A 57,671-nucleotide genomic window follows, 5' to 3' on the forward strand; every position below is an offset into this window, starting at 1 on the left:
TTCCCCACTATCACACATGTAGTTTTGATTTAAGTCTGCGCAGACCTTACTTTGTAAATCTATATTCTGTGCTGTCACTGTACCTGACACTGTATAGGTTGGTGCTGCTGATGCAGAGGTATCGGAACCGCCTGAACCACCGCAGCCAGCAAGAGCCAAAGAGATGGCCAAAATTGTCAATTGAGGTTTCATAGAGTTATCTTCTTGTTTTGTTTTTAAAGAGCCTTGCCATTGAAGACAAGTAACGTATAGAAAATGACCTGCTGAACGAGAGCAAGGACATGAATAGAATCAATATGGGTGAAGCTGAGCCACCAGAATCGCCACTAGCAACGACGGGCTCTTGCGGTGAAACCGTCGTTTCGCCACATTCGTATTTCGAAATAGCGCCGAGTCCCCAACGCTTTAGGTTCCCAGTTTCACCATTCACATAATCGGCGATCTCTAAACGCCAAGACCCGTTAATCGGCTCACCCGCAAACGAATCAAGAACCGAGTCATGCTTGAGTGTGAAGTAACCATCAAAACCAGAAAATCGCGTCGAATTATGGTTAAGCAAATCGACTCGTGTTCCCTTCGGTGAAATCAAAGTGACCACTAAATCGCTCAAACGAGGGTGCTCGATATCTAAATACAGTCCGAAATTCTCGTCTGCGATCTGACCCGTTCCATTTAGAATGAAATTGAATGTTTTAAAGCCAACGGTCGGCTGATTTGTCGAGCTAAATCGACTATCAGGAAGGTAGCTGTTTACTTCTTTGATATCGGATTCGAGTACAGGTAAGCCATAAACAAGTGACAAATCATGTTGCCAGTTTTGTGATTTCAGTGCGTCACTGTATCGATAGTCAACACTCGTATTCATGGTGACTGAAGAACCACACATCTCGCCTTTCGGAAGTGTCGCTTCAATCGTTAGTTGGTTAACCGGAGGGCTAACAAACGACTTCACCAATTCAGAAATATTGATCTGACCATCGAGCTGAGCATGCCTTAGCGCTGGATATATATCGATCGTCAACGCTTTATCTGGATCGACATAACGGCTAGCAACCTCTATCTTGAATGGTTCTATGATCAACCCATGCACATCAAATTTTTGCTTCAATATTTCGGCGTAATCTCTATTTGGATACAACTGCTTAGCCGCAAACAGTGTGCTCTCAGCTAGGTTATGCATTTTCAATCCACGACCGAGGCCGTACATAGACTCCAGCACGATTGAATCAAACTCCTTAAAAGCAACGTCTCCATACTGTTCGACCGATGCTTTCAGGGCTTGGAATAGTGGCGTTGACCAAAGTTCATCCCCTAACTCACCCGCAACACTTTCATGAGGACGATACTCCGCTTGTCTAAAGTAGCGTGCTCTTTGGTTCCACAAGCTACGAGTGGTCTTCCTTACACCAAAGTACCCATCCCAGTTAAAAACAGTATCTATCTCGAACTCTTGTCCTCGAGTCTGGGCATTTTCATACTGAGTACGAAAACTAAAACTCCCCGCCCAGTAGTCTCCAAACCCTTCACCGATGGCACCTGTATGCCCATATGCCCAATCTTTCACGATGTGATAGTGAATCCCATGGCCCAGCTCATGCAAAATCACATCACCGTCTAATGCGTCTGGAGATCCCCCGCCGATACCAAACAAGACGGCTTTAGGACCGTAATAATAGGTTGAGTTGTCTGCTGATAAGCCTCTGCCATCAAACTCAAGAGGTGAATCAAACACATCAAAACCTAAACTACTGATATAGCGTAAAGACTGGTCAAGATGAGCAAAAACCATTAATTGCGAGAATCGAGTATCTTGCCAATCTACATTGTGAAGCTCGTTCAGATCAGCAAACTTTGTGACACCTTCCGCGGCGAGAAAATTTGAGCTGTCACGGTCTGTTACCGAGCCAGAATCAGGATCAATAGAGAACAAAGCCGTGGCATCAACTTGGGATACGCGAGCATTAGTAAGGTAAATACCATCGCCATGACGCAATACCTCCACATCAGTTTGAACATAATGTGGAACATTCGGATACTGGCTCACATCCGTTAACAAACGTTCTGGTGGTGCCGCTCTGTCCATGGTTCTCAAATCAGGGCTGAACACATTCACGTGAGTCGACACAACTTGTCCACTGCTTAAACTTGGCGCGTGCTCTGCCTCCAATTGGCGGGGAGCTTCCAGTTCGGCGGCCGTTGTTGGCTTTCCATTCAGTAACACGGTATTTTCTAAACTTCTGAAAACTCGTGAGACCTGTTCATCTGTGTCAGTTGATAAAACAACGGACTTTTGCGGTTGATATTCACCTTCAATTAGCACATCAAAGTTATAGTGATGCCCTAATTTAGACAGGCTTTCATAGCGAAACCTAAAAGTACCCACCTCTGGGTAAGCTTGTTCTAAATAGGCTTTAGCTTCCTGTTGCGTTGTCACTACCGTATTGCCACTCGGGTAATCCCACTCAGCAGCAGAGCTGGTTACTGATGCTAATAATAGTGCTAAGTAAAGAGGACTCTTTTTCATATATCCTCCTTAAAATGCGTACTTGGCGTTGACGGTGAAGTAACGACCAGGTTCTGTGGAGTAGGTTTTATTGCTGTTCGCAATACCCGCAACGTCTTGGTAACGAATATATTCTTTGTCGAATAAGTTCATCACATTGGCACTGACATCCAAGCCAAAGTTCCAAGAGTAACTTACCCCCAGATCGACACTTGCCCAGCCAGAGGTGGTCGCACAATCAGTAACGATACCTAAATCATCTTCACATTGAGGTGCGTCATCCATCGCTTGTGCCCAATTAACTTGTGCATACGCTGATAATGCGTTGTCATCATAAGTAACGCTGGCATTGCCTTCCCAAGGCGTTAGTGTGCGAACTTTTTCGCCATCCTCATCTTCCCCATCAACATAACCGGCTTTGGTACCCACACTCCAAAACTCGCTTAAGCGGTGCGAGATAGAAGCCTCAATACCATATGTCTCGACTCCATTTACATTTTGGTATTGCTTGTAGTAGTTACCCGTATTTGAGTCAGGGACAAATGTAACCTGCTTCACGTCGATAAAATTATCGAACTTCTGATAAAAAACGGCGGCGTATAATTGCGTCTGTCCATTGTCAAACTTACTGCCTAATTCAAATGAATCACTGGTTTCGGCCTCTAAATCCATATTTGGCACAATGACAAATGGGGTAATTGGGACAAAATCATGATTCTGATAACCATAAATTTTGTCATAGCCTGGTGATCTAAACCCGTGATCGTACGAAAGGTAGGTATTTAATGATTCCGTTAGCTGATAGCCAACCGATAAGCTAGGAGAAAACTCACTCGAATTTTGCTCCTTCACTTCATAGCCATTAATCGAGTTCTGTGATTCAGGCTTCAACTGGTGTAAATCAAAACGGGCACCTGCTGTCACAGTCCAATCATCAATCTCAATCGCATCACGGATAAAAGCAGCAAAATTGTACGAACGAGCTGGAGCAAAAGGCACATCCGTGTTAAGTGACACTCCATTCCAGTCTAAAACAGAAGATTGGCTAGGGCGCTCATGAAGGTTCGACTCCATATTCAAACCATAAGACAGCGTATGACTCATGTCGTGATGTTGAAATGCGCTAATAAAATCAGCGTTTGCACCCAGAAGTTGATCCGTAAAACCACGAAAATCAATCGTTCTACGTAACTCAGAAACGTTGTTGTTGGTTCGAGACATCAAACGATTGGTGGTATCTTCATTAGTCATATCGCGCCAATAGATCTTGGCATCTAATTCCTCAAACCAAGTATTGGCAGGTAGGTACTCAAACCCCGCATACGCAGAAAACGTCTCGGTATAAGACTGTTGATCAAAATCTTCAGTGTCCCATTTTCCGTCTTTTTGGATCTTAGAGGATCCTTCTTTTCGACTTAGATTATCTTTGTAGTACTCAACATTGCCTTTGAACATCAAGGCATCACTTGACCAGTAATTCAGGGTGTAGCCACCACCGACGCCATCGATACTTCGGTTATATAGGTCTTCATCAAAATTACGGGTTTCTTCACCTTCCCAATAAGAAAGATTGACCAAGCTTTCGAATTTCCCCGAACGGAAGGCAAGGTTTGTCGCGCCTTTGTATTTATTACTGATACCGGTATAGGTTGCAGAGACGTCACTATAGAAATCTTTGTCGTCGAGGTATTCTCCCGGCTTTTTCGTCCTAACCACCACGACGCCACCGATAGCGCCTGAACCGTAGACGGATGAACTCGCCCCTTTTATAACCTCAATACTTTCCAAGTTAGACATATCAAACGAGTTACGCCCTATTTTGTCGTTGATGTCATTTGCCCCAAAGCCATCAGCAGACTTTATTCCGTCTTTCACAATCAAAATCCGGTTGCCTGTCATACCGCGAATCGTAATGTTTTGAGGTCGACCAGCTCCCCCAGAAACACTGACTCCAGGTTCATTCTTTATTGCATCATAAAGCTCTGTTGCGCCTTTTTTCTCTAGATCTTCACCCGTGATCACGGCTACTGAACCTGCGACTTCAGATAACGGTTGCTCTATTTTTTTCGCCGTTACGAGCACTTCTTCAAAGTGGTATACCTCAGATTCGGCGTGCACGACGTTGACAGCAAGTACGCTCAGTACTGCCGCTGATAGGGGGGAAAGCTTCATTTACTGCTCCGCTTTAATGTCTTTCAGGGTAAGTGATAAAAGGAATGCGTATTCAAACGCTTGTTGTACTAAGGAGCGTCTTCTGTCTGTCGAATGTCCTTGAGTAAAGTTTGTCGACAATAGATAAGGCCCGTTTCCAGTCGTTAGCTCGCTTAATTTTGCGTAATATTTAGCCCCTTCCCAATAGGGAACGCGGCGGTCGTTAAGACCAACTTGAATCAATATCGGTGGGTAATTTTGTTCACGAAGGTTTAAAAAAGGATCGTATTGCTGCATCACGTTCAATTCGTCAGTAATGTGTGGATTTCCCCACTCACCGTACTGCTGAGCAGTTAAAGGTAACGACGAGTCAGACATGCTATTCACAACATCAACAAATGGCACTTTCAGGACCGCACCATCAAACAAGTCAGAAGCCTCATTTAATGCTGCAGCAACCAGAGTGCCTCCAGCACTTCCCCCCATCGCGTAAATAGATCGCTGACCTTGGTGATACATTTTCAAATCTCGCGCAGTGGCAACGAAATCCGAAATGGCATTCTTTTTGTTTATTCCTTTCCCAGCTTGATACCAAGACTCATCATAAAATCCGCCTCCACGAACATGTGCAATCGCATAAATAACACCTTCATCAAGTAAGCTCGTAATTTGTGGCATGAAATAGGGCTTCATCGTCACGCCATAAGCCCCGTACCCGTACAAAAACACAGGCGTGGTATCGGTAAGTTTATCTTTACGATAAGCCAAAGTGACCGGGATCATTACCCCATCAGAGTCCACCATAATTTGCTCTGTGTGATATTTAGATTTTTGATATTCTGGGTAATGATCCTGAGAGAAGACTTCTCGTTTTAGAGTGCCAGTGTTCAACCGTTCCCACTTTGCTGGCTGAATCAACGACATACTACGAATGTGCAATTTATTACTTTGATAGTCACCCACTTGGCTTACCCAAGCAACTTGACCCGGCTTTGCTAGCAGCTGACTTGCTCGATGGCGGTTATCCGTATCGAAAAAGTGTAAAGACTGAATTGCTCCACTTTGACTAATAATCACGACACCAGACTCAAACAAGTAAAAGTTACTGATTCTAGCCCCGTCATTCGGTTCAAAGATAACTTGCCAATGATGAGTATTCGAAGCTAGGTTGAGCGGCACGGAGTAAAAAGCAAAACCATGGCGAACATGGTTGCTATTCGCGAACAAAGTAGAACCAACAACATCAACGTAGTACTCCACCCCAGTTTTACGTGACAAAAGCGGTTTGGAGAGCTCGCCTGTATCAAGGTTTAGTAGACGTTGCTCGCTGGAGTTTTCACTGTTTGCCTGAACCACAGCAAATTGCTTATCACTGGAAAGGTAATACGAAAGCAACCATGCGGAATTTGCCTCTTCAATTAGGCGAATTGGCTTTGACTTGTTTAAGGAATATTTCGTTAACGCAAAAGGTCTAGACGTTTGCTTATCAAGTTCAATCAAATACAGAAACTGACCGCCTTTCGACCACGCCAGTGAGCGGTCTACATTTTGAGCAATAGGTGTCACTTGATGAGTTTTAAGATCGACAACACTCACTCGGTACTGTTCTGCACCGCTTACATCCTCTGCTATTGCAAGCTTTGTTCTGGTTGGGTCTAATGCCCAAGCACCGAGCTGGTAATAGTCGAGATCAGCAGCTCGAGCGTCAATGTTAAGCAACTCGGTTGAATCTTCACTCCCAACTAATCGAGACAGTAAGGTTCTTTTACCATTCCGGTTTAGGATCGCATACTCATACCCACTGATTTCCTGCCATGGTTTATCGGCACGTACCGGACACTTGTCTTGCCAATCTTGTTGTAGAGATTCACTCAGAGATCGAATTTTTTTTTGATACAGATGAGTCCTATCATTTTGCTTATAGAGATAATCGAGGGCTTTGCTAGCGCTACGTGAATCATCCTTAAGCCAAGAGAACTCATCAGAAGCGCTAACCGTTCCCGAGAGTGCGAGAACAAAAACTAACAACACAAACGCTTTCATAAATACAACAAATCCACACGCTAATTTAATAAATTTCGCGTATACTGCACCCAAACGATAATGAGATCAATTATCATTTACATACTTATGTGACAGGGATCACGGGTAATGTGTCAATTAACGATCGGTTGGGCTTGCAATGAACTGAAATATTGGAGGGGTAATGAGTCTACGTGGTTGGGAGCTTACTCCTTTTATAATCAATTAATTAGCTAACATTTAGGAAAAATAGTGACTATTTGATTCTGGGAAAATGTTACTGGCTAAGCTCTGCTGCTCTGATTCTTTCAATCGCTTCTACTCTTCTAAACTCCTGTGGCAGAAAATGTGTATTCCTGAGTTGAGTAATCCTCTCTTGTTGTTCAAGTGCCGAGAGTACTGAATCATCCAAAATCTCATTTCGTTCTGTAAGATATATTTCTAGGGTTCCTTCAAAGTCCGCTCTTTGCTTATCAAGTGCTTCAAGCCGCAGAGCAGCCTTTTCACCCACGAGTTCATTTCTCAGCAAATATTTGTCCTGCTGATCCATGTCCTCGGAATTTGATAGCTGTTGCAGTAATCTCTGGTTTGTAAAACTCGACTGCACATAATCAGGCTGATCTAACATATATAACTCAAGCCGCTGCTGGTACTCCTCCCCTTGCAACCCCTCTTGTTTAAGTAACAACTTTTCAAGAGCGATCTCCCTCATTCGATTATCATGCGTAAACAGGATACTTATCTCGCCCTCATTAAAAAACTGAGCTTGAAGGTCGAGCAGCGCTTGATTAAGCAGACGTAAATCCTCAACGGAAATTGAGACAATGTTAACCCCCACATCCAGTGAAGCCAGTGCCGACTTATACGCTATATATTTTGAAAATAGTGCTTCATCAACAACTGCAACTTGTGATTGCGCGTAGTGTTTCTCGACGTTAGCCCGAATATCTTCAAGGGTTAACTGTGTATTACCTGATACGAAATATTCCATCATGTCTTTGGTTGAAGCTGTATCAATATCGGTATCTTGCTGCGAAGCTATTTTCAATGAAGAGCCCTCTTGTTCCCTATTATTGTTTGATTTCAAATCGTCTTTTTCTACATATAAAAAGACCGCCGCTATACTCATCAGGGCTATCGTAGTTATCGAAAAAATGGCGGTCTTTGTCATCATGGTTTCCTTGTTATCTTAATCAATGACACTGCGAACTACAGGCCACTTAACTTCAATCGATTAGCGTGTTGACGATATAAAGTCACCGGATCGGTTTCAAACAGGTGATGAATACCCAGCATTCCATTGATCTCATCGAGATGATTCATTTTGTAGTCATCCCCTATCACTTTGCCTAAATGCGCGCTGCAAGTGCCGACTAACCCATCATTAGGTTCATTGAACGCTAAACCAAGAATTGTCATAGCGCCATCGGTAGGATCAAGAAGGTTGGTAAAATTGGAAGATCCTGTCCACGAATAGTAATAAACGCCATTACTCGCCTGCCACTCACCATCACCACATTCAGAGGTAGGAACCCCCTCAGGGTAAAACTGATTAAACGCCAATGAGCCCTCTGTCGTCAGGGCTTCTAGGGAAGCAAGCCCGTCTTGGTCCAGGTCTGAACCACCAGACAACAAGTTAATAAGTGTCGTTAACCCACCAGCTAGCTTAACGGCAATATCTTCTGTTGGTGAGCCTTCTGCGACAGTTCCACGTACTAGGTCGGCCACTTTTGAGCCTTTATGGACACCACCGATACTCGTAACAGACGAGACGAGATCAGGGCGAACCGACGCGACATAACGGGCTGTCGGTCCTCCATGACTATGCCCTATCAAATTAACCTTACTCGCCCCCGTCGCTGCTATAAGCGTTTCAACTTGAGCAAGTAACTGCTCCCCTCGAACTTCAGAGCTGTTGGTCGCCGATACCTGAGCGACGTATACGCTCGCGCCATCTTTCGCTAGAGATTCTGGTATGCCATAAAAGTAATCAACACCAGCCAAGGTATCGAAACCAAATAACCCATGTACTAACACAATAGGATATTTCGTTTCAGTGTAACCGCTTGCTTCCAATGCCGAAGCACTCGAACCAGCATAGGCACTAAAGCAAAATAGGTAGGTAATTGCCCAAATGAATATCTTTTTCAATGTTCTTTCCTTGAACAGATTAGACCTCTGATGAGTAAAAGAACCGTAGGTTATAATTTTGTAAAATAAAAAATAAGGGATCGATATTTGTGATTTCTAACTTAAATTAAACAGCTGCAATTAACATCGATAATTGTTACTCGTAAGACAAAAGATAAATTAGCACATTCCGTCTCTTACCTTGGTGATTGCACAACTGAAAACTCGTTGAAAATTTGATGTTTATGCCAGTTATGAATCGAAACAAGCCCGAATGCATTGACGTAAGTTATTGATTTTAGGTATAGGTCGTACCAGTTACACAGATGTTCAATTATAAACAAGCAACAACGTCTTTGTTTGGCTTACCTAAATACAACAAGAGATCCAGTGATGAAAAATACCGCTTTAATACTCGCGTTAACTATACCTTTTGGTGCTTATGCAACTGAAGATTCGGTGCCAACACCGCAATCCATCACATCCGCGCAGGTTCTCAGCACACAGGGTTCAGAAACCTATTCGTATGTTCGATGTTGGTACCGAACCGATGCATCGCACGACTCTCCAGGTACAGATTGGCAATGGGCAAAAAAAGAAAATGGCGATGATTACACGATTAACGGATATTGGTGGTCTTCTGTTTCCTTCAAAAACATGTTCTACAGCGATGTACCTCAATCCGAAATCAAAGAGCGTTGTGAACAAACTCTCGACATCCAACATGACGTCGCAGATATCACCTACTTTGCGGCAGACAATCGCTTCTCTTACAACCACTCCATCTGGACCAACGATAACGCTGTCCAATCCAATACCATTAATCGCATTGTCACTTTTGGTGATAGCCTTTCAGATACAGGGAACCTATTTAATGGCTCTCAATGGATTTTCCCCAATGCTAACTCATGGTTTTTAGGCCATTTTTCAAACGGGCTCGTCTGGACTGAGTATTTAGCAAAAGCCAAAGATGTCCCGTTGTATAATTGGGCTGTCGGTGGAGCGGCCGGGACTAATCAATACGTTGCGCTGACTGGCGTTTATGACCAGGTAACGTCGTACTTAACCTATATGAAATTAGCTAAAAACTATCGTCCGGAGAATTCACTGTTTACTCTAGAATTTGGCCTCAATGATTTCATGAATTACAACCGAGAAGTCGCTGATGTCAAAGCCGATTTCAGCAGCGCTTTGATCCGCTTAACAGAGTCTGGTGCAAACAATATCTTGCTGTTCACATTGCCAGATGCCACAGAGGCTCCGCAATTCAAATACTCGACAGAGCAAGAAATTATCAAAGTTCGTGGCAAGATTTTGGAGTTCAATAAATTTATCAAAACCCAAGCCGAGTATTACCAAAGCATGGGAAAAAACGTGGTACTGTTTGACGCAAATGCACTCTTCGCAAGTATTACCGATAACCCAGAGCAGCATGGATTTCGAAATGCGAGTGACGCTTGCCTGGATATTAGCAGAAGCTCATCAACCGACTATTTGCAAAGCCATAACCTAACAAACGATTGTGCTACATATGGTTCTGACAGTTATGTATTTTGGGGAGTTACACACCCAACGACAGCAACGCACAAATACATCGCAGATCATATCTTGGCGTATTCATTCTCGACGTTCGATTTCTAATCATTGAAATGACCGTCAAACGTAAATGAAAGGTTCCCCTGTTTTAGTTCACTTTTTCAATTGGTGGCGCCTTCAATAGCAAAAGTCGATACAAATAAGCTTCAGATACAAAAAAACCGCCATTCTCGGCGGTTTTTATTTACGTCAGTTTATCTCACACTGATTGGTTACTCGTCGTCCACTTTTGGTGCGACTTTCTTCTTAGGGATAAAAACAGTATCGCCCACAGCCACGTTCTTGTGGAAGCTCTTATCGCGCTTAACCGGTTTCTTAGGTGTTTTCTTAGCTTGAGTGTTCGTTTTCTTCTTCGCTGGAGCACCTTTAGCAAAAGCAGGTTTACGTGGTTTAATGCCTTTGAATTTGCCTTTTAGACCTTCTAGTACAGAGAAAGTCAGGTCTTGTTGCAAATATAGTTCAACACGCTTAAAACTATCCCAGTCTTTTGGGCCAACCAAAGAAATCGCATCACCTTTATTGCCTGCACGGCCAGTACGACCAACACGGTGAACATACTCTTCCGTATGCTTAGGCATATCAAAGTTGATAACGTGGCTTACATTTGGAATATCAATACCACGTGAAGCAACGTCTGTTGTTACTAAGATCTTATAAACCGCACGCTCGAACTGGCTCATGATGGCATTTCGTTGCGTTTGGTTTAGATTGCCACTCAGGGCCACCGCTTTAAGCTTCTTCTCGTTCAATCTTTCTGTTAAACGATCAGTATCTGCACGAGTTGCTGTAAAGATCATCACCTGACGATATTCAGCTTCTTCAATCACACGATCCAAGATCGCTTCTTTATGATCTAGATGGTCACACAGGTAGAACTTCTGAGTGATATCAAGGTGCTGTTCGTTAGAAACACCGACAGAGATTCGCTTAGGTGCGTCTAGCATTTCATTCGCAATGCCATTTACTTCGGCGTGATCTAACGTTGCAGAGAACATTAGTGTCTGACGACGACGATGTTTAGCGGCATTGGCAATACGACGCAGCTCTGGTGCGAAGCCGAGATCAAGCATACGGTCGGCTTCATCAAGGATTAACGTTTCAACGCCATCGAGAAACAATGAACGATGTTCTAGGTGATCAGCAAGACGGCCTGGAGTCGCCACGATAAAGCGAGGGTATTTACGCAATGCTTTAACTTGGTCGTTAAAGTTCTCACCACCTAAGATCAGTGCCGCTTCATAAGATAGGCCACCAAGCATGCTGCGTAATTCGCCGTAGACTTGCTTCGCTAATTCACGAGTAGGAGCCAAAATTACACCACGAGGATCACGAGCAGAAAACGCTTTGGTTTTTAATGCTTTGTGTATCATTGGCAACACAAACGCCAATGTTTTACCTGATCCCGTTTTTGATGAAGCTAATAGATCCTTACCGGCAATAACAACAGGGATCGCTTTCGATTGGATCTCTGTCGCTTTCTTAAAGTCGTAATGTTTTAAGTTCTTCAGTAAGCGATTATCTAAGCCTAAATCTTTAAAGTGCAAAGGACTCTCCAGTCATGATGGTATTGAATAAAATTATTTTAACGTGACATGATACCGCGAAAGTGCTTTCTAAGGATAGAGATCACAGTAAATTTATCCCGTTATCTATGAGTTCACTGGTGCATTGTATGCATTGCTAACAAAGGGATAGCTCTACTAAATGAGACAAAAATCGATTCCAATATCGCCATCTCAAAAATGAAACAGACTGTGATAGCTAGCTAATTACCTCAAAAATTTAACAATTTCTTTAGTTATTGATTTTGCGCTTAAAAAATTAGTCGCTACAATCATTAATGAAGCGACTATATGATAAAAAATGTATAGCGCATCTTTTGATGATAAATAAGCAAGGAGTTCTTATGAATAAGACATTAATCGCAGCTGCAGCCTCAGTTTTCATTCTAGCTGGTTGTTCTTCTGAGCCAGAAGAAGCTGCAATGTCAGAAATGGATCTATTAACGAACCAAGTTGCTGAACTAAGCAACGAAGTTGAATCACTTAAAAACGACAAAGCTGCAGCCGAAATGAAAGCTCAACAAGCAGAAGCAGCCGCTATGGCAGCAAAAGAAGAAGCGGATCGTGCTAACGACCGTATCGACAACATTGCAGAGTCTTACACGAAGTAGTTGAGATACAAGCGCTATTGAGCTTTAAATCAAATAAGTCGTAGAAGTAAAAAGCAGTAATTAGATAGCACCACCTCTTAACGGAAGTGGTGCTTTTATTTGAAATAAAAAATGAAGATTAAGGAGAGAGGAACGCCGTATCGCTTTCCACAGGAGTCATCGAATTAAAACTCAATCACAGGTGGTGCTATCTCAACAGGCACACCATTTTGAGCAAAGATAACCGCTTTCGCTTTTGAGTTAGGCAGCTCTGCATCTTCAAGCCACCATTTCAATTCAACCGGAATTTGTAGAGATTTCTTAGAACCGTCACTTCTCGTCAATGGTTCGTGCGCTTCAACGAACACACTTCTGTCTGGTTCGAGTGATACTTTAATCGGCTCATCAATTATTGTGACTTGCTCACCACGGCTGACCTGCTCAAAGAGCCATTCAATATCTTTAGGTTCCATACGGATACACCCAGAACTGACTCGCAAGCCTATTCCAAAATCTTTGTTCGTGCCGTGTATCAAATAATCCCCGATACCATATGCAAGTCTTAATGCATATTCACCAAGCGGATTTTCCGGCCCTGCGGGAACCACTCGTGGTAACTCAATTCCCTTCTCTAGATACTCTTTACGAATTGAGTTGGGAGGGGTCCAAGTCGGGTTTGGTCTTTTCTGGCTTATCTTGGTGATCATTTCTGGAGTATCACGCCCCACCCGCCCGATTCCGACAGGGAAAACATGGACCAGATTTCTAGTAGGCTCAAAATAATACAACCTTAGCTCTGCAAGGTTAATGACAATCCCTTCCCTTGGAGTGTCCGGTAAAATTAAACGGCTAGGAATACTTAATACATAACCTACCTTTGGAAGAAAAGGGTCAACTCCTTTGTTTGCCGCCATCAACGAAAGAAATCCAATATCGTACTGCTTTGCTATAATCGCTAACGTTTCACCCTCAACAACTTCATGTTGCTGTATTCTGCCTACGATACGACTTTCAGCAGAAGGTAACTCAAAAGTCGCCGCTGACACCCACGATGAAGCCGTCGTCACTCCTACAAGCAAAGTCGTTTTCACGGCAAACAGCGCGATCTTACGTAGTTGTGTTTTCATAGAGATCAAAAGCGTCGAGTTAGCACAATAGGACATACAATTCCTTGGTTTGTCTTTTATCAAAGTTTAGATTATCGCTGATAAAACGTCTCTACAATGATTAGTTGACGTAAATGCATATCCATCTTGCTCTTAATATGCGTGTTCTTCTTTTGATTCCAAGCGATTTAACCACACAAAATCGATTGCCTTTACGATTTCAACATATTTAGTTATCTATAATAATAAAACTGTAAGTGCAGAACCATTTTGTGACAAACATCTCATGGAGCCTCGTTTTAACTCGCTAATATTGCCTCAACAAAATGAATTCAATTCAACAGAATCGGTAATTTACTCAATCTTGTTCCTATCATTACCGTTTAAACTTTGGAGAACGACCATGGCAACCCCTCATATTAACGCGCAAGCTGGTGATTTCGCAGAAACAGTACTTATGCCAGGCGACCCGCTTCGCGCAAAATACATTGCAGAGACATTCCTTGATGATGTGAAGCAAGTTTGTGACGTTCGTAACATGTTTGGTTACACAGGCACTTACAAAGGTAAAAAAGTTTCTGTAATGGGTCACGGTATGGGTATTCCATCATGCTGCATCTACGTACATGAGCTTATCGCTGAGTACGGCGTCAAAAATGTTATTCGTGTTGGTAGCTGTGGCGCAGTACGTGACGACGTTAAACTAATGGACGTTGTTATTGGCATGGGTGCATCTACCGATTCAAAAGTTAACCGAATTCGTTTCAACAACCACGACTTCGCAGCTATCGCTGATTTCGATCTTCTAGAAGAAGCGGTAAATCAAGCACGAGCGCAGGAAGTTCCAGTAAAAGTAGGTAACGTATTTTCTGCAGACCTTTTCTACACACCAGAAGCTGACCTTTTCGAAAAAATGGAAAAACTAGGCATTCTTGGTGTTGATATGGAAGCGGCTGGTATTTACGGTGTTGCTGCGGATCTAGGTGCTAAAGCACTGACTATTCTGACAGTTTCTGATCATATTATTCGTGGTGAGAAACTAAGCTCAGAAGAGCGTCAAAAATCGTTCAACGACATGATGAAAGTCGCTTTAGAGACTGCAATCAACATCTAATCATTAGACAATAGATGCATTTCTAACACTAACTGTATTTTTGCTAATAGATAGTTTGAAACGCAATACCACGCAGCCAAGTTCGCTTGGCTGCCTAAATAACCCCGAGGGGGCGATTGTGTCCAACGACAAGCTGCCAAAAGATGCGGATGGATTACAACTCAACTTTTGTAAAACATTGGCGTGTGACAACTTTGGCTTGAGCGATGCAAAACGATATGTTTTGCAACATGCGAATCCTAAGCGTCCAGCGATGGTTTGTCGTGAGTGTGGAGCTTTCCCCCCCTTACTTAACAATCGTGAAGTGTTAAGCGAACTTCATCGCCTACGACAACTTCACAGCGATGGCCTTCCTGCTTGTCGCAATGATGATTGCGATAATTTCGGCTTATCGGTCCATACCCACAAGCACCTTTATCATGCCTTTGGCTATAGTGGCGACAAGCAAAGATATCGATGCAAAGACTGTCAATCCACCTTCGTTGACAAGTGGTCTGGATCCAATAAAAAACTTCAGTTTCAAGAAAACCTTATGGGCTTATTGTTCATGGGCTATTCCGTTCGTGAAATCTGTAGAAAGCTTGATATCAACCCCAAGACTTTCTACGATCATGTTGACCATATCGCGAGCCGTTGTCGTCGCAAGTTAGCGATGATAGATGCACGATGGGTTAACCATGCTCAAGACTATCAATTCGCTTCCCATTATCAGCGCTTGCAGCCGCAAAGTAATAATGGCGTCGTTTGGATCGCGACTGGCGAGGCCCATTCCGGTTATATCCTTTGCCAACACGTTAATTACTCTCAAAATGAAGAACCGTCAGGGAATGTTGATCATAACCCTTATGATGATGTTGCGCGCTTTGTATCCAAAGAACACTCTTCAGAAGCTAACCTAGAAATACCTCAGCCCTCTGACAAACTGAAAGAACGCATTGAACAGCAATACCAAGTAATTCTTGCGAGAGGAAACGTTGAGGATCCTATGGGTAACCTCACCACGTTTAGCTACCCTTCGAAAGGGGCGTTAGTTCGACCACCTTACACCTCCTATGCTCACTTTCTACATGTACTTGATATGTGTGATGAGAATAAACACGTCGCTATCTATATGCCACAAGACCCATTACTAAGGTCTGCCGCCCTAAGCGTATGTTTGCCGCGCATCCAGAGTCAAAATATTGACCTTATGTATGTAGAGGAAGATTCGGGCTGGCAAGATGGTCAAAGTTTTGAAAAAATCGACATTGTTCATATGAGTTGGTGGCGTGATCGTTGGGCTATCGCAAATCAAGGTTATAATCAAAAAGGAATTTGCTATCTAACTGGTAGTAATCCCGAGCCAAAACAGTGGTTTAATATCGCCTCAATACAGCAAACTAAGTTCTATCAACAGCGTTTTCAAGTCTTATTTGATAGCTTCATTAATGAACCTAGACGTAAACTTCGTCCTGGGGGAATTCTTCCATTACTCGACATATTTAGAGCTTGGCACAATCTGTGCTACCAAGATAAGCAAGGGCTTACTGCAGCGCAACGTTTAGGTGTCGCGGAGCAACCATTGACCCTAAAGCAACTGCTTTCATAGAAATAGAACATGTAGCGATTTATTCGGGAACTCGTTGATTTAAAAGTAGCAACATGATGTATCCCCCATAATTGTAAAAGATAGATGTTCCTTTAACGCTCTAAGAAAGATAATTAGTGTTTATCCTAAATCACACTCTTATAATGGTTGTGCTATCAATATGCTCGATAATTATGGATCTAAGCCTTGGACAAAAATCAGTACCTTCTCGAAACAGAACTAGAACAACTCAAAACTCGCGTCGACTCTGAACCATTGGTGATCTTAGAGATTGCACAGCAATGCCTCGTGAGGTCAGAGCAAGTTCTGTTTGAAGAGGGCGCGATCCAGTCACTGATGTTAATGGCCAGATGCTGCTGGAACCTAATGGACTACCAGAAAGGTTTAAAGTACATCAAAGAAGCCCTCAAACGACAAAGCCGATTAGATACTGATCTTTTTCTCCCTGAAATACTCCATTTACACGCGCTCCAATTTTGGGGGCAAGCCAAGTACTACTCCGCCCAACAATTCTGGATCAATGCATTAGAGCAGTCCGCGTTGGTTGATGAAGTCGAAATTCAAATTGAATGTCTCATTGGCCTCGGCAATATTTGGCGGATGACCCATGAATATAAGCTAGCCCGCTCTACCCACCAGCTCGCCGTGAAAGTCGCTAACAACAGCCGTATTGGTTGGTTAGAAGGTAAAGCCAGGATACTGCTCGCTTGGGATTACTATCTGCTCAACAACTATGTTGAAATGCTGTCGGTACTCGACGGTGCAGAAGAAGCATTAAAAGATCATAAAGATAATACTTGGCATGCAGAGGTATGGGATTTCAGAGGCTTAGCACTACTTGGCCTTGAACGTTTGGATGACGCAGAGCGCGCGACAGCCAAAGCACATAATCTGGCAGTAAAACACAATCTAGTATGGATGAAGGCACACTCCTACATCAGCCGTGCTCGATTAGAGCTCCTAAGAAAAAGGCCAGAGCAAGCGGCAGAACTGCTCAGACTCGCCGAACAATCTGCAAACGAATTCGATAACGGTGAGTTACTTAGTCAAATTTGTTACCAACAGTCTCTCGTTGCAGAAGAAAACCAAGAGTTTAAAGTAGCGTTAATCGCTTTTAAAAAGTATCGCCAGTATTCTATCGATATGCTTCGAGAGCAAACCACCCGAGTCGGTTTAGATAAAGCACGCAGTTCAAAGCGTCAATTAGAGCAGAGAGCTCGAAAGCTGATTAATCGTATTCGTGGTCAACACGAGTATGACCCCGAAAAACACCTTTCTCATGTCGTTTCTGAAACCTTTTGGTGGGAGAAACTGGTGCTCTTTAAAACAGAGCTCAAACGTTCAAACCACAGCATTATTATGTTTCAGCACATCGATACCGATTACTTAGATATCTGCACCGAAATTGCTCACACTTTATGTAACCAAAACGATTTCATTTCAAGGTTAAGTTCAGAACGTGTTGCTCTTATGCTTTCCGAAAAAGGAGAGGCCGCAGAGCAAACTTTTCAAACCCTTACCACTATGCTTGATATATACCCATGGCACAGAAAAGGGCTAAAAGGTTCGAAACCTACCGTTAGTCTCAACGACATATTGACGTTCCCGTTTACTCTTGAACAACTTGAAGAAGACGATGCAAAGGTAAGATTATGATGGAAATCCTATTAAGCAAGATCACGGATGCTGGTTTAGACCCGTCATCGGTTTCTGGTGAAGAGGCGATCATATTCTGGAATCATATTCGTCAGCACGTTTCAACAACAAAAACAGAACAAGCACACTGTTATATTATCAGCTCTGAATATCGTGCTGAGTTGCAACAAAACCAAACCAGTATAGAAGAGTTGAAACTTGCTCTCGACTTACTGCATTTACCCACTGACATAGAAGATATTCTTACGGTCAAGACTAGCCTAAGTGATCGCTTAGTTGAAATTGGTAATTACACCTCTGCACTGAATGAGTTCGTAAGTTCGTCGTCAATCGCTGTTGAATACGGCTACATCGATGAGTACGTAATGGCCATTTTAGGTATGGGCAACCTGTGTGACGCCTATGGTGATCACAACCGAGCTTTACGTTATTACCAAAAAATAAATAGCATTGACCATGCGATAAGTAGTCGTTCACTGCGACTCAAATTTAAACTACATATGGTGGCTAGCCTCTTGTTGCTCAACCGCATTACTGCGGCCAATGATTTACTGAACGAATGTGAAGAACTGAGTATTTTGGTAAGTGACAAGCTACTCACCGCTCAGATACTGCTTTATCAAGCAAAAGTGCTCCGCGCCAAGAAAAAGTATCACGATGCACTACGCTGCCTATCTAAAGTTCACTATTCCGCTAACAACACCCAAGCAAGTTGGCTTTCTATCATGACGCGTCTAGAACTCGCGCATTGCTTCAACGCGAATGGTAAACAAGAATACGCCAGCATGATTCTTTCGAATACAGACAAACGTGTGAACGAATATTCATCACCTGTGCTCGCCAAACGTTTCTACGACTCCCTGAGTGATGTATGTATGGATCAAAGACGTTTTCAAGAAGCGTTGAACTACGAGAAAAAAGGCTTCCGGATTGAAACGGATCTCATGAAACAGATCCCTATTAGCGAGCTTGGTGCCAGCCAACTACGCCGACTATCACGTTTTGAATTACAACTAAAGCTCATACTTTCTGAACAAGAGAATAGAGAGCTAAAAGAAACCACTGAACAACACAAAAATGCCGTTGCTCAGCTACAACAAGATGTATTCACCGATCCACTAACAGGTTTGCATAACAGACGATGGTTAGATGTAAAGCTTAAAGATATGCTGCTGCACGAAACACCTTTCGCGTTGATGGTTGTCGATATAGATCACTTCAAATCGATTAACGACGAGCTTAGCCATCTAGTCGGTGATAAAGCGATTGTCAGTGTTTCTCAAGAGCTACACTCTTACTTTAAGTTTAAAGGCGCGTCATGCGTCAGGTTTGGTGGTGAAGAGTTTTTGGTCATTCTTGAGAACACCAATCTTGAAAAAGCAGAAATGCACTCTGAAAATTATCGAGAACGCATTTTCCAATTCGGCTGGCATGAGATATTGGGAGAGCGAGGCTTAACCGTCAGTATTGGTATCACTATGCATCGCGAGGGAGAAAATACTCAACGCACCTTCTACCGAGCAGACAAAGCTTTATACCGAGCTAAAGCTAATGGCCGAAATCAAGTATGTACAGAGTAGTATTCATACTATGTAAATAACGGTCTGCTCCTTCACTCTCTCTAAGGTCACAATGGACCGGCATGCCGCTACTTATAGAAAAATAGAACCATTGATAGAATAGAAAAAGAACTATTGATAGAAAAAAAGAGAGATTCCACCTAAAGCAGCAATTGTCCCAATAACACTCTGTTTTGAGACTCTTTCCCCTTGTAAGGCATAAATCACCAAAATAAAGACTGGGCTAGTCGCTATCAACGTTTGTGCGATAGCAGGGTTAGCATTTTTCAACGCAACTTGTTGAAGCCACAACGCCAAAAACGTTCCAACAAATATCGCCCCTGATAGCCAAAGTTTGTCGAGTTTCGTCATTGCCCATAAATCTCTTTTTATAGATGAGTAAGGCTTACTCTCAACAAAAGGAATAATGAACATCACAGCAAGTACACCGACTGTCAGGCGAATCAATGCCCCTAGCAATGGGGGAAGATCGCCCGCCACAAGAGCGTAATGAGAAATGACTACGCCTGAAGCCTGACACACACTCGCCACAAGCCCAAATCCAATACCTTTCCATTGTACTTTGTCATTATAAAGATAGTCACCACCCGCTAGCCCAGACGGTTGAAAGACGACAAACGTCACCGCTACCGTCGTTATTACGACAGCAAACCAGCTTTGTAACGTCAACGCGGCACCAAGGAACATTAACGCCAGTACGCCAGAAAGAGGAGGAGCTAAAGACTCAAGTAACAAGGTCTTATTGGCACCGATTCTTTTCAATGCCGAGAAATAAGCACTATCGCCAATAGCGATGCCAATAACCCCCGAAATAGCCAATATCAAAAAATGGTTGGCACTGAGTTCAAATTCAGGCATTGGGATAAAAGGCATCACAAGCAGCATCATGCCTGAAGCCACAATACCCTTAACAATATTAAGCTGCATAGCTGAAAAACGATGTCCGAATTGCCCATAAATCCATGTCGCGCAGGCCCACACAATCGCAGCACCTATGGCCGCTAATTCCCCTATATACATCCGTGTTTATCCTCAGTAGTTATGCGTTTCACTAAAAATAATAATCTTCATCACTTCAATTTCTGGTTGTTAACAATTACGAGTGAATAGGTTTACGACAAAATTCCGTTCTGACAACTCCAACCAAGATAACCGAAGCTTCCTAGCTAAACGTGAATAGGGTTTTATAAGATTTAACAAGGGTAGTACTCGTGTTAAAAGCAAACACATTTATTTTCAGCTTGGTAAATCATTTCTATAACAATTACTTGGATCATAGCGTAATATATTTATAACTAATATCTATCATTGGAAGGATCTGTTATGTTTTTAGACTACTTTGCACTAGGTTTACTTGTATTCGTAGCATTAGTAATCTTTTACGGCATCATCGTTATTCACGATATTCCCTATGAAATAGCAAAAGAACGTAACCACCCTCATCAAGATGCTATTCACGTCTCAGGCTGGGTTAGCCTATTCACCTTACACGCAATATGGCCGTTTCTCTGGATTTGGGCCACGTTATGGCGCAAAGATCGCGGTTGGGGCTTCGCTAAATTAGAAGAAGAGCAACACGACATTCATCATCGCGTCGATATTCTCATCGATCAAGTGAGTACCCTTCAGGAAGAAATCGTACAACTCAAGCAAGCGAGTACTGAGCAAAGCAGTCCAGAGAAAGAGACAAATAACGTTCAAGATCAGGAGGCTAAATAATGGATTTACTGCTGATAATGACCTATGCGGCACTTTGCATCACCATATTCAAAGTATTTAAGATCCCGCTAAACAAGTGGACTGTACCAACGGCTGTTCTTGGTGGTGTTATCATCATAGGAACTTTGATCCTGCTGATGAACTACAACCACCCTTTCACGCAAATAGGTAACCAAGTTTACTCGACAACGCCAGTCGTTTCAGGCGTTAGAGGTAAAGTTATCGAAGTGCCTGTAAAGGCAAACAAGCCTCTTAAACAAGGGGATATACTTTTTAAAATCGATCCTGTTCCATTCGAAGCTGAAGTCGCAAGATTAGAGGCTAAAGTAAAAGAAGCAAGCCAAGGTGCTCTTGGGATGGAATCAGAAGTAGCTGAAGCAGAGGCCGCAAGAATCAAAGCGATAGCAGAGAGAGATAAAGCCCAGCGTGAATTCTCTCGTTATAAACGTGGTTATGATAGCGGGGCCTTTACCGAGCAACAACTCGACACTCGCAGGCAAGCTTATAAGGCATCGGAAGCAGCGGTCAAAGTTGCCGACGCTAGCCTAGAACAAGCAAAAATAGCCTTAGATTCTGAAATAGGTGGCGAAAACACAGCCGTTTTAAGCTTATTAGCTGAATTGCGTAAAGCTAAGTTCGACCTTGAGCAAACCGTAGTTAGAGCACCAACCGATGGTTACGTGACTCAGTTAGCTCTCCGCCCTGGCGTAATGTCAGTCCCACTTCCTCTCGCTCCAGTTATGACTTTTGTTCACACCGAAGATCAATTCTATACCGCAGCATTCAGACAAAACTCGTTACAACGTCTAAAGCCTGGCTACGAAGCTGAGTTTTTATTCAGAGCGCTACCAGGGAAAGTCTTTAAAGGACGTATTGACGAAGTAATTCCAGCAATTGGAGAGAGTCAATTCCAAGCTAGAGGCGCACTATTAGGTACTGATGCACTACGCACTAACGGTCGTGTATTTGTTAAGTTATCCATAACGGACGATCTGTCGGAGTACCAGTTACCTATGGGTACCGCGGTTGAGGTTGCTGTTTATTCAGACAGCTTCACTCACGTGTCTATCATGCGTAAGGTCCTTATTCGCATGAAGAGCTGGCAGAATTTTTTATACCTAGATCACTAAGTCACTGCTCTCTAGGTCACTAAATTAACGGCACTTAGCCCTCAATTGGACCTAACATATTGCTGATATAAATGAAAAAGCCAGACACGTTCTGGCTTTTTTGTTGCTCAATTAACCGTAAAATTACGCATTTTTCATCATATTTAGGCGTTCAGATGGAATTTTAGACATCTAGACACTTACCTTCCCTTATGGAAGGGTTCTACTGTATAATGCGCGCCTTATTTTTCATATTTGCCCAAAAAACGTTCTCATTGAGACGCATATTAATAATGGCGAATATTCGTTCTTTATCATGCTTTATCTTTCAGTATTCGAGGTTACCTAATGAACTTTTCAGCGAAGACAGTCGTCGTTATCGCCATTGGCGCGGCACTGTACGGCATTGGTGGTCTACCTATGTTTGGTGTCCCAGTGTTTGCTAACACAACATTGAAACCAGCAATGGCAGTCCTAGCACTGTTTTCTGTTTTGTTCGGCCCGATTGTTGGCTTCCTGGTTGGCTTTATCGGCCACTGGGTAACAGACTTATTCGCAGGTTGGGGCGTATGGCTAACGTGGGTATTGGGTTCAGGTATCGTGGGGATGGTTATTGGTCTATTCCCTATGATGACTAAAAACCGTCTTCAACAAGGCGAACTGCCAATGAAAGATTTAGCGCTATTTGTCGTGCTTGCTCTCGCAGGTAACGTTGTCGGCTACGGCTGTTCCGCATTCCTAGATACCATTCTATACGCAGAACCGTTTACCAAAGTCTTTACTCAACTGTCTATCATCGCAGCGGGTAATACCGTTCTGATCGCAGTTGTTGGCTTCCTGATCCTAAAATCAGTCGCTAAGCGTAACAAACAAAGCCGTAACCTGACTGAGGCATAAGCGATAATGACTATAGCATTTTCGAACTTCTCTTTTAGATATGAGTCGCTGGATAAACCGACGCTAAAAAATATCAATCTAAGGATAGAGAAAGGAGAGAAAATCGTCATTATTGGGCCAAGTGGCAGTGGTAAATCTACCCTAGGCCAGTGTCTGAATGGTTTGATACCTCATGCTATTAAAGGTGAGGTCACCGGTTCTTTAGAGATCAACGGCAAGAACATCTCTGAATTTTCAATGCACGACTATACCGAGCAAGTCGGCACGGTATTGCAAGATACGGACAGCCAATTTGTGGGTTTAAGTATCGGTGAAGATATCGCTTTCGCATTGGAAAACCAGTTGATGTCGAACATCGATATGTATCCTCTTGTTAAGTCGACAGCAAAAATGGTCGACCTAGCGGACATGCTTGATCGCTCTCCGCATGACCTTTCTGGTGGTCAAAAGCAACGCGTATCGTTAGCGGGTATCTTAGTTGATGACGTTGATATCTTGCTGTTTGATGAGCCTTTAGCCAGCCTTGATCCTAAAACAGGCAAGGCAACGATTGAGATCATCGACCAACTTCATAAAGAAACCAACAAGACTATCGTGATTATCGAACACCGCCTTGAGGATGTTCTGCATCGCGATATTGATCGTGTGATCTTAATGGAACGCGGCGAAATCGTTGCAGACATGACACCCGATGAAATCTTGGCTTCTGAACTGCTTGAGACACACGGTATTCGTGAACCGCTTTACCTATCAGCCCTTAAAGCAGCCAAAGCGCCTTTAACAAGCGAAGACAAGCTGTCCAACCTCAAAGCTTTGGACTACAAAAGGTTCCGTCCAACCGTTCAAGCTTGGTTTGCTGAACGCCCTACTCCCGTTGCTGAAAAGCAGTATCAGCCTTTACTTGAAGTGCATGGTCTAACTTACTCTTATGACGGTGATACAAACGCACTCGAAGATGTCAGCTTTAAGATTGGCAAGGGGGAGTTTGTTTCAATTCTGGGCAAAAACGGTTCGGGTAAATCCACCATCACTAAGATTATTATGGGTGTGATTGACGCGGATTCGGGTTCTTCGTATCTGAACGGCGAAGACTTATCTGAGCTTTCCATCTTCGAAAGAAGTCAGAAAGTCGGTGTCGTAATGCAGAACCCGAACCATATGATCTCGCATCATATGATTTTTGACGAGGTCGCGTTTGGCCTTCGTAACCGTGGCGTTACAGAAGACGAAATCAAAGAGAAAGTAGAAAACGTTCTTGAGCTTTGTGGCTTGAGCAAGTTCCGCCACTGGCCAATCGAAGCACTGAGCTACGGCCAAAAAAAGCGCGTAACAATAGCGTCTATCTTGGTTTTAGAGCCAGAACTTCTGATCTTAGATGAGCCGACCGCTGGTCAAGATTACCGTAACTACACATCGATGCTGGCGTTTATTCAAAAACTCAACCGCAACTTGGGAATCACCGTTGTGATCATTTCACACGACATGCACCTCGTTCTAGAGTACACCACACGCTCAATCGTGATTGCAGACAGCAAGCTGATTGCCAATGCCGCGATGACGGAAGTATTCAGTCAGCCATCACTGTTAGAACGCGCAAATCTTTGTACGACCAGCATTTATGAACTCGCGACCATTATGAAAATCGACGACACCAATGCATTTATGCAGTACTTCATCGACTACGAGAGAAGCACTCAATGAATGCATCAAAAGTAAAATTCGGCATCAATTACATTGATACTAAATCGCCGCTGCACGCTCTCAATGGCGTCACCAAGTTTGCACTGTTTTTGGCTTGGGTAACCGTTGTACTTACAACGTTCGATCTCAGACTCATCGTTGTTTTGATCTTGACGGGCTTATATCTATTAAAGCTCACCAATGTGCCAGTGCGCGTATATAAACCTTTGTTAGTGGGTACGGCGAGTGTATTAAGCTTGAACGCTTTGTTCATGTACCTGCTTGCGCCGCAGCAAGGTACTGAACTTATCGGCAGTGAAACGTTATTACTGACGCTTCCTGGCAATTACTCATTGAGCCAAGAGACACTGTTTTATTTAGTTACCGTGACACTCAAATACATGAGTATGTTCCCGATAGCGCTGATCTTTGTCTTCACCACGCACCCAACGGAGTTTGCAGCGAGCCTCAATCGTATCGGCGTTCCATATAAAATCGCCTATGCGGTAAGCTTAACACTGCGTTATTTGCCGGAAGTAAAAAAAGATTTTATTAATATCATGCATGCTCAACAAGCTCGTGGTGTAGAGCTTTCGAAGAAAGCCCCCCTAGTAACTCGCATTAAAAACGTAGCTAAGGTTCTAGGACCGCTCATTTTCTCTAGCTTGGACCGCGCAGACGAAATTTCAAATGCGATGACGTTACGAGGCTTTGGCAGACACAAAGATCGGACTTGGTATAGCTACGCACCTTTGCAGCGTGTTGACTTCCTTTGTCTCGCTGTCATTACATTAGTAGTGGTAGTCGCTATCGCAAAGCGAGTACTCGAAGAGCAACTGTTCTGGTACCCTTTCTAGACTCGTACAACAATATAAAATATTAATAAACACCCTAAAGACCGCTTGATAAAGCGGTCTTTTTTAAATAAACAATAAATTAGTCTAAAATATGTATTAATTATATTTTTTTATGCGCGATTTTTTGTTTTTTTAAGGTCTATGGTTCGAGATTTTGTTAACATCCACTTTCCGTAATTTCTATACAGAATGTCACACCTAATATAGGTTTGTAATGGCTCGAATAACTCAACTACAGAAAATAGAAAACCAAAAGAAATACAACAACATTGTATTACAGCTGTTTCTATCTGAAGGACACGAAGCGCTCACCTATGCAAGGATTGCTCAAGAAACGGGCGTTAGCCTCACAACTTTACAGGGATATTTTCCTTCAACACGTGCAATAAGATCTGTTCTACACGAACATGTTTTGTCTATTATGATGGCACCTTTAGATTTCTCTACGAAGTCTGCATTCTATGATTCTTGGAAAGCAGCGTTGAATAACAAGCCATTCAAAAACGCTATCAAGCTTATATTTTTCCATGCCTCACAGAACCCAGCTTCTGAAGAACTTAACCTACAGGTTAATGGCGTATTTCGTCACAAAATGATGGAAAGTTTTGGTGAAGATGCTCAACAAATCATTGAGATCGTTCTAGGTAGATCCCTTCTACAATTAACGAACCTTAGAGCACCGTAAGAAAGAGTTTTTAAGCAATAAAAATGGGAGACTAGTGCTCCCATTATTTATTTTAACCGCTGGTTAATTCCACTTATAGGCTAATTGAGCTTGTAGAAAATCGTCGATAACGGTGGTAGGCGTAGCTCTATCGATGTGTCTAAGCCTTCGCTTTCTACGGATTCAATTTCAGCAGTCTGCTTCACTTCAAAACCACTACCAGCGTAATCAGTCGAGTCCGTATTCAACAAGAGTGAGTACTTGCCTTGTGCTGGAACACCTAAACGGAAGTGCTCATGAGGAACAGGGGTAAAGTTAGATACCACCAAGACACGCTCACCAGAGTCACTAATACGTTCATGAGCTAAGACACTTGCTTCTGCAGAGTCTTGAAGACGCCACTCAAAGCCTTTCGGGTCAAAATCAAGGTCGTGCATAGCGGCTTCAGAGCGGTATAGGTTGTTCAAATCTTTGGTCAAGCGTTGAACACCTTGATGGCGGTCATAATCTAGCAAAAACCATTGCAGCTGGTCATCATGGTTCCATTCCGCCGTCTGGCCAAATTCAGTCCCCATGAAATTCAATTTCTTACCCGGCTGTGCGTACATGTAGCCCATGTAAGCACGTAAGTTCGCTGTTTGCTGCCATTCATCACCAGGCATCTTGTTATGGATAGAACCTTTACCGTAAACCACCTCATCGTGAGACAGAGGCAATACGTAGTTCTCACTGTGTGCGTAAACCAGTGGGAACGTAATTGTATTGTGGTGATATTTACGATTAATTGGGTCTTCTTGGATGTAAGACAAACTATCGTGCATCCAACCCATATTCCACTTAAAGCCGAAGCCTAAGCCGCCCATAAAAGTGGGGGCTGAAACACCAGGGAAAGCCGTTGACTCTTCAGCTATCGTCATCGCATTTGGGAAGTGTTTGTAAACTTCTTCGTTCATCCACTTCAGCGTTGCGATAGCGTCGTAGTTTTCGTTACCACCATCTGCATTTGGAATCCATTGATCATGACTGCGCGAGTAATCGAGGTATAGCATTGAAGCGACTGCATCAACACGAATGCCATCAATGTGGAATTGCTCGAACCAGTAAAGTGCATTAGAGACTAAGAAGCGACGTACATGTTCACGACCTAAATCATAGATGTACGAATTCCAGTCTTGGTGCCAGCCGCGACGAGGATCCGGGTCATGGAACAATGGCGTACCATCGAAGTTTGCTAAGCCATGATCATCACTTGGGAAGTGAGCTGGAACCCAATCAAGTACCACACCAAGACCGGCTTGGTGACATTGGTCTACGAAGTATTTAAAGTCATCTGGTGAACCGAAGCGGCTGGTTGGTGCAAATAGACCTACTGGCTGATAGCCCCAAGAGCCATAAAATGGGTGCTCTGAAACTGGCATCAATTCAACGTGCGTGTAACCAAGATCCGTAAGGTACGGAATCAGCTCTGCTGCTAGCTCACGGTAATTTAAGAATTCACCTTCAGCGTTCCGCTTCCAAGAACCAGCATGCAGTTCATAGAATGAAAGCGCTTCTTTACGCTTTTGCGTCACTGGGCGATTCTGCCACTTAGCATCTTGCCACTCGTAACGAGCGTGATCATAAGTCACAGATGAGAACGAGGGGTATTGCTCGGAGTAGAAACCCCATGGGTCAGCTTTGTGTGGTAAGCCTTCGCCATTTGGTCCTTTTAATTCAAACTTGTATTGAGCGCCTTCTTCCAGGTCAGGAATGAATAGGCCCCACATACCGTAGTCCAGACGTTGCATTGGGTGACGACGACCATCCCAAGCGTTGAAGTTTCCCACCAAGCTTGCCGCTGTAGCATGCGGAGCGTACACCAAGAAACGCGTACCTGAAATCGTCTGCCCATCACGCTCTAGCGTAATAAACTGAGCCCCCATGTGATGATACATATCTTTCGGTGTATGAAGATCTTCATAGCTCGCGTACAGATCATGGTACTGGTATGGATCATCGATGACCTGCTCTACCCCAGCCCAATCCACTGCAAGCTTATAGTGAGTAAAGCGTAAGTCTCTTTCCTGCTTAAGAATGAAACCACTTTCACCCTCTCGCGCTAACTCTATACGAGGTTCCTTTCCAACAATCAATTCGACTTTATCTGCCCCAGGAATCCATACACGTAATGCACCTTGCTCAGAAGGTAGGTATGGCCCTAAAAATGCAAATGGGTCTGTGAAGCAAGCCTGTGATAGTTGGGCATATATTTGTTTTTGCTTTGAAATAGAACTTAGTTCCAAAACGCTTCTCCCTAACCAAACATCCAAAAAATATAATACAAAAATGCCCGCTATTAGTGCGGGCAATATAACGACGATTTATTCTACCAGATGAGCATTGATCATTGAGTGACCGAGGTTGTAGTTTCGTACGGCGTAAGCAAAAAACCACGTATATTCAAGCCACTCAATACCACTACTTAGCTGCTTTCTCTCGAACATCTGTCAGCTTAGAAGCAATACGGTTTACCCCTTCGTGAGCAAAGATTTCGTCCAAGTTCATTGATAATTTACGACGCCAGTTAGGGTACTCATCTACAGTGCCAGGAATATTGACTGGCTTGTCCATCTCTAACCAATCTTCCAGTTGAACACTTAGTAATGTTGAACCACCAGCCGCAACGTGCAGTTGAAGTGCTTCCGCAAGGTACGAGTCCATCGGTACTTGGCTTGCATCGCGGCCAACACCTTCAGGTAGGAAACCATGCCATGCCACCGAATCTAAGATCCCTTGTTTGCACTCTAGACGGTCATCGAACAGAGTTTCTAGCTGTGCTGCATCTGGGTATAAGCCAATCTCTTGACCCATCTTCAAGTCATCGCAGTGCCAAAAGCCACGTAGTGTTGGCATATCGTGCGTACACAGGGCCGCCATTGATTGTGATGCATAGTGTTTTGGAGAGATGAAACCACCGTCTTCTTCTGATGTTTCGAAGAAGAACACTTTGTAAGAATGCACGCCAGCATCTGCTAAGATGTCTACGATCTCATCTGGCACCGTACCTAAGTCTTCACCAATAACACTACATTGATAACGGTGAGATTCAAGCGCAAGAATCGACAGCATATCTTGCACTGGGTAATAGATGTACGCGCCTTTGGTTGCGTTTTCACCTTTTGGAATCCACCACAAACGCAATAAACCTAACACGTGGTCAATACGTAGCGCACCGCAGTGTTTCATGTTTGCACGAAGCAACTTAATGTATGCATCGTAGCTTGTCTCTTGAAGCACTTCAGGATTCAGTGGTGGTAATCCCCAGTTTTGGCCTAAAGGACCAAGAATATCTGGTGGAGCACCAATGCTCGCATCCATCACTAGGTTGCCTTGATCAGCCCAAGTCTCGCTGCCTGAATCCGCGACGCCTACCGCGAGATCTCGGTATAAGCCAACGGCCATGCCTTTCTCTTCAGCAAGCGATTGAACATCGTTGATTTGGCAATCTGCTAACCATTGTAGGTACATGTAAAGATGTACCTGATCTAAGTTATCTTTGATGTATTTCTGTGTTGCAGGACTATCGAATGTACGGTACTTCTCAGGAAATACCGGCCATCCCCACATGCCTGAGTCTTCAGCATGCAACTCACCATGCAGAGCATCAAACGCTGCCTGATGCATCAAGCTATCGCCGCCCTCTTCCACAAAGGCAAGGAAGGCTTGAGCACGGTCACTGTTCTTGTCTAGATGGCGAGTCTTAAATTCTGCGAATAACAGAGGCAAGATGCCCATCTTCAGCTCAGACACTTCGGTGTAATTCACCCAATGCGCTTCACGAGCTTTTTGTAGGCGCTGTTGGAACTCTGCGCTGCCTACAGTCTGTTGTGCTTCTGCACTTAATGCGAATTCAGGTACGGAGCTCACATCAATATATAAGATGTTCAACCAACGACGTGAAGAGGGACTATATGGGCTCGCACCTTCAGGGTTTGCAGGGAACAATGAGTGAATCGGGTTTAAACCAACGAAATCACCGCCACGAGACGCGATATCAGCAACCAATTGTTTTAGGTCGCCGAAATCACCAATACCCCAGTTGTGTTGAGTTCTGAGTGTGTACAGTTGAACGCTTGGGCCCCAAAGCTTTTTGCCTTGCTCAATTGGAGACTGCTTGAAACACGCTTTTGGCGTAATAATCAGTGTCATCTCATAAGGCTTCTTACGGCGCTTACGGCTTACAATTAACTTGTGGTACCCCCATGCCAAATCACTTGGCAATGCAAACACTAAAGGGCCACCCTCTGCACGCTCATCACGAACGACTTGAGATTGAAGATAGCCTTCGAGTACCTCTCCTTGCTCGGTTTCTAGGCGCCAGTTGAACTCACTTTCACGAGCACTAACCCCTAAATTCAGCGCCACTTCTACTGGCTCACCGTCACGCAAGACAAGAACTGGGTCTAGTACATCTTTTTTGTGTTTTCTTTCTGCAGACTTTAATAGTGCATCATCGCTGCTTGTATCATAGCCCAATGAAGCCAATAGAGACGTAATAGTATCGTCTGATACTTGTGCTTCATCGCCCCACGCACTAACGTAACTATCGGCAATATTTGCCATTTCTGCGATTTGTTTTAATACGTTTTGTTCTTTCATCGCTCTCTCCGAAAGCGCCTTAACGCTTTCAATTTTTGTAGGGTTGTTTATTTAATTTGTTACTAATCAATTAGCTTGTGACAATCAGTTTGTAAGCGAGCAGGTTATAAACGACAAACGTCTCAACCATCTATTTGCCCACAAGCTAATTGAGCCAAGGCAGAAACTGCCTTGGCTACTTGGGAACGATTAACGTTTAACCGCTTCTAGTTTCCAGATGTTGTTCACATAGTCGCGGATTGAACGATCTGATGTGAACTTACCAACCAATGCTGTGTTAAGAATGGCTTTCTTAGCCCAACCGGCTTGGTCTTTGTATTGCGTGCTCATGTCTTCGTGCGCTTTCACGTAAGATGCGAAGTCAGCAAGACATAGGTATGGGTCACCACCGTCTAGCAGGCTATCAAACGTTGCACGTAGAAGACCTGGTTGACCTGGAGTGAACTCATCGCCAGTCAATAAGTCTAGAGATGCTTTCAGTAGTGGGTCTGCATTGTAGTAGTCGTATGGGTTGTAACCCTGAGCTTTCAATGCAACAACACCATCAACGTCTAGGCCGAAGATGTAGATGTTTTCATCACCAACCTCTTCACGAATCTCAACGTTTGCACCATCCATCGTACCGATGGTTAACGCGCCGTTTAGAGCCATCTTCATGTTGCCCGTACCCGATGCTTCTTTACCAGCCAGTGAGATTTGCTGAGAAACGTCTGCCGCAGGGATGATGATTTCAGCCATGCTTACACGGTAGTCTGGGATAAATACCACTTTAAGCTTGTTACCGATGCGAGGATCGTTGTTGATCTTCTCTGCAATCTTGTTCACCGCAAAGATGATCTCTTTCGCTAGGTGATAACCCGGCGCTGCTTTCGCGGCGAAGAAACATACGCGAGGCTCACATTCGAAACCCGGTTCGTTAAGAATACGGTGGTACAGAGATAGAATGTGTAGCAAGTCTAGGTGCTGACGCTTGTATTCGTGTAGACGCTTGATCTGAACGTCGAAGATAGCGTTAGTATCTAGCTCGATACCCATGTTCTCTTGAACCCAATCAGCAAGACGCTGTTTGTTTTCTTTCTTAACCGCCATGAATTCTTTCTGGAATTTCGCGTCTGTTGCAAACTTAGCGATGCCTTCTAGCTGCTCAAGTTTTGCTGGCCATTCAGTACCGATCTTGCCAGTAATTAACTTAGATAGGCCTGGGTTACAGAACTTCAGCCAACGACGTGGCGTGATGCCGTTCGTTACGTTAGTCAGTTTACCTGGGAAGATTTCGTTGAACTCAGGGAACAAGTCTTTCTTAACCAATTGTGAGTGAAGTGCAGCTACACCGTTTACTTTGTAAGAACCAATCACACATAGGTTTGCCATGCGAACCATGCGGTGGAAACCTTCTTGGATGATAGAAAGCTTCGCTTGCTTCTCACCGTCACCAGGCCACATCTTGCGAACTTCTTGCATGAAGCGGTGGTTGATTTCAAAGATGATTTCCATGTGACGAGGAAGAAGACGATTGATCAAAGATTCAGACCAAGTCTCTAGCGCTTCTGGAAGTAGTGTGTGGTTCGTGTAAGCGAACGTGTGAGCACTGATTTCCCATGCTTGATCCCAAGTTAAACCTTTCTCATCAATCAGGATGCGCATCAATTCAGGGATAGCAATCGTTGGGTGCGTATCGTTAAGCTGAATCGTTTCTTGCTTAGGCAGATCTTCTAAAGAGAAACCTGCTGCTTCGTGACGGCGTAGAATGTCGCGAACCGATGCTGCTGAGTGGAAGTACTGCTGCATTAGACGCAGTGTCTTACCTTTCTCGTGGTTGTCGTTAGGGTAAAGAACCTTAGTGATGTTACCTGCATCGATTAGCGAGTGTTGCGCTTCGAAGTAATCACCGTTGTTAAAGCTTGCTAGTGAGAATGGTGCGATTGCCTGACATTCCCAAAGACGCAGCGGGTAAACCGTGTTTGACTCGTAACCTACGATTGGTAGATCCCAAGGCATTGCTTTTACTTCCATACCTGGAACCCAAGTACGTACTTCTTTGCCGTCAATGAATTCAACTTCTACATGACCGTAAAAACCAATGTGTTGGGCTAGTTCTGGACGAGCCACTTCCCAAGGGTAACCTTCAACACCACGCCACGCGTCTGGTGCTTCTTGTTGGCGACCATTTTGGAAAGACTGTTTGAATAGACCGTATTCATAGTGAAGACCGTAGCCTACTGTTGGGTATTCTTGAGCGGCACAAGAATCCATGAAACAAGCAGCAAGACGACCAAGACCACCATTACCTAGCGATGGGTCGCGTTCTTCTTCTAGAAGGTCAGTTAAGTTTTGACCTAGCTCTTCCATCGCATGAGTAATCTGTTCATATAAACCCATGCTGATTAAATTGTTGCCTGTCAGACGACCAATCAAAAACTCTAATGAAAGGTAGTTAACGCTCTTTGCGTTCTTAATTTTTTCGTCATTTTCAGTTGCTAGCAGGTCAAAGGTTGTTAATTCTGCTAACGCGCGGCCCATTGCTAGGTACCATGCACGGCTATCTGCGTTTTCAATTGTAGTTGCGTAGGTCGCAGACAAATGCTTCTTAACGCTCTCTTGGAACGACACTTTATCGAAAGTTTTTTGCTGAGTTGGTTTCATTTCAGAAATCTCGCTTTTAATAGTTCTAATTCATCTATGACATATCGTGCATGGTCACCATAAACTAAACATCCTCCCGTCCTTATAACTAACTAGGAGTAGATTAGAGGGCGTAGGGGGCGTACCGAGATTTGGTTAGTGATCTAACTCTCATGTTCTGAGTTAGAACAAAATCTTGGAGTGACCAAGATCACAAGCTCCCGTTGGATAACTTAACTTCAATTGATGTAACTTTTATTTACGTCTCTTAAAGCCATCGCTAAATCTGATATTCAGATCACGAAAATTTTTTTAGCATCTCATCTTTTACACAGAAACCGGTGTAAAAGAAGAAGAAGTCACATTCACAAATCACACCTAAAGTGACATAAATCACAAATAAAGGGCGTAGAGCATCAAAAACATGCAGGAGTGCAAGGTTTCTGTGGAGGATCATAGTCGGTATCGTTTCGCTTCACGTACCATAAACGAAGACTTAAGTAATTAGGCTAATGTCATTGGACAGCACTCAACAATAGATTGGGATAATCCAGAACATAAGCCCACGAAATAGGTGAAAAACTTCGATATGTGGATCCCTTCAAAACTGACCCGTCCTGGCCGCTTACACAATGCGATTCTACGACCTAGGGTTCTCGATCTGCTTCAAAACGCAGATTGTTACAAGCTGGTGCTATTTCGCTCCCCAGCAGGGTATGGCAAAACCACAATGGCCGCGCAATGGCTAGTAGATAAGCCTAATGTGGGTTGGTACAGCATTGATGATAGTGACAACGATCCATTTCGCTTTATTAACTATCTACTGCAATCACTCAATAAAGCGACTCAAAATATCTGTCCTAATGCCCAAAAGCTGGCAGAGAAAAGACAGTTTTCATCGCTGCATTCATTATTAAGTGAAGTTTTCGCAGAAATGTCTGAGTTCCATCATGAATGTTTCCTTGTGTTGGACGACTACCACTTGGTCAACAATGATGACATTCATGAAGCAATGCGCTTTTTCCTCAAACATATGCCCGACAACCTGACGCTCGTTGTAACCAGCCGAGGAACACCACCACTCGGTACCGCCAACCTTCGCGTACGTGACTTAATGATAGAGCTAGGTAACGATTCACTGGCTTTTGATACTGAAGAGACCACGCGCTTTTTCAACCAACGCGTAGCCGATGGCATTGATGACATCACAGCAGATAGCATTTGTACTTATGTAGAGGGCTGGCCTTCTGCCTTGCAACTTATTGCGCTGCAAGCCCAACATCAAAAACGCACTCTAGCGCAATCAGCGGAGTCGTTCTCGCACTTTAACCATGCTCACCTTTGGGACTATTTGGTGGAAGAAGTGTTCGACTTGTTAGACAAAGAAACTCGACAGTTCTTAATGCAGTGCTCTGTGCTTGATCACTTCAACGACGAGCTAGTATGTGCACTCACTCAACGTGAAGACGCACTCGGTATGATCGAGTCACTCAATCGATTTGGCCTGTTCATCTACCCTCTTGAAGGTGAGAAAAACTGGTACCGCTTCCATAACCTTTTTGGTGAATTTCTCGCCCATGAACGCCAAGCTCGAATTCCGCAACAAGAAGCGGAATTGCATCGAAGTGCGGCTAAAGCTTGGATCAAACAGAAAACGCCTCATCAAGCTCTTCGACATGCACAGCGTGCTGACGACCCACAATTGATTGTTCAGATCTTGAGTGATCACGGATGGCAGATGTTCAACCAAGGTGAGCTCTCTTCATTAGAGATGGCGATCAAGCAACTGACACCTGACCAACTTTACAGTGAACCTAAACTGTCAATGTTGCGCGCATGGCTGGCACAAAGTCAGCATCGATATGATCAAGTAGGCACCTTGCTGGAAGAAGCCGAAGCGCAATATCAAGCTCGAAATATTGAGCTTGATACTCAACAACAAGGGCAGTACAACTCCCTGCGTGCGCAAGTAGCCATCAACAGTAATGAACCGGAAAAAGCGCTAGAATTAGCCGAACTTTCATTAAGTCAACTAAATACAACGGTATACCGTAGCCGTATAGTAGCGACCTCTGTTGTTGGTGAAGTGAACCATGTTATGGGCAACCTTAGTCGTGCTCTACCGATGATGCAACAAACAGAAAAACTCGCACGCCAGTATCAAGTTTACCATCAGGCGCTGTGGGCCATTCTGCAACAGAGCGAAATATTAATTGCTCAAGGTTATGTTCAGGCTGCATTTGAGTTGCAAGACAGTGCATTTAAATTGATTGAAGAACACCAACTGCAATACGTGCCACTGCATGAATTTTTACTGCGAGTTAGAGCTCAGATTTTTTGGTGTTGGAATCGATTAGATGAAGCGGAAGAGTGTTGTTATAAGGGCTTAGATATTCTTGGCCATCACGCACCAAGTAAGCACTTACATAGCTACTCCATGCTGGCTCGAATCTCATTGAGTCGGGGAGAAATTGATAAAGCGTCTAAGTTTATTGACCAGATTCAGCACTTGTTGCGCCAATCAACTTACCACGTAGATTGGACAGCGAACGCTTCACTGTCTCTGATCTTGTTCTGGCAAGTAAAAGGCAATAAAGACGCCATCCGTGACTGGTTGAGCGTTGCTGTTCGCCCTGAATCAGCAAGCAACCACTTTTGTCAACTTCAATGGCGAAACATCGTGCGTGCTCATATCATCCTTGAGCAGTATGAAAAAGCGGAACAAGCGCTAACCTTCTTGAAAAGCGAAGCCCAACGTTCACACCTGATTACGGACACCAACAGAAATTTGATCGTCGAAGCCGTGTTACGCACACAGCTCAACGATGAAGACAGTGCTCGTGTGCTACTAGAAGAAGCCCTACACATGACCAACCAAACCGGTATGGTCGGTAACTTCTTAGTCGATGGTGGCACTATCGGGCATATCTTGGACAAGCTGAGTAACAAACCTGGCTTGGGTGATTTAGAACGTCACCGAGCCCAACAGATCATGAAAGATATCTCGACGACTCAACGCAGCCGTTCGGTTCACTTTGACGAAGACTTTGTGGAGAATCTGGTTAATCATCCGAATATTCCAGAACTGGTACGCACCAGCCCACTTACACAACGTGAATGGCAGGTACTTGGTCTTATCTATTCGGGGTTCAGTAATGAACAGATCGCTCAAGAACTTGATGTTGCAGGCACGACTATCAAAACTCACATCCGTAACCTGTACCAAAAGCTAAACATTGCCAACCGTAAAGAAGCCATTAGCACAGCAGAAAATTTGTTGCAGTTGATGGGATATTAAAACGGATTCGAGATTCGAGATTCGAGATTCGAGATTCGAGATTCGAGATTCGAGATTCGAAAAAAGCATAAGCTGGTCACCCATGGTGGCTGGCTTTTTTTTCGCTTGGATAATGAGGGGTAACCGATAAAAAACTAGAGATAGCCAAACGACAGGCAAAAAAATAGCCAACCGCAATAATCGCGATTGGCTCTATATATTTGTGAACAAATCAAAAGTTCACTAACAACGTCAGTTGGCTAGGTGACCCTCGGCTTAAGAAGGGTCAAATTTATTAATGCAGTTAGCGTGCCAACTTTAATTCAGCGTTTTATAAGCTCTAAATCTCATAAAAGCCTCTAATTCAACATGCCAATTGCAAAGTGCATTTGCATAATGCGATAAAAATGCAATATTGATAAGAGATCAGTTTCATCATTGAGCACTAATGATAGATCACTAAGTGATTGTATTTTAAATATTAGGCAAATGTTCACTTCAACTTATTGCCTTGCAATTAAGAAGGTAATAAAAACACCTCGCCAAAGGCATATTCATACTTTTTTTACCTTAAAGTTTGTATACTGCACAAAATCATTCTCAACTCTATGAATCAATGAACTATTTAAGTACTTTTTTTAAAGGCATGGCAATGGGCGCAGCCGACGTTGTCCCTGGCGTTTCAGGCGGAACCATCGCATTCATCACTGGTATTTACGATACACTGCTAGAAAGCATTCGTAGAATTAACCCTAGCGTACTTGGCTTATGGAAGCGCGAAGGCTTCAAAGCCGCGTTTAACCACATCAATGGTTTCTTCCTGATTTCACTGTTCGCAGGCGTGTTCACGAGTATTGCGACATTCGCAAAGCTGATTTCTTGGTTATTGGTCACGCACCCTGTTCCACTGTGGTCTTTCTTCTTTGGGCTGATCTTGGTGTCGGTATTCCATATTCTTAAGCAAGTAGAAAAGCGCGATATGATTCGATTCGTCTTTCTATTACTTGGCGTTGCCTTCGCTTATAGCATTACGGTGCTTAAGCCTCTGCAAATGGAGCCAACCAGCATCAACATCTTGATTGCGGGTGCGATTGCGATCTGTGCGATGATTTTGCCGGGTATCTCAGGCAGCTTTATTCTGCTACTGATTGGCATGTATGGCCCGATTCTTGGTGCCGTTAAAGAGTTTCAAATCGATGTGCTTGCCCTATTTTTAGGTGGCTGTGTGATCGGTCTACTGACTTTCTCACACGTGCTCTCTTGGCTATTACGCTCATTCCGCGATTTCACATTGGTATTCTTAACCGGTTTGATGATCGGTACGCTACCTAAGATCTGGCCGTGGAAAGAAACCATCAGCTGGCGCATCAACTCAAAAGGTGAGCAAGTACCTCTGATTCAAGAGAACCTATCGCCGTTCGACTTTGAAGCTGTGACCTCGCAACCTTCTCAGCTCGTGTTGGCAATTGTGATGATGTTTGTAGCCATTGCCTTAGTTCTAGGGCTAGAGAAATTTGCAGAGCGTAACGTTGACTAATCATTCAGCGTACTTCTGGAACATGTTCAGGACGGATAGAACTTAGAAATACTAAGCTCACCTCTCGATTAAACAAACAAAAGCGAAGCCAATGGCTTCGCTTTTTTAGTTCTACCATACGCACAAAATTGCTTTTTGATACAAGCACGTATTGAGGGGTATGATAACATCGCCGCTCTTATAAAATTAGATGAGAACACGACATGCACCCAGCATTAAAAGTGGCTGCTCTTGGAATCGCTCTCGTGGCAGGCTTTTATGGGCCACCCGTATTTCAAAAACTCAAGTCGGTCATTGAACATTCAACGGCCGAAGTCAACTTAGATGACTACTGCATGCTTTCAACAACCTCGTGTGAGCAAGAATCGATTTCAATGTCGCTTGACCGTGAAACCGCACAACCTCTTCTACCCACGAAAATGAAGGTTGTTTGGGAAGGTGCCGCATCTGAGACATTAATGTTGTCACTCACCGGCTTAGAAATGGAAATGGGCTCAGCGCATTTTCAACTAAAGAGCATTGGCAATAATACTTATGAAGGTGATGTAATTTTACCTGTATGTACTTTAGATAAGATGACATGGATCGGTGAGCTCACTGATGGTGTCGAGACTGTAAACCCTGCAATAAGGATGGCAAGATGAGTAGAAATTGGTCGTTAGCATTGGTTGTTGCTTTTGTACTTGGCTTTGGTGTCAAAAGCTATCTTGATGGACAAAATAAATCTCAAGAACAACACGCAGCAAAGCAAGAGTTTTCCGCAACGACTCTTTTCGGTAAAGATAACCAACCAACGGAAATCTTTGACCAAACCGATGACAGAATTCGTATCGTCTACTTCGGTTTCACACGTTGTCCAGATGTCTGCCCTACTTCTCTGGCGATGTTAGCTGGAGCGCTTAACCAAGTGTCAGATGAAGCAAAAGCGAAGATTCGCCCGATGTTTGTCTCTCTTGACCCAGAGCGTGATGCTGCAGAAGCTTCTTATGAATACGCACAATACTTCCACCCAATGATGGAAGGATTAAGTGGCCCGTTAGATGTGACAACGACGCTTGCGCATCACTACGGTGTTATTTTCAGAAAGACCAAGCTTGAAGGGTCAGAGTTGGAATATACCCTTGATCACAGCTCATATTTTTATTTTTTAAAGCCCGACGGTACCTTGATAACTAAAGTGCCACACACGTTAACGCCAGCGCCGATTGTTGAAGCCATCAACACATTAACGCGCTAACGCACCTGCGACTCAGAACGTGTAGAAAAATAAACAACTTAATCGATAGAGTTCGAGAAAAAAGTCAGGTCCCAGACCAAAACATAACAACTAAGGACAACAACATGAAGTTAAAAGCACTTGCTCTAGCAGGCTTATTGCTCACTCCTCTTGCTCATGCTAACGGTGACATTATGGTTCACGACGCATACGCTCGTGCAACACCACCTTCAGCCGTCAACAGCGCGGTGTTTACAACCCTAATGAACCACAGCGATAAAGACCGTGCTATCGTTTCTGCTGCAACACCAGCAGCTGGTAAAGTAGAACTTCATGATGTCATCATGGACGGCGACGTAATGAAAATGCGCCAAGTTCAAACCATCGCGATTCCAGCGAATGGCCAAGTTGAACTGAAACCTGGTAGCTTACACATTATGTTATTTGACCTAAAAGATGGTCTAAAAGAAGGCGAACAAATCGAAATGACGCTGACCTTCGCTAACGGTGAGTCACAAACCTTCGATGCTCCTGTTAAGAAAGTAATGAGCGGCTTGAAAAAGATGAACCACGATCATCACTAATTGCTCAGCACAGGATGCAGAATATTCGTCGGTTGCGCACTAGGCGTGCGTGAAACATTTACCGATGTGGAAAATTTAGCCACGTACTATCGTTTTTCTCATTGCAACCATGAATCAGAACCGGAGTGCAAACTACGCAAAGCGATTGAAAGTGGTGAACAGCCTGGAAGAAGGTGTACAAACTATCAAAAATTATTGAGAGAACAAGAAGCCCTTTGTGTTCATCACATAGGGCTTCTTTATTTCAATTTGCTATCTATATTGCTATTGCTGCAAACGATGATCTTATCAAAAGCTGTTTACATCTTATACTCACAGAATATTGGCCTTGATAAACATCAGCATGCAGGCTTATAACTCAACATATGTACATTTATTTAACATTTCAATCCAAAAACACCACGTAGCGCAAACAATCACCCTAAAAGTAAACTATTCCTAGACACCCTCTTAGATCTCGCTAATATTAGCGCCCATTCCACTAGTGTATAGTTGGAATTGGTACAGCTTTATAAAAAGATACATCACTATAATAATTTAACAATTGCAGGTATTTTATGCAAAATAGCAACATACTCGCCCGCATCGCTCGTGGGAACCTTGTCCTACAGATCCTTGCAGGTATTGTTTTCGGTGTCGTTCTCGCCATGGTTTCTCCTTCAGCAGCTCAAGATGCAGGTCTACTCGGTAGTCTGTTTGTTGGTGCTTTGAAAGCAGTTGCCCCCATTTTAGTTTTCATTCTTGTTGCAGCTTCTATCGCAAATCAAAAGAAAGGTCAGCATACCCATATGCGTCCAATCATTGTGCTATACCTGATTGGTACGTTCTCTGCGGCTCTTACAGCTGTAGTGTTGAGCTTCATGTTCCCAACCACTTTGACACTGGTTGCGGGCGCTGAAGGTGCCAACCCTCCTCAAGGTATTGCTGAAGTTCTTCATACGCTTCTATTCAAACTTGTAGATAACCCAGTTAGTGCGCTAATGAACGCGAACTACATCGGTATTCTTGCTTGGGCAATCGGTCTTGGCCTTGCACTGCACCACGCATCTGCAACAACTAAAGCGGTTTTCGAAGATTTAAGCCACAGTGTTTCACACATTGTTCGCTTCATCATTCGTCTTGCTCCATTCGGTATCTTCGGTCTTGTTTCGACTACGTTCGCAACAACGGGCTTCGATGCACTGGCAAGCTACGGTCAACTGCTAGCGGTTCTACTAAGTTCAATGCTGATCATCGCACTTGTGGTTAACCCACTGCTTGTATTTGTGAAAACAAAACAGAACCCATACCCACTCGTACTGCAATGTATTCGTGAATCTGGCGTAACAGCATTCTTCACTCGTTCAAGTGCTGCAAACATCCCAGTAAACATGAACCTTTGTAAGAAGCTAAACCTAGACGAAGATACTTACTCTGTATCTATCCCTCTAGGCGCAACAATCAACATGGCGGGTGCTGCAATTACCATCACTGTGTTAACGCTTGCAGCGGTACACACAATGGGCATTGAAATTGATATCTTCACTGCGATTCTACTAAGCCTTGTGGCTGCGGTATCTGCATGTGGCGCTTCTGGTGTTGCTGGCGGTTCACTACTGCTTATCCCATTAGCGTGTGGCCTATTCGGTATTTCTAACGATGTAGCGATGCAGGTTGTTGCAGTAGGTTTCATTATTGGTGTGATTCAGGATTCTGCTGAAACAGCGCTTAACAGCTCAACTGACGTCGTGTTCACTGCTGCAGTATGTAAAGCTGAGCAAAACAAAGCATCATAAGCTTTTGGTTTTAGCCTTAGCGCTTAAAGCAAACAGCACACAAATAAAAAGGGAAGCATCGGCTTCCCTTTTTTGTTGCCTAGTTTTCTTGATTAGGGTGAGAACTACAATTAACTGATAACCAAAGAAAACTGCTTCACAGAACACCGTATAAAGCTACTGAACACGACTATTGATTTCTGTTCCAGTTAGACTCAACAACTGGCTGACTGAAGTCCAGAGGGTCGCTATTCTGGTTAGCTTGTTTATCTGTTAATGCTTGACCTGTATTCATCTGCTGTTGGCTGTAATCAACGTTAGAAATTGATTCACTCAGCTCTTTAGTCTTTATATGACTGCCATCGACACTTAAATCGTTACCTTCTTCATCAAGCACTTCTTTCACTTTCTTTGGGATAGGTATATTACGTTTGTAGAGTTTATTGAGCGCTTTGATGATTGAGTGCTTGGTTATCGCTTCTTGAGTTAACTTAGTCATTATTGGCTTAGTCAGAGCTTGTAAGCCCACCACTGCATCCACACCAAGCTCACCACCCACTTTGTCTCTCAAATGTTTCGCATCGGAATACCCAAAATGAGCCGATAAGAAGAGCCAAATATAAGCAATAGCGTTACCGTTTTCACCATGGTCGATCCAAGCCTCACCGGCTCTAAACATCGCTTCGGCACTGTTTTTTTCCGCCGCAGTCTCGAACCAATATATGGCCTCACCATGATTGGATTCAACGCCAATACCATTCAAATAACACGAACCAAGCTTAATCTTACCTTCTAAATTATTCTTGTCCGCCGCTTTGTGATACCACTCGGCTGCATTCTCGGCTGAATAGTCCGGATTTTCTTTGTCTAGACACCAGTCTCCCATAAACAGCATTGCTTCGCTATTGCCACCAGCCGCTGACTCTTCGATACAGGCGTAGCCCTTGGGGATGTTTTTATCCGTTCCACGGCCAAAGACGAGCGCTTTACCCATCTCAAATTTCGCAACCAGATCATTGTCTAATGCAGATATAGCAAGTTGCCAAAAATTGGCTTTTTCTTTTAAAATCAGGTCTTCTTTACGCTTCATACTAAGGCGTACAATACCGTACATACCGTTGACATTATCTAAATGCGCCGCTTTATCGTACCAATACAGAGCTTCCTTGATATTGTTACGTTCAGCCTCTTTCGCCAAATACAGAATCGACGGAACATGTCCGGTTTCAGCTTTGAAGTGGCGCTCTTTTTGCTCTTGTATACGCGCTTTTTCAATCGCTTTTCGGTAAGCGACAGCACGTGCTTTACGTTCCTGTTCCAAGCGCTGTTTTCTTAGCGATAGAGAGATCAGCCAAACGGCCACAAGTATTAACGAAAGAGCCGTCGCACCAATTGCGATTCCCATTGTACTCATAAAGTTTTTTAACCTAACTCGGTTGATACAAGACCCAATCCAGGGGAGTACCCAACCCATAGTGAATGTTTCTAAATTACAGGGAAAAGCGCAGTCGTTAAAACGTTTCACCCTAAAATGAACTTAGTATCTCAGGAATACATAGCGTTAAAAAGATTACTGATACATCTCGGTATGCACTCCATAAATGGCGTGATCTTACTTCAATATTAGTTTGCTTATGAAGATAACCTTTCAGCAAAGTCACCTTAAAAGCGACCACGATATGGCACCTATCACTGTCATTTCTTATCGTGGTGGCTATATGATTAAGTCAGCTGCCCATAAATATATGCCAACTCGGCAACCGTTTTTGCAGAAAATTTCTTCATTAAACTCGCTCGGTGTACTTCTACCGTTCTCATCGCGATACACAACTCGTCAGCGATTTTCTGGTTACGCTTGCCGTCAATGATCTGTTTAAGAATGTCTATTTCGCGTTCAGTCAGCGATGCATACGCTTGGCGGTACACGTTTAAATGTAAATGCTTTTCCGAAGCCTCTAATCCTTGCTTGATGGCCTCGGCCAATTCGCCACCTTTCACCGGCTTTTGAAAGAAGTTCACCGCGCCCGATTGCAAGGCTTCCACCGCCATTGGTACATCGCCATGCCCCGTCAGATAAATCACCGACAATGGACTCTGCGCTTTCACCATCAACTCATGGACTTGTTGTCCTCTCATCTCAGGCATTCTGCTATCCAAAATTACACACCCCGGAGCACTCAAGTCGACAGAATCTAGAAAGTTCGGGCCGTTTTCATAGGCTGACACCGTAAAATCATGCTCTTTCAATAAGAACACCAATGAGTCACGCATCGACTCATCGTCATCAACCACATAGACCGGCAACGTTTGATGAAGTTCAGACATAACAAGATTCCTTATGAATCATTTGAAAGAGAAAAAGGTAACGTTACCTCAACGTGACAGCCATGAGGAGCAAGTGACACAATGGCCATTTTGCCACTGTGATCTTCAATCACGTCTTGGCAGATCGAAAGCCCTAGTCCCAAGCCATTTTCTTTACTGCTCACAAAGGCTTGAGTAACTTGTTGCTCGGTAAGATCTAACCCCGTTCCGTTGTCAATAACCGACAACATCATCTTATCCGGTTGATACTCGGTAATCACTTTAATTGTCGCAAGCTTGCCGTTTTTGTTATTAATATCAGACATCGCGCTGTGTTCGCGTTGTTGCTGTATGTTACACGCATCTGTCGCATTATTGATCAGGTTTACAATTACTTGTTGTATGCCCACAGGATCAATATACAACGTACTAGGCTGTCCGACCGCATAGCGTTCAATAGTGATGTTGTGCTTCTGTAATCGAAATTGCAGCAACTCAATGGTGTCTGTGAGTAGCTGCTCGATGTCGGTTTGAGACTTCTCAGATGAGCGTTTCTTAATCATGTTTCTTAAGCGTTGAATGATCGCATCAGCACGATCCACTTGCGACTGAATCTTCTCGAACACAGGTTCAATATCGGTTAACGGTTTGTTCTTAGAAATCCGCAATAAACCGCCTTCGCTGTAGTTACGAATCGCCGCCAAGGGTTGATTGATCTCGTGTGCCAAACTGCTTCCTAACTCACCGACCACCGCGATTCGTTGAGAGTGCTCTAACTGCTCACTCTTACTTTTTAACTTGTGCAACGTGGCTTCTAACTGTTTTTTGCTACGGCTGAATTTGTACTCCAACCAGAAGTGGTACGCATTCAGTAACACCACCAGAATGAAGAACGCCCACGCCCACTGCTGGTTGTACTTAAGCCAGATTAACGCTTCTTTCCACCAAGGCTGTTGCAGTGGGTGCATGTCGAGCTGCTGATAGAGTTTATCGATTGAAAGCAGACTAGTTGGTGGCGTCCAACCCGAAGCATTTGCCGCAATGGCCGGTGCGCTGCTCTTTGCCATTGAAAACAACACCTGACTCATTTGTTTAGCCAGTGCTAAAGAGGCTCTTTCTGTTTTGGCAAACGACCAGTTGGGGTACAACGGCGTTGACACTTGGCATCGGAATCCTTCTGGCGCTTGATTGCCGATAATTCGATATTGTCCAGCGACTAGCAAACCTTCGCTGATCATGCTCTCAACTAGACACACAGGTACCACAGCCGCTTCAATGTGCTCTTCTCGCAGCTGGTATAAGCTGGCATCAATAGGGAAACCTAAGAACTGAGTATTAGAGAAAAAGTGGTTGGGATTGAGCCCCTCTTGCATTATTTGATAACGCATAGTCAGGTAACCACCAAACGCATTTTCTGACACGGCAGCAATTGGCTTTCCGCTCAGTTGCTCAAAAGAGATATAAGGTGACATTCTTCTCACCACCAAGGCTGAACCAATGCTTTGAGTATTGTTGGCTGCCGGCTGTTCGAAGTTATGACTGGTCATGGTCGCCATCCAAGAAAGCGCATATTGACGCCCTAATCGCACCGCCTGCCCCGGATTGGTGACAACAAAATCGACGTTGACGTCTTTCACCGCTTCGGCCATCTCTTCCAAGTTAAATGGTTTGAGGACAAAGTGCTTACCTGGGATTCGCTCAGACAACCAATCCATTGTTGGTTGCCAGCGTTGCTGCGCCGAAAGCTTACCTCGAGTTGCTAACACGCCAACCTCGATAATCTGGTCGGGTTCATCTGTATTTTGGCTTGGGCTTGGGCTTGGGCTTGGGCTTGGGCTTGGGGCTACTATCGCTTGTTCAGATCGAGCCGCGAAACACGCACCTGCGGTTAGACTTAACCAACAAAGGCTAACGATTGTCATTAGTTTCCGAACGCTCACTAAAATCTCTTTCTCCAAACGAACTGTTGATTCAATGTATTCTCGGCCCATTTTATGTCAGCAACATGTTGAACGCTCAACTTATGCGTTAGATCGCCTTAAATAACCCTCTAAAACAAAGCATAACAGCTAGATTGGCAAAACCACATTTGTTCTAGATCAACTTTGATCTGGGTATGTGGAAATCCACAATACCCCATGAACGGTCAAAAACTGACAATGAGCCCAACAGAACGAATACCCATTTATAGGTACCAATATGGACTCATTGAAAAGACGGTTTCTCAGCCAATTCGGTAAAGTTTCCGCGGGTGCTGCGCTCATCCCCATTACCGGAATTAATACCGCGGTCGCAAGCACAGCCATTCGTAATAACAACCAACCAGACCGCAAAGGCGAAGTAGGAAAACGCTACGCCATGGCGATTGATTTACGTAAATGCGTTGGCTGTCAGGCGTGTACTGTTGGCTGTAGCGTTGAAAACCAAGCACCTATTGGCCAGTTCAGAACCACCGTAAAACAGTATGAAGTCTCCCTTGATGATGGTTCGACCGCTCAACAAGAGGTGAAATCATTCATGCTGCCTCGCCTGTGTAACCACTGCGACAACGCACCTTGCATCAAAGTTTGTCCTGTTCAAGCCACCTTCCAACGTGAAGACGGCATTGTAATGGTCGATAACGAACGCTGTGTAGCGTGTGCTTATTGTGTTCAAGCCTGCCCTTACGATGCTCGTTTCATTAATAACGACACACTAACCGCCGACAAATGTACCTTTTGTGCACACCGCCTTGAAGATGGCTTGCTACCCGCTTGTGTAGAAACTTGTGTCGGTGGCGCGCGTGTCATTGGCGACCTGAAAGATCCAAACAGCGAGATCAACCGTCTGCTCAATGAAAACCAAGACGACATCAAGGTGCTTAAGCCAGAGCAGAATACCAACCCACATGTTTTCTATATCGGCATGAACGAGCGTTTCGTTAGCCATATCGAAGGTCAACCTGCGATTTATGATCCAGCCGCCATTGATAACTTGTCCTCTAGCAAACAAGAACTGGCAATCGCGACACAAGGTAAACAAGGAGAGACAGCATGAATATCACTGAGGTGTTAGTTCCCGCTCAAGAAATGGCTTGGCTACCGTGGGCGGTTCAATATTTTTTCTACATTGGTTCGGCTTACGCGGCCGCTATTCTGTTTTTGATTGCACTGATATTCAAAGACTCAACCAGTCACCAATTTCGATCAGCGCTTGTGCTTGTCATGGCGATTGGCGGGATTGTTGGGCCACTCGCGCTAACCGGTGACTTACACCAACCGGGACGCGCGTGGCATTTTTATGCTCACATCACACCTTGGTCGTGGATGTGGGTGGGTTCTCTGTTTCTGCCTCTATTTTCAGGCCTTGCTGTTGCTACCGCGTGGGTTTACCTACGTGACGACATCGCACAGCTTAAAGAGAGTGAAAATCCACTTTTAAAACGCTTGTCTTGGCTTACGCTAGGCCAATGGCAGGTTTCAACCAAGCTAATGATTGCACTCGCTGCTGTGACGGCTGTATCGGGCTTAAGCATTGCGCTTTACACCGGTGCCGAGATTGCAATTTTGGCGAGCCGACCACTTTGGCACCAACCTGCATCTCCGCTACTTTGGTTCTCCACGGCATTCTTTGCCGCAATAGGTTTAGCGCTATTGATTTGGGCTCTTTTGCCATCAAGTGAACCAAACCTAAAAACAACCGATCTATCACTGATACAGAAAACCATTACCTTAACAGGTGGCCTTGCCATCATTCTCACATCAATTTGGGCATCTAACCATGGCCACTTCAACCTATATGAGAACGACACGTGGGGTATCAATTTAGGCATTATGACCACGAGCATTTTGCTGTGCATGATTTTAGTTCTACCACTGCAGCGCCTATCGCGAAGCAAGCTTGGAATCGTCTGTATTGCGCTTGCGACCATCCTTTCAGCATGGGCGGTACGTTGGGTCACCATGATGGAAGTTCAAACCATTCCACGTTTTGATGTGGGCCCATTCCCTTATGAACTGCCTATGGGGAGCGCAGGTTTACTCGGCATTGCTGGTATGTGTGGTCTTTGGTTAGCACTTGCGCTGTTCGCTTCTGAAATCGTATCAACAAAAACCCTATCGGTTAAATCAGCTCATAAAGCATCGTCACCACTTAACCGCTCACATAGCTTGTAGTCTAAGGAATCATCATGGATAACAAACGTCGTCAATTTTTGAAAACAGGCCTTGCTGCCGGTGGTGTTGGAGCTTTTGCTGCAGGTTATGCGACAACCACAAAACACATGGTTCACGGTGCTATCGATGGCACCGCGGGTAAAAAAACCAACCACATCCACCACGGTAATTCATTAGAGACGGAATACAGTGTCGATGAACAAGGTAAGATCTCACCAAATCCAAACCAACGTGTTGCACCCTCTATGTGTTTTGGTTGCTGGACACTGTGTGGTCTACGTGTACGGATCGATAATCGTAATGACGAGATCTTACGTATCTCGGGCAACCCGTATCATCCGCTATCAAACGACCAACATATCCCCTTCACAACGCCGGTAAAAGACGCCTACATTGGCTTGTCTGGTGAATCGGGTATCAATAACCGCTCGACTGCCTGCGCCCGTGGTAACGGTATGTTAGAGATTCAAAACAGCCCATACCGAATCACTCAACCGCTCAAACGTGTCGGTAAGCGTGGTGAAGGCAAGTGGGAGCCAATCAGTTACGAGCAGCTAATCTCTGAAATCACCGAAGGTGGTGACTTGTTCGGCGAAGGCGACGTGGAAGGATTGCGTTCGATTCGTGACATCGAAACACCACTCGACCCGAATAACCCTGAATACGGACCAAAAGCCAACCAATTACTAGTGACGAATGCCGGTAATGAAGGCCGTGACGACATCTTGAAGCGCTTTGCATTTAACAGCTACGGCACTCGTAACTTTGGTCATCACGGCTCTTACTGTGGCTACGCATTCCGCGCAGGTTCAGGCGCGATCATGAACGATCTAGACAAGTTCTCGCATTTAAAGCCCGACTTCAACAACGCTGAGTTCATTCTGTTCATCGGTATGTCTCCGGCCCAAGCGGGTAACCCGTTTAAGCGTCAAGCACGACAATTGGCTGAGGCTCGCACGAACGGAAAACTGAGCTACACCATAGTGACACCAAGCCTTCCTGCAGGGTCATCAAGTCTCGCGGCGGGCGATCGCAACAACTGGCTGCCGATCAAACCGGGTACTGATTCAGCATTAGTTCTGGGCATGATCCAATGGATCATCGACAACCAGCGCTACAATCACGACTTCTTGTCTCGCCCAAGCGCACAAGCGATGCAGAAAGCTGACACCACACACTGGTGTAATGCTTCTCACCTTGTTATCAGCGACGAAACACACCCACAAAACGGGCGCATGCTTCGCACATCGGATATTGGTTTACTCGAAACGGGCGAACCGATGTCTGACGATGATGCATTTGTTGCACTTGACGTGACAACGTCACTATTAACATCAAATATTCAGATCGACGAGGCGGCATTGTTTGTCGATCAAGACGTAGAAATCGATGGTCAGACCGTTCGTGTTAAGTCTTCTCTACAAAGATTGAAAGAAGAAGCCTTCAAATATGACCTTGCTTACTACAGTGAGCAGTGTGAAATCTCACAAGACCAGATTATTGCACTGGCGAAACGCTTCACTAGCTACGGAACGAAAGCCGTCGTGGATACTCACGGTGGTAACATGCACACCAACGGCTTCTACAACTCGTTCTCTATCTTAATGTTGAATGCGCTGATCGGTAACATCAACGCGAAAGGCGGGGCGATGGCGAAAGCGGGCGGCTACCCAACTTCTGTTGCTGGCCCACGTTACGACTTTACCAAGTTCAAGGGTAAGACTAAGCCTCAAGGTGTGTTCTTGTCTCGCAGCAAGTTCCCGTATCAGAAAACCAGCGAATACAAACGTCGTGTTGCAGCCGGTGAATCACCTTACCCAACACGCGCGCCGTGGTACCCAATCTCGGCACCGCTTTTAACTGAGCACTTATCAGCTGCCATTGATGGCTATCCTTACCGAGCAAAAGCGTGGATCAACCACATGGCGAACCCACTTTATGGGGTTCCGGGTTTAGACAACTTGCTGGGTGAAAAGCTTAAAGATCCAAAACAGCTTGGCTTGATCGTCTCTATCGATGCCTTCATCAATGAGACCACAGCGTTATCGGATTACCTCGTGCCAGACACAGTGACCTACGAAAGCTGGGGCATGGCAACACCGTGGCATGGCGTCGCAACTAAAACGATCACCGCTCGTTGGCCGATTGTTGAGCCTAAAACCTCACGTACTCAAGACGGGCGCGCCATCAACCTAGAGAATTTCTTTATTGATCTGGCGAAAACGCTTGGCTTAGGTGGCTTTGGCGACAACGTAATTAAAGATAGCCAAGGTAACTGGCACGGTATTCATAGCGCTGAAGATTTCTACCTGCGCTCAGCGGCTAACTTGGCATTCGTAAAAGGCGGCGTGCCAAATGTCGATGCTGAAGATATCGTTTGGTCTGGTTTAGAACGCCTAGTACCCGTGATGAACAAAACGCTCAAACCAGAAGAGATGCTTAAAGTGGCGTATATCTTTGCGCGTGGCGGTCGTTTTGAAGATGCAACCAATGCGTACACCAATGAAACCATGAAGTACAAATGGACCAAACCATTGACTATCTGGAATGAAAAGCTTGGCACCTCTCGCAACACCATTAGTGGCGAACAGTACATGGGTTGTCCGACATGGTATCCACAAAAGTTGGCAGACGGCACACCTTTGGCAGAGCAGTTCCCAGTAAAAGAGTGGCCGTTCACCCTGACGAACTTTAAATCCAACATTCACAGTGCAGTGTCTAACTTGTCACCACGTTTAGAGTCCATCAAGGGTGTGAACCCGGTTTACATTCACCCACAAGACGCCTCTTCAGCAGGCATCAAAACCGGTGACGTATTTGCCATTGAAACACCGAGCTCAACCACACAGGCGCTGGCAATGGTGATTGATGGCATCAAGCCGGGCACATTAGGCTTTGAACACGGCTTTGGACACAAAGAGCTCGGTGAACGTGCACACTGGATTGGTGACACACAACAACCGGTGAAGATGAAGTCTAACGATGGCGTTAACATCAATGATATTGGTTTAATTGACCCGACGAGAGAAGGCAAAGGCGTCATGTTGGATTGGGTTGTGGGCGCAGCAGCAAGGCAAGCGCTTCCGGCTAAGATCTACAAAGTGTAAGCAGAGCTATACAAGGTCGAATTATTGGGGCCACACACACCTCGACTCATGCGTGATTATGGGCACAACAGAGCAATCCGTCGTTTAAAGGTTGCTCTGCTTTTCCCTCTTTTATATAGAAAGCAGGCAATCTTCACTTCACCACAACTTTTTTAGCCAGCCCCTATAAAGCGGCTATGCTTACACTATCGGTGCCATAAAAGAGCCTTAACAAACAGTGACACTGAGGCCAACATGGCAGCTCCCTTGCATTTCATTAACAGCAATTGGATCAGCCAATCGGACTTCACACCATTACCGCTAGGTTGAGTCATTACCAATAACTTAAGTGAGGTTATTAATGTGAGACTTACCTCAAGTTATTAATGAATTAATGTGGAAATCCACAATAGCGCCAACCATCAATTATGCCGAAAATGCGTGCATTATAACCAATAGCGACACTTCATGACTAAGCTGAAAATTAAAACTCAAACTTTAACGCTTTGCATCGCAGCTTTAGGAAGCCTTTCTTTAGCCGGTTTTGCACAAGCAGCGCCTAATCCAATGCCAGAAGCCGCAGAAACCTGCAGCGGCTGCCACCAAGCTGACGGAAAAGGCATGCCCAACATCGCCCCGATGCTTGCAGGGCTTAATGCTGATTATCTCGAACATCAACTGGTTTTGTTTTCCAGTGGCGAGCGTCAAAGCGCGATCATGAAGGGTATGGCGGATGGTGTGTCCGACCCTGCTATTCGTCGTGAAGTTGCAGAATACTTCGCATCATTACCTTCTTACGAATTCACCGATTTAGAGCAGCGCGGCTCACAGGCTGATATTGATAATCCGTATCGCAAGCTGGTATTCCAAGGCGATTGGGATCGAAACATTCCCGCTTGTGCAACCTGCCACGGGCCAAGTGGTATGGGCGTGGACAAGTTCCCACGTCTAGCGAGCCAGCACGCCGACTACATTCAAACTCAGCTCAACGCTTGGAAAAGCGGCACTCGCAAGGGGGATGATTTGAACATGATGGGCAATATCGCTGGCAAGTTGACCGACGATGAAATCAAAAACCTATCTTACTACTTCGCATCTTTCCGATACTAAAGGGCTCGCATGAAAACATTACTTTTAATTACCGCAACCCTTGCCTCTGGAATCGCTTATGCCGAAGGTGAATTGCCCGATCGTCAAACCGAACTGCCAGCCGTTGAGAAACCTCAAGATCACAAATATCTGGTGCCACGTGATTTAGTCAATATTCCTGCAGGGGAATTTGGCGACAAAGTAAAACAGGGCTATTCACTGTTTGTCGACTCACAGCAGATGCGTGGTACGTTCGTTGGCAATGAACAAAACTGTGTAAACTGCCACATGCAAGCGGGCATGAAACCAAATGCCGCGCCTCTTTGGGGTGCCTACATGGCCTACCCTGCTTACCGTAAGAAAAACGATAAGGTAAACAGCTACGCGGAACGGATCCAAGGTTGTTTCACTTATTCGATGAATGGCTTACCACCAGCCGTTGATTCAAAAGAGATGGTCGCACTTACTGCTTATTCATACTGGTTAGCCATGGGAGGAATCTTAGACAAGAATGGCCTACAAGATACGCCCGTTCCTGAGATAAGCGATGCCGATTTACAAGTCGGTGGTAAAACTGAAAGCTTCCCTCTTCCTGAAGAACTGCTAAGCAAATACCCAATCGATGACCGCAGCAAGTTGGCAGGCCGTGGCTACCCTAAGATCGATAACCCTGAAAAAGAGCCATCAATAGCACGTGGTGAAAAAGTTTACCAGGCGAGCTGCCAGACGTGTCACGGTCAAGATGGTGAAGGCATTAAAGGCGCGGACGGTCACTCATATCTACCACCACTTTGGGGCGAGAACTCGTTCAACTGGGGCGCAGGTATGCATCGCGTAAACACGGCTGCATACTTTATTTACGAAAACATGCCGCTTGGAAAGAGCCAACAGCTTTCTATTCAGGAAGCATGGGATGTGGCTGCTTTCGTCAACAGCCATGAACGTCCACAAGACCCTCGATATAAGGGGGATGTTGCTGGCAATGCTAAGCGTTACCACAATCACCAAGGTTACTATGGTAAAAAAGTCGACGGTAATGTCACAGGTTCTAAAGCTTACCCGAGCGGAAAAGACGTGATTCATTGATAGACATTTGTGAATACAAATAGCCGATCACGCCAGTCATAGCTATGCTTTACATTGTAAATCGGTTCTCGCGGGAATAATAAAAAGGAGCCAGATCGTGTGACGATCTGGCTCCTTTTTCACGTTTGATATATTTAAAATACAACTAACCTTGCTGCATTTTCTCCCAAATCGTTGGAGATCCAATATAGTCTTGAACTGTAGTGATGAACTCTTTCACCAGTTTAGTCTGCTTGCGGTGCGGATACACAGCGTAGATAGCCGTATCTATCGTAGAAATTGGGTAATCAGGAAGTAAGGTGACCAAGCCCAGCTCTTTCATTGAGGCGTACAGATTAGATTGGTCAACAAAGCCATACCCTAAGCCATCTTTAACGCAAGACACCATAGTGCGGACATCGCTCACCTTATAATTTCCACGAATCGTTAGGCTCTGGAAGGTATTTCCTCCCGGCTCTTCACTGATACGCAGATGATCGACCGTCATATCACCATTGGTATAAATCACAGCGGGTAACGCGAGCAAATCTTGTGGCGTCTTAGGTTCACCATGCTGCTTCACAAAGTCGTTCGAGGCAACCAACATAAAGTTACTGTCGGCAATCTTCTTGGCAATCAAATTCGATTCAACAAGCTTGCTGAAGCGAAATGCGATATCAAACTGTCCTGCGATTATGTTGGCGATCTTGTCGTCTAATGAAAGTACGATCTGAACATCCGGGTACTTTCTCATGAACTGCGTGATGATAGGTTGTAGGTATTGCTGACCAAAATAGATCGGCGACGTAATTCGTAGCACACCTTTAGGCTCAGACTGATAGGAATCAGCAATGCCTTGTATCTGATTGATGGTATCTTTTAACACATAGGTTTGCGCGAGAATATCTTCACCCGCCGACGTTAAAGAAAACGAGCGCGTAGAACGATTGAGCAGCTGCACACCTAAGTCTTGCTCAAGCTTTTTAATCTGTTTAGAGAGGGATGAGTTATCCATATCATGTAAGGTTGCCGCTTTGGTGAACGACCCTTGTTGAACCACATCTAAGAACAATAACAACTGATTAGTATTGGGCACTGCGCCTCTCCTGACATACAACTCGACTAACGTTCGTCTTTAGGGGTATCCATGACCACCATGGTCGTTATAGATTGAACCTGAGCACACTCGCCAAGTACATTGGCATGAAACTTTTTATAGGCTGGAAGATCTTTGGTCTCGACCCTGATCAAGTACTCATTCGCACCGGTAATATTGTGGCACTCCACCACCTCTTTTTCCAAACTGACGTGCTGTTCAAATTCTAACTGAGCCGATTTGCTGTGACTAGAAAGCCCAATAGAAACATACGCAATAAAGCCTACCCCCATCAGGCCGTTATCCAAAACCGCGCGGTAACCTTGAATGATACCTTTACGTTCGAGATCTTGTACTCGCCTGAGCGTTGCTGAAGCCGACAAACCAATTCGTTCAGAGAGCTCAATGTTGGAGATTCTGCCGTCCAATTTAAGCTCTTGCAATATCCTTTCGTCAAATCTATCCATAACTGATTATTATTGTGCATTAAGTGATAATAGAGATAATAAAAGCACATAATTGCCTCACTTTCCACATACTATGTTTCTCAACGCGTGAAAGTCATGACCGGTCAGTCACCTTCGTTCATTTTATTGCTGGAGAACCATAATGCCTTTAGAACAACTTAGCGCGCTTGCCTTATTTGCGTTTGTCTCGACCTTCACACCAGGTCCCAATAACATCATGCTCATGACATCAGGTGCCAATGTTGGCTTTGCACGCACGATTCCGCACATGCTTGGCATTGCTCTGGGATTTGCAGCGATGTTGCTATTGGTTGGTTTGGGCTTAATGGGTATTTTCAATGCATACCCAGTGACACACCAAATTCTGAAATACCTAAGTCTTGCTTACCTCGTGTACCTTGCGATTAAGATAGCATTGAGTGGCAAAGCTAAAAGTACCGAAGCTTATAAGCCAATGACCTTCATCGGCGCGGCAAGTTTTCAGTGGGTGAATCCAAAAGGTTGGTCAATGGCGCTGACTGCCATTTCCGTTTATAGCAGTGGCAGTTCATGGTGGGAGCTTGCGATCATCGCGGCGATTTTCACTCTCGCTAACTTACCATCTGTAACCTTCTGGACGGCAGCAGGCAAGCAACTGCAACACTGGCTAACAACGCCAGTCCGCATCAAAAGCTTCAACTATGGGATGGCGGGCTTGCTGTTAGCATCAACGATTCCAATGCTCTAATCGACTCACTATAGCTATTGATGGTTAGCACACAGCTGCTAGCCATCATAGTTTTTAAAGAAACCCGGTAATTTCGCTAACCCAACGACCAAATATCGCCTGCCCGCTCGGCGTTAACGTCCACACAAACGCCGCTACATTCATTGCTACTGTTAGCCAATAAATCGCTCTGAACGGCTGCTTTTTCGTTTTATGACGCAGTTTATCTTGAGCAATCAAAGCCCCTAGCCAACCACCAGCAAAAGAGAAGATGTGCAGAGTTTTCTCAGGCACACGCCAATTGCCATTAATTGCCGCTTTCTTGTCCTTTGCATACACAAAAAACGTTACCACTCCGACAGCTAAATACCACACTAATAGTACTTTCGAACTTTTTACAAACAACACAGACACCGCTACCATCACCAGATAAGTGATGGCGATTTGAATAGATGAAGACAACATCGACCCCCCTTTTGGCTAACAGCTCACATACTCTAGCAATTACGCCCTATCAATTGTCATAAGGATGATTAAGAAAGACTACTCATTTACTATTCGACTTCGCAATCTCATAGTAAAACCCTATAACGCCCTAATAAAAGTGGCTCAATTATAAAGATACTCAATCAAAATGCTCACTTTATCTATAAGGCTAATTTTCAACGATATTAAAGATCTTTATTCCTATTAAAAAATAAGCACTTAACATAGTGATAATTACCTCACACAAAGAAGGATGAGTACTCCCCCTTATTACCTACGCCTAGGTTCTACGCCCTTGATAATATACTTCTTTTTTATGTGTTATCGACCCAATAAAATTTGAAATACCCGACGCAAATTGTGATTTGCTCACTAAGTTTCTTATATTTACCCGTTGAAAATAACTTTATATATAGCGGTCACAAATAGCTGACCATAACAAACACTACGATATCCAACTAATTAAAAGTGACATATGGATATCAAACGTGAACATGAACAATAGAACTATAAATCTCAATAACACGGTCAATATTTTGAATAAAAGACGCTTCAAACGATCTACCTTGGCCAAAGCGATTTTACCTCTCTTCACTGCTACTTTAATCGCGGGATGTGGCAGTGATAATAATAGCGACAACGCTACAGACGCAGGCAGCAGTGGCTTATACAAAGCTGGCGAAAACGAAGTCGTTGTTTACTACAAACGTGATATCGCGGCCGCAAGTACGTCTAGCTCGACCTACGACGGTTGGGGTCTTCATCTTTGGAATGGTGAAGGCTGCACCAGCACTGACTTAGCTGGCATGGGATTAAGTGAAACCGGAACCAACTGGGAAGCACCTTATGAATTTGACGGTATCAGCGATACCTACGGCGCCTACTACGTATTGAAAGTTGACCCAGATGCCTCTGACCCACACAAATGCATGAACTTCATCTTGCACAATGGTGATGAGAAAGCATTTGGCAGTGCGAACTCGAAGGTCGAGTTAACTAAGCTTGGCGATTCACAAGGTGTATTCGGCTTCCATGGCAGCAGCGAGTTGTACTACGACCCGATCTC

At 44.3% G+C, this 57,671-nt stretch carries 43 protein-coding genes and 1 pseudogene (2 of these 44 running past the window's edge); 26 read left to right on the top strand and 18 right to left on the bottom strand.

Annotation, left to right across the window (positions count from 1 at the left end):
- The 6 genes from OCT63_RS00715 to OCT63_RS00740 form a co-directional block, all read right to left on the bottom strand.
- Window positions 1-192: the 5' end (the start) of an Lcl domain-containing protein gene (locus tag OCT63_RS00715; RefSeq protein WP_269983014.1), read on the bottom strand. Its footprint begins 1,293 nt before the window's first position; only the first 192 of its 1,485 coding nucleotides appear in the window; it begins with the start codon at window positions 190-192; the stop codon falls past the left edge of the window.
- Between the two features lie 4 nt (window positions 193-196).
- Entirely contained in the window at window positions 197-2,524 is a 2,328-nt protein-coding gene (locus OCT63_RS00720; protein ID WP_269983015.1) for a proprotein convertase P-domain-containing protein, read from the bottom strand.
- A 9-nt stretch (window positions 2,525-2,533) separates the two neighbouring features.
- The gene (locus OCT63_RS00725) at window positions 2,534-4,675 is read right to left on the bottom strand and encodes a TonB-dependent hemoglobin/transferrin/lactoferrin family receptor (RefSeq protein ID WP_269983016.1); all 2,142 of its coding nucleotides are present in this window, start codon (window positions 4,673-4,675) and stop codon (window positions 2,534-2,536) included.
- Window positions 4,676-6,697 (bottom strand): prolyl oligopeptidase family serine peptidase, encoded by a 2,022-nt coding sequence (locus tag OCT63_RS00730; protein ID WP_269983017.1) that lies wholly within the window; start codon window positions 6,695-6,697, stop codon window positions 4,676-4,678.
- 256 nt (window positions 6,698-6,953) lie between these two features.
- Window positions 6,954-7,847, bottom strand: a complete 894-nt coding sequence (locus tag OCT63_RS00735; RefSeq protein ID WP_269983062.1) for a lipase secretion chaperone — start codon at window positions 7,845-7,847, stop codon at window positions 6,954-6,956.
- Between the two features lie 38 nt (window positions 7,848-7,885).
- Window positions 7,886-8,827, bottom strand: coding sequence for a lipase family alpha/beta hydrolase (locus OCT63_RS00740; protein WP_269983018.1), 942 nt, complete (start codon window positions 8,825-8,827; stop codon window positions 7,886-7,888).
- Between the two features lie 372 nt (window positions 8,828-9,199).
- Here OCT63_RS00740 and OCT63_RS00745 point away from each other — a divergent pair, with 372 nt between their 5' ends.
- Complete coding sequence (locus OCT63_RS00745) at window positions 9,200-10,447, top strand: SGNH/GDSL hydrolase family protein (protein WP_161684840.1); 1,248 nt, start codon at window positions 9,200-9,202, stop codon at window positions 10,445-10,447.
- Window positions 10,448-10,614: 167 nt separating this feature from the next.
- On the opposite strand, the gene OCT63_RS00750 is transcribed toward OCT63_RS00745, so the two are convergent.
- Complete coding sequence (locus OCT63_RS00750; RefSeq protein ID WP_269983019.1) at window positions 10,615-11,946, bottom strand: DEAD/DEAH box helicase; 1,332 nt, start codon at window positions 11,944-11,946, stop codon at window positions 10,615-10,617.
- A gap of 362 nt (window positions 11,947-12,308) precedes the next feature.
- Here OCT63_RS00750 and OCT63_RS00755 point away from each other — a divergent pair, with 362 nt between their 5' ends.
- Entirely contained in the window at window positions 12,309-12,575 is a 267-nt protein-coding gene (locus OCT63_RS00755) for an Lpp/OprI family alanine-zipper lipoprotein (protein ID WP_060469277.1), read from the top strand.
- A 164-nt stretch (window positions 12,576-12,739) separates the two neighbouring features.
- On the opposite strand, the gene OCT63_RS00760 is transcribed toward OCT63_RS00755, so the two are convergent.
- Entirely contained in the window at window positions 12,740-13,717 is a 978-nt protein-coding gene (locus tag OCT63_RS00760; RefSeq protein WP_060469276.1) for a L,D-transpeptidase family protein, read from the bottom strand.
- Between the two features lie 346 nt (window positions 13,718-14,063).
- Here OCT63_RS00760 and deoD point away from each other — a divergent pair, with 346 nt between their 5' ends.
- The 4 genes from deoD to OCT63_RS00780 all read left to right on the top strand — a co-directional run bounded on the left by deoD (window position 14,064) and on the right by OCT63_RS00780 (window position 19,598).
- Window positions 14,064-14,774, top strand: a complete 711-nt coding sequence (deoD, locus tag OCT63_RS00765) for a purine-nucleoside phosphorylase (protein ID WP_017057885.1) — start codon at window positions 14,064-14,066, stop codon at window positions 14,772-14,774.
- 118 nt (window positions 14,775-14,892) lie between these two features.
- Complete coding sequence (locus OCT63_RS00770; protein ID WP_060469274.1) at window positions 14,893-16,362, top strand: hypothetical protein; 1,470 nt, start codon at window positions 14,893-14,895, stop codon at window positions 16,360-16,362.
- A gap of 186 nt (window positions 16,363-16,548) precedes the next feature.
- A complete protein-coding gene (locus tag OCT63_RS00775) occupies window positions 16,549-18,018 on the top strand; it encodes a hypothetical protein (protein WP_161684842.1) in 1,470 nt (489 codons plus the stop codon).
- A complete protein-coding gene (locus tag OCT63_RS00780; RefSeq protein ID WP_161685090.1) occupies window positions 18,018-19,598 on the top strand; it encodes a GGDEF domain-containing protein in 1,581 nt (526 codons plus the stop codon). The genes OCT63_RS00775 and OCT63_RS00780 overlap by 1 nt, the downstream gene beginning before the upstream one ends.
- A gap of 111 nt (window positions 19,599-19,709) precedes the next feature.
- Here OCT63_RS00780 and OCT63_RS00785 read toward each other — a convergent pair whose 3' ends face one another.
- Window positions 19,710-20,618, bottom strand: coding sequence for a DMT family transporter (locus OCT63_RS00785; protein ID WP_161684844.1), 909 nt, complete (start codon window positions 20,616-20,618; stop codon window positions 19,710-19,712).
- Window positions 20,619-20,921: 303 nt separating this feature from the next.
- Between OCT63_RS00785 and OCT63_RS00790 the strand changes: the two genes are divergently transcribed.
- The 6 genes from OCT63_RS00790 (at window position 20,922) to OCT63_RS00815 (ending at window position 26,545) form a co-directional block, all read left to right on the top strand.
- Window positions 20,922-21,317, top strand: a complete 396-nt coding sequence (locus OCT63_RS00790; protein ID WP_046223193.1) for a DUF3302 domain-containing protein — start codon at window positions 20,922-20,924, stop codon at window positions 21,315-21,317.
- Entirely contained in the window at window positions 21,317-22,447 is a 1,131-nt protein-coding gene (locus OCT63_RS00795) for an HlyD family secretion protein (RefSeq protein WP_060469271.1), read from the top strand. Before OCT63_RS00790 ends, OCT63_RS00795 begins: the two co-directional genes overlap by 1 nt.
- Window positions 22,448-22,774: 327 nt before the next feature.
- Entirely contained in the window at window positions 22,775-23,323 is a 549-nt protein-coding gene (locus tag OCT63_RS00800; RefSeq protein ID WP_161684846.1) for an ECF-type riboflavin transporter substrate-binding protein, read from the top strand.
- Window positions 23,324-23,329: 6 nt separating this feature from the next.
- Window positions 23,330-25,024, top strand: coding sequence for an ABC transporter ATP-binding protein (locus OCT63_RS00805; protein WP_269983020.1), 1,695 nt, complete (start codon window positions 23,330-23,332; stop codon window positions 25,022-25,024).
- The gene (locus OCT63_RS00810; RefSeq protein ID WP_161684850.1) at window positions 25,021-25,860 is read left to right on the top strand and encodes an energy-coupling factor transporter transmembrane component T family protein; all 840 of its coding nucleotides are present in this window, start codon (window positions 25,021-25,023) and stop codon (window positions 25,858-25,860) included. The genes OCT63_RS00805 and OCT63_RS00810 overlap by 4 nt, the downstream gene beginning before the upstream one ends.
- A 214-nt stretch (window positions 25,861-26,074) precedes the next feature.
- Window positions 26,075-26,545, top strand: coding sequence for a TetR/AcrR family transcriptional regulator (locus tag OCT63_RS00815; RefSeq protein ID WP_161684851.1), 471 nt, complete (start codon window positions 26,075-26,077; stop codon window positions 26,543-26,545).
- Window positions 26,546-26,625: 80 nt separating this feature from the next.
- Here the strand turns inward: OCT63_RS00815 and glgB are convergent, their stop codons facing one another.
- The 3 genes from glgB to OCT63_RS00830 form a co-directional block, all read right to left on the bottom strand.
- On the bottom strand, window positions 26,626-28,806 hold the full coding sequence (glgB, locus tag OCT63_RS00820; protein ID WP_161684853.1) for a 1,4-alpha-glucan branching protein GlgB: 2,181 nt from the start codon (window positions 28,804-28,806) through the stop codon (window positions 26,626-26,628).
- A gap of 175 nt (window positions 28,807-28,981) precedes the next feature.
- Window positions 28,982-31,162, bottom strand: a complete 2,181-nt coding sequence (gene malQ, locus OCT63_RS00825; protein WP_060469266.1) for a 4-alpha-glucanotransferase — start codon at window positions 31,160-31,162, stop codon at window positions 28,982-28,984.
- 189 nt (window positions 31,163-31,351) lie between these two features.
- The gene (locus OCT63_RS00830; protein ID WP_161684857.1) at window positions 31,352-33,805 is read right to left on the bottom strand and encodes a glycogen/starch/alpha-glucan phosphorylase; all 2,454 of its coding nucleotides are present in this window, start codon (window positions 33,803-33,805) and stop codon (window positions 31,352-31,354) included.
- A 568-nt stretch (window positions 33,806-34,373) separates the two neighbouring features.
- On the opposite strand from OCT63_RS00830, the gene malT reads away from it, so the two are divergent.
- The 7 genes and pseudogenes from malT to sstT all read left to right on the top strand — a co-directional run bounded on the left by malT (window position 34,374) and on the right by sstT (window position 42,173).
- Window positions 34,374-37,082, top strand: coding sequence for an HTH-type transcriptional regulator MalT (gene malT, locus OCT63_RS00835; protein ID WP_060469264.1), 2,709 nt, complete (start codon window positions 34,374-34,376; stop codon window positions 37,080-37,082).
- Window positions 37,083-37,677: 595 nt separating this feature from the next.
- Window positions 37,678-38,598, top strand: coding sequence for a DUF368 domain-containing protein (locus OCT63_RS00840; RefSeq protein WP_060469263.1), 921 nt, complete (start codon window positions 37,678-37,680; stop codon window positions 38,596-38,598).
- 203 nt (window positions 38,599-38,801) lie between these two features.
- Window positions 38,802-39,242: a hypothetical protein gene (locus OCT63_RS00845; protein ID WP_161684859.1), complete on the top strand. Its 441-nt coding sequence runs from the start codon at window positions 38,802-38,804 to the stop codon at window positions 39,240-39,242.
- Entirely contained in the window at window positions 39,239-39,835 is a 597-nt protein-coding gene (locus OCT63_RS00850; RefSeq protein WP_161684861.1) for an SCO family protein, read from the top strand. Before OCT63_RS00845 ends, OCT63_RS00850 begins: the two co-directional genes overlap by 4 nt.
- Window positions 39,836-39,939: 104 nt before the next feature.
- Window positions 39,940-40,398 (top strand): copper chaperone PCu(A)C, encoded by a 459-nt coding sequence (locus OCT63_RS00855; RefSeq protein ID WP_161684863.1) that lies wholly within the window; start codon window positions 39,940-39,942, stop codon window positions 40,396-40,398.
- A 33-nt stretch (window positions 40,399-40,431) separates the two neighbouring features.
- A pseudogene (locus OCT63_RS00860) lies at window positions 40,432-40,605 on the top strand (ribosome small subunit-dependent GTPase A); the annotation flags it as partial.
- A gap of 350 nt (window positions 40,606-40,955) precedes the next feature.
- Window positions 40,956-42,173, top strand: coding sequence for a serine/threonine transporter SstT (sstT, locus tag OCT63_RS00865; protein WP_060469259.1), 1,218 nt, complete (start codon window positions 40,956-40,958; stop codon window positions 42,171-42,173).
- Between the two features lie 169 nt (window positions 42,174-42,342).
- Here sstT and OCT63_RS00870 read toward each other — a convergent pair whose 3' ends face one another.
- The 3 genes from OCT63_RS00870 to OCT63_RS00880 form a co-directional block, all read right to left on the bottom strand.
- Window positions 42,343-43,557, bottom strand: a complete 1,215-nt coding sequence (locus tag OCT63_RS00870; protein WP_161685092.1) for a tetratricopeptide repeat protein — start codon at window positions 43,555-43,557, stop codon at window positions 42,343-42,345.
- Window positions 43,558-43,874: 317 nt separating this feature from the next.
- Window positions 43,875-44,477, bottom strand: a complete 603-nt coding sequence (locus OCT63_RS00875) for a response regulator transcription factor (protein WP_161678667.1) — start codon at window positions 44,475-44,477, stop codon at window positions 43,875-43,877.
- A gap of 11 nt (window positions 44,478-44,488) precedes the next feature.
- Complete coding sequence (locus OCT63_RS00880) at window positions 44,489-46,396, bottom strand: sensor histidine kinase (RefSeq protein ID WP_269983021.1); 1,908 nt, start codon at window positions 46,394-46,396, stop codon at window positions 44,489-44,491.
- Window positions 46,397-46,655: 259 nt separating this feature from the next.
- Here OCT63_RS00880 and dsrO point away from each other — a divergent pair, with 259 nt between their 5' ends.
- The 5 genes from dsrO (at window position 46,656) to OCT63_RS00905 (ending at window position 53,871) form a co-directional block, all read left to right on the top strand.
- Window positions 46,656-47,492, top strand: a complete 837-nt coding sequence (gene dsrO, locus OCT63_RS00885; protein WP_161671795.1) for a sulfate reduction electron transfer complex DsrMKJOP subunit DsrO — start codon at window positions 46,656-46,658, stop codon at window positions 47,490-47,492.
- Window positions 47,489-48,610, top strand: coding sequence for an NrfD/PsrC family molybdoenzyme membrane anchor subunit (nrfD, locus tag OCT63_RS00890; RefSeq protein WP_102506748.1), 1,122 nt, complete (start codon window positions 47,489-47,491; stop codon window positions 48,608-48,610). The genes dsrO and nrfD overlap by 4 nt, the downstream gene beginning before the upstream one ends.
- Before the next feature lie 14 nt (window positions 48,611-48,624).
- Window positions 48,625-51,717: a tetrathionate reductase subunit A gene (locus tag OCT63_RS00895; protein ID WP_269983022.1), complete on the top strand. Its 3,093-nt coding sequence runs from the start codon at window positions 48,625-48,627 to the stop codon at window positions 51,715-51,717.
- A gap of 447 nt (window positions 51,718-52,164) precedes the next feature.
- Window positions 52,165-52,806: a c-type cytochrome gene (locus OCT63_RS00900; RefSeq protein WP_060469252.1), complete on the top strand. Its 642-nt coding sequence runs from the start codon at window positions 52,165-52,167 to the stop codon at window positions 52,804-52,806.
- Between the two features lie 9 nt (window positions 52,807-52,815).
- Window positions 52,816-53,871 carry a c-type cytochrome gene (locus OCT63_RS00905; RefSeq protein WP_161684871.1) on the top strand — a complete coding sequence of 352 codons (1,056 nt, stop codon included), beginning with the start codon at window positions 52,816-52,818 and terminating at the stop codon, window positions 53,869-53,871.
- Between the two features lie 145 nt (window positions 53,872-54,016).
- On the opposite strand, the gene OCT63_RS00910 is transcribed toward OCT63_RS00905, so the two are convergent.
- A complete protein-coding gene (locus OCT63_RS00910; RefSeq protein ID WP_269983023.1) occupies window positions 54,017-54,946 on the bottom strand; it encodes a LysR family transcriptional regulator in 930 nt (309 codons plus the stop codon).
- A gap of 26 nt (window positions 54,947-54,972) precedes the next feature.
- Complete coding sequence (locus OCT63_RS00915; protein ID WP_032547968.1) at window positions 54,973-55,413, bottom strand: Lrp/AsnC family transcriptional regulator; 441 nt, start codon at window positions 55,411-55,413, stop codon at window positions 54,973-54,975.
- A gap of 142 nt (window positions 55,414-55,555) precedes the next feature.
- Between OCT63_RS00915 and OCT63_RS00920 the strand changes: the two genes are divergently transcribed.
- Window positions 55,556-56,140, top strand: a complete 585-nt coding sequence (locus OCT63_RS00920; RefSeq protein ID WP_060469249.1) for a LysE family translocator — start codon at window positions 55,556-55,558, stop codon at window positions 56,138-56,140.
- Window positions 56,141-56,194: 54 nt separating this feature from the next.
- Here the strand turns inward: OCT63_RS00920 and OCT63_RS00925 are convergent, their stop codons facing one another.
- Entirely contained in the window at window positions 56,195-56,584 is a 390-nt protein-coding gene (locus OCT63_RS00925; RefSeq protein WP_060469248.1) for a DUF1294 domain-containing protein, read from the bottom strand.
- 554 nt (window positions 56,585-57,138) lie between these two features.
- Here OCT63_RS00925 and pulA point away from each other — a divergent pair.
- On the top strand, window positions 57,139-57,671 hold the beginning of the coding sequence (gene pulA / locus OCT63_RS00930) for a pullulanase-type alpha-1,6-glucosidase (RefSeq protein WP_161685094.1). Its footprint extends 3,130 nt past the window's final position; only the first 533 of its 3,663 coding nucleotides appear in the window; its start codon is at window positions 57,139-57,141; its stop codon lies off the right edge, out of view.

Origin of the sequence: Vibrio sp. RW (assembly GCF_027587105.1) — a bacterium.
Taxonomy (GTDB): Bacteria; Pseudomonadota; Gammaproteobacteria; order Enterobacterales; family Vibrionaceae; genus Vibrio; species Vibrio toranzoniae.

Coding starts and splice junctions, on each gene's coding strand:
- OCT63_RS00915 (WP_032547968.1), bottom strand. CDS start 55,413: ATGGATAGATTTGACGAAAGGATATTGCAAGAGCTTAAATTGGACGGC.
- OCT63_RS00795 (WP_060469271.1), top strand. CDS start 21,317: ATGGATTTACTGCTGATAATGACCTATGCGGCACTTTGCATCACCATA.
- OCT63_RS00720 (WP_269983015.1), bottom strand. CDS start 2,524: ATGAAAAAGAGTCCTCTTTACTTAGCACTATTATTAGCATCAGTAACC.
- deoD (WP_017057885.1), top strand. CDS start 14,064: ATGGCAACCCCTCATATTAACGCGCAAGCTGGTGATTTCGCAGAAACA.
- OCT63_RS00725 (WP_269983016.1), bottom strand. CDS start 4,675: ATGAAGCTTTCCCCCCTATCAGCGGCAGTACTGAGCGTACTTGCTGTC.
- OCT63_RS00785 (WP_161684844.1), bottom strand. CDS start 20,618: ATGTATATAGGGGAATTAGCGGCCATAGGTGCTGCGATTGTGTGGGCC.
- OCT63_RS00800 (WP_161684846.1), top strand. CDS start 22,775: ATGAACTTTTCAGCGAAGACAGTCGTCGTTATCGCCATTGGCGCGGCA.
- OCT63_RS00810 (WP_161684850.1), top strand. CDS start 25,021: ATGAATGCATCAAAAGTAAAATTCGGCATCAATTACATTGATACTAAA.
- OCT63_RS00855 (WP_161684863.1), top strand. CDS start 39,940: ATGAAGTTAAAAGCACTTGCTCTAGCAGGCTTATTGCTCACTCCTCTT.
- OCT63_RS00840 (WP_060469263.1), top strand. CDS start 37,678: ATGAACTATTTAAGTACTTTTTTTAAAGGCATGGCAATGGGCGCAGCC.
- OCT63_RS00735 (WP_269983062.1), bottom strand. CDS start 7,847: ATGACAAAGACCGCCATTTTTTCGATAACTACGATAGCCCTGATGAGT.
- OCT63_RS00745 (WP_161684840.1), top strand. CDS start 9,200: ATGAAAAATACCGCTTTAATACTCGCGTTAACTATACCTTTTGGTGCT.
- OCT63_RS00870 (WP_161685092.1), bottom strand. CDS start 43,557: ATGGGAATCGCAATTGGTGCGACGGCTCTTTCGTTAATACTTGTGGCC.
- sstT (WP_060469259.1), top strand. CDS start 40,956: ATGCAAAATAGCAACATACTCGCCCGCATCGCTCGTGGGAACCTTGTC.
- OCT63_RS00790 (WP_046223193.1), top strand. CDS start 20,922: ATGTTTTTAGACTACTTTGCACTAGGTTTACTTGTATTCGTAGCATTA.
- nrfD (WP_102506748.1), top strand. CDS start 47,489: ATGAATATCACTGAGGTGTTAGTTCCCGCTCAAGAAATGGCTTGGCTA.
- OCT63_RS00780 (WP_161685090.1), top strand. CDS start 18,018: ATGGAAATCCTATTAAGCAAGATCACGGATGCTGGTTTAGACCCGTCA.
- OCT63_RS00905 (WP_161684871.1), top strand. CDS start 52,816: ATGAAAACATTACTTTTAATTACCGCAACCCTTGCCTCTGGAATCGCT.
- OCT63_RS00815 (WP_161684851.1), top strand. CDS start 26,075: ATGGCTCGAATAACTCAACTACAGAAAATAGAAAACCAAAAGAAATAC.
- OCT63_RS00895 (WP_269983022.1), top strand. CDS start 48,625: ATGGATAACAAACGTCGTCAATTTTTGAAAACAGGCCTTGCTGCCGGT.
- OCT63_RS00920 (WP_060469249.1), top strand. CDS start 55,556: ATGCCTTTAGAACAACTTAGCGCGCTTGCCTTATTTGCGTTTGTCTCG.
- OCT63_RS00900 (WP_060469252.1), top strand. CDS start 52,165: ATGACTAAGCTGAAAATTAAAACTCAAACTTTAACGCTTTGCATCGCA.
- OCT63_RS00805 (WP_269983020.1), top strand. CDS start 23,330: ATGACTATAGCATTTTCGAACTTCTCTTTTAGATATGAGTCGCTGGAT.
- OCT63_RS00755 (WP_060469277.1), top strand. CDS start 12,309: ATGAATAAGACATTAATCGCAGCTGCAGCCTCAGTTTTCATTCTAGCT.
- OCT63_RS00730 (WP_269983017.1), bottom strand. CDS start 6,697: ATGAAAGCGTTTGTGTTGTTAGTTTTTGTTCTCGCACTCTCGGGAACG.
- OCT63_RS00760 (WP_060469276.1), bottom strand. CDS start 13,717: ATGTCCTATTGTGCTAACTCGACGCTTTTGATCTCTATGAAAACACAA.
- OCT63_RS00850 (WP_161684861.1), top strand. CDS start 39,239: ATGAGTAGAAATTGGTCGTTAGCATTGGTTGTTGCTTTTGTACTTGGC.
- OCT63_RS00925 (WP_060469248.1), bottom strand. CDS start 56,584: ATGTTGTCTTCATCTATTCAAATCGCCATCACTTATCTGGTGATGGTA.
- OCT63_RS00845 (WP_161684859.1), top strand. CDS start 38,802: ATGCACCCAGCATTAAAAGTGGCTGCTCTTGGAATCGCTCTCGTGGCA.
- dsrO (WP_161671795.1), top strand. CDS start 46,656: ATGGACTCATTGAAAAGACGGTTTCTCAGCCAATTCGGTAAAGTTTCC.
- malQ (WP_060469266.1), bottom strand. CDS start 31,162: ATGAAAGAACAAAACGTATTAAAACAAATCGCAGAAATGGCAAATATT.
- OCT63_RS00875 (WP_161678667.1), bottom strand. CDS start 44,477: ATGTCTGAACTTCATCAAACGTTGCCGGTCTATGTGGTTGATGACGAT.
- OCT63_RS00830 (WP_161684857.1), bottom strand. CDS start 33,805: ATGAAACCAACTCAGCAAAAAACTTTCGATAAAGTGTCGTTCCAAGAG.
- malT (WP_060469264.1), top strand. CDS start 34,374: ATGTGGATCCCTTCAAAACTGACCCGTCCTGGCCGCTTACACAATGCG.